This window comes from Caballeronia sp. LZ065 (assembly GCF_031450975.1).
GTDB lineage: Bacteria > Pseudomonadota > Gammaproteobacteria > Burkholderiales > Burkholderiaceae > Caballeronia.
On the sequence record NZ_JARUXV010000004.1, the window covers coordinates 465940 to 519621 of the forward strand.

Consider the following 53682-nt stretch of genomic DNA (forward strand, 5'->3'; position numbering starts at 1 on the left):
GCCATGAACCAATTCGCTATCCTTTATGCAGATCGATTCGTTCGACCTTCCGTGTAATTACTCAATCTGCCTCGAACACGGAAATACTGACACCCCCGCGTCACCTCGGCAGTCGGCGTGCTCGAGTATCAAGGACAATCCCCACAATGACGACCCGCCCAACGCCTCTCACCGTCGCGACTTCGACAACAAATGCCCCAACCCCAAATTAGTCGCAATCTGCCACACATACACGCGTGAATAACGCACCCCGTAGCGCCGCTCGATCAGCTCACGCAACCTCGCATTGGTCCACGCGTCGCTCTCGAAACCGTGCATGCGCGCCGATCCCTGCAACGCCTCAGCGATCCACTCGAGCGCCGCGCGATCCAGCACCGACGCCCGCCCGCCCACGGCCATTTTCCCGAGCGCATCGAGACCGCCTTCTTCAACAAGCGCCTTGTAGCGCCGCACCGTCTGGACCGACAGATGCAACGCATCCGCGACGGTTTCCACCGACGCCCCTCCCATCAACATCCGCCCCGCTTCCATGCGTCGTGCGACGCTGGGCAGGGTATCGGGATCGGGGCGGGGAAGCATGGCGTGTCGTTCGATCAGGCTCGGCTTGCATGAGCCAATCGGAGCGCTGCCAGACTGAAGGCCGCCAGGCGACAGGCAATGCCCATCGCACCGCAAGCGACCTTGCGGTGTTCATATGCGTTCACGTGTGCCCCCTTGTCGAGTGAGGCTCGTTGAGTAACGACGGCAGGACGGGATCGGGCGATATGAAATCGGTTTACGGCTGTCGTGCGCCGCCTTTCCGAGATGTACCAATAAACGTTTTCAGCGACGATGGACAAGCATCGCCGAAAATTTTTCGACTTGATTATTCCCGATGGATTTCCTATGACGGCCGCACAAGGCAGGCACACAGGCGCTCATGCACACAGGGTCACGCGGCAGAAACCGGCGGAAGGCAATGCACACACAGACGCCAACCTGGCGTTCCCACCAAAAACCGCCTCAAACGCGATAGAACTCGATGTCCTGTCCCGCATGAACCGCGCGCTTGAGCCACTCGGGCATGTCGCCCAAGCCGTCCCACGTGTCGCCGGAGGCATTGCGGAAGATAGGCATGGCACTGCTCGCCGCATGCGGCATGGACGGCAACTGCGGCATGGGCCGCTTCGCCTTGGGTGCGCCATGAGTCCCGTTGGTCTTGGTGAAGGAGGGCGGCGGATTCTCCGCAGGCACTTCGGCCAATGAGTCGGCCAACGCTCCTTCCGAAATGCCGAACTCGACCATTCGGCTGCGCAAATACGCAATGATGCTGTCTCGCTTTCTTTCGTCCACGGCTTTCCTGATTCAGCTTTTTGATTATCAGAAGACGAACCGATATCCCGCGCGGACCGGCAGGCGGCTCGATGACTTGATTGGAAGTGTTCTTGAAGCGTGGCGCAGTGCGTGCCTCGCGTCAATTAGTGTATTTACCGCAATATCAATTAATGCGCCCGGGCACCTTGCCATTATTGCCGGCATTTGCCCCGAATGCGAACATTCATCCATCCGGGCGGCACAATGACGGACGCGCGCCTCGATGCGCACGGTACGCCACGTTGCACGTTGAGGAGCCACGATCCGCCAGAAGCAAGGTCATCGTAGCCAGCGCCGCATGACGGCCGATTACCCCGCGTGTGTGTATTGTATGCTGTCAATCGCCAGTGTTAAATCGCTTTTAACGATTGTGTTGTTCTCCCGGTAATTCCGCACCATGAGCCCGTATGGCGGCAATCAATTCCGCCGGCGTTATCTCATAACGCACTTCGCGATGAATGCCGGGTTTGCGCTCGTCGATTTCGATCAATAGTACCGCCTTGCCGTCCGCCGCCGGTTCGAGTCGCAGCGAACGGACTTCCTGCCCGCCGGCGTCGTCATATTCCGTCATGAGCGTGATGGCGCCCGTGACGGCGCTTCTCGGCATCGACATTTTTCCTCCCATCTTGCTGCGTCATTGTTGTTGCGCCGCGCTCCAACCCCGCGCGCATCGTTGCGGGCGCGCGAAGCGGGTCAGGCCGGGCAGTTGAAGCGGACGCGGAGGGCGCCGAGGTGCTCGCCGCCGTCCGGTTCCTCATTATTGCCTGTCAAAAGCAGCGGCGTCCAGCCCGCAACAATCGATGACAACCCGCCGCGCACCCGTTTCAGGCCGTCTGGCCGATCGCGTCGCGCGCCTGGGCAGTGATTTCGAACGAGCGCAGGCGCTTCGCGTGATCGAAAATCTGCGCTGTCACGATCAGTTCATCGGCCTGGGTCTGTTCGATCACCGAGCGCAGTCCCGCCTCGACATCGGCCGGGCTGCCGACCACCGAGCACGCGAGCGAACGCTCGACGCCCGCGCGTTCAGCATCGCTCCAGGCCACCGCGTCGACGGGCGGCGGCAACTGGCCGGGCGTGCCGCGGCGCAGGTTGATGAACTGCTGCTCCAGCGACGTGAAGAGGAAACGCGCTTCCTCGGCGGTATCGGCGGCGAAGACGTTCACGCCGACCATTGCGTGCGGCTTCTTCAGGGTCGCCGACGGGCGGAACTGCGTGCGATACACCTCCAGCGCGGTCAGCAGGTAATCCGGCGCGAAATGCGACGCGAACGCGAACGGCAGCCCGAGCGCCGCCGCCAGTTGCGCGGAGAACAGCGAGGAACCGAGCAGCCAGATCGGCACATGCAGGCCGGCGCCGGGCACGGCGCGCACTCGCTGGCCTTCGACGGGATCGGCGAAATAGCGCTGCAACTCGACGACGTCGTCCGGAAACGACTCCGCACTGCCGATCAGATCGCGGCGCAGCGCCCGCGCGGTCGTCTGGTCGGTGCCGGGTGCACGGCCGAGTCCCAGGTCGATGCGCCCCGGAAACAGCGAGGCGAGCGTGCCGAACTGCTCGGCGATCACGAGCGGCGCATGATTCGGCAGCATGATGCCGCCGGAGCCGACCCGGATCGTCTTCGTGCCGGCGGCGATATGGCCAATCACGACGGCGGTCGCCGCGCTCGCAATGCCGGACATGTTGTGGTGTTCCGCGAGCCAGTAGCGCACGTAACCCAGGCGCTCGGCGTGCTGCGCGAGATCGAGTGAATGGGCGAACGCGTCGGCGGGCGTCGAGCCTTGCGGGACGGGGGAAAGATCGAGTAGCGAAAAGGGGATCATTGCGACATTCCGTAAGCGTGGCGGCGCGGGCGCGGCTTCGCGGAGCGCTTCGGCACATTCCGCCGCGCTGTTGCGCGCCAGGCGCTGAAAGACTCGATTGTGCCGAAACTCCGCGAACCTTGCCGGGACGGTCCGTCACGGTGTGCTGCTCGGCCGCTCGGCCGGTCGGCCGGTCAGCCGCTCGGCCGGTCAGCCGGTCAGCCAATCAGCCAATCAGCCAATCAGCCAATCAGTCAATCAGTCAAATAGCCATATAGCCGCATAGCCACATAGCCGCATAGCCGGTCAGCCAATCAGCCACATAGCCACATAGCCACATAGCCACTCAGCCACTCAGCCACTCAGCCACTCAGCCACTCAGCCGCAAAACCCCTCAGCCAAGTTGCGGATACCCGCGCGCCATCGCGTCGCGTTCGTAGTCGAGGATCGATTCGTAGTCGGCGAGCGTGCGCCGGACGACGCCGTTGAGCCGAAGCCGCCGGGACAGCGGCGGGTCGGCACGCGAGGCGTCGGCGAGCGCCTGGAAGACACGTTCCCGCGCATCCGCCGGCACTCGTTGCGACGCGATGAACGGCAGCGCGCCCGCGTTCGCTGTCGTGCCGATCACGCGCACTCCGTCGGTCAACTCCGGCGCATGCGCCTGCGCGAACGCAAAGGTCACGCAGTCGATCGCCGCAACATCGGCACGGCGCTCGATCGCCAGCGCGCGCAGCGACGCGAGGTGCGCGCCGGTCCACAGCACCGACGAGAAAAAGCGCCCGTCCCGCGCCAGCGGTGCGAAGGCGTGTCGCAGCAGGTTCATGCCGCTGTTGGAATCGGCGGCGTTGCTGGCGGCGCGCAGTCCACGGCACGCCTCGAGCGAATCCGCGCCGACATGCGCACCCGCCACCAGGACGCTGTGATAGCGGCCGTCGCTGCAGCCGGGAAGGTCGAACGATGGTGCGCCGAGCAATTGCACACGCGAGGCCAGCGCATGCACGAGCGGATAGCCGCAGGTCTGCGACAACAGCAGGTCGTCGCGGAGCCAGAAGGCGGTCAGATCGGCGCCGGCATCGACGATATCGAGCGTATCGCCGCGCACCTCCAGCCAGTCCGCGAGATTCGCGCGGACGTGATGCAGCAGTTCACGCCAGTCCGCCGTGAGTGCGGAGCTGACGTTGTACATCGGCAGGGCGGCGATCCAGCGCATCGGGGAAATCGGAAAAGTCGGCGTTGCCGCATGGTACAGCGGCGCGGGTCAGCCCGCGAGACCGCGCCGGGACGTCGCGAGTCCGCCGGCAGAAGCGTCCGGCCGCAGCGACGCGGCATCCGGATGCACCGCATCCTCGGCCGGAGCGAAAGCGTGACGGGCCATCCATTCGCCATAACCGCGCACGACGAAACCGCCATTGCGGGCGCGATAGGCGTTGCGGCGGCGCGCGTAGATCTCGCCCAGCGCGAACCACGGCGCGCCCGGCAGATCGTGATGGACAGCATGAAAGTTATTGTTGAGAAAAAGCAGGCGCCACGGCCAGGCGGCTTCGTTGATCACCGTGCGCTCGCGAACCTGCGCCGACGCGCGATGCTCCTGGAACGATCGTACCGAGGCCAGCGCAAGCGACGCATAGCCGATCCCAAAGACAAAGGCGCGCCACGGAATGCCGCAGCGAACATCGAGCCACCAGGCGAGCGCCGCCAGCGCAGCAGAATGAAACACCCAGCTCGCGACGATCTCCCAACGCCGCTCGACCACGGCGCGGAACGCCTCGCGCAAGCTGGCCGCAATCGAGAACCAGGGGCCGAGCAGCAGCCGTCCGGCGAAGGTATTGCGCGCGGCGAGCGCACCGCGCAGCATGGCCCCGGCGCCGGCCCATTGCTCCGCCGTCACGTAATAGCTTTCCGGATCGAGGCCGGGTTCGGTCAGATGATCGTCGTCGTGATGGCGCAGATGCGAGTCGCGATACACCGCATACGGAAACCACACCGCGAGCGGGGCCAGCCCGAAGAGCATGTTGACGCGCGGCCAGCGTGTCGGATGCCCGTGCATGAGTTCATGCTGCAGCGACATGTACCAGCACGACAGCAGCGCAAGCAGTCCGAGCGCGGGCCCGAGTCCGAGCGCACGCGCGTTCAGCGCGACCCCAAACCAGCCGGCGTACACCGCGACGATCACCGCCCACGTCGGCCATTCGCTGCGCCAGCGCCAGCTTGCGCGGCGGGCTTGCAGTTCGATGCGCTGGACGTCGTCGAGATAGCGGGGCATGGCGGCATTCACGCGGGACAGATTGAGCGAAGGGCCATCGTAGCGGCGCGTCCCGCGCGCTCAAACCAAGCATTCCGTCTAAGGTTTCCTGACGCGGCGCTATAAGCTTCGGGGCGTCATCATTATTGGCCGGGCGATCCGGCACGGTATCCTTGACGCCGCTCGTGGCCCTTCGTCGCCCTCCCTGAAGCCCAGCATGGCCCCTGATCCTTCGACCGCGCCCATGACCGAACCCACCGCGTCCCGCACGCTGCAAACCTCGCCACTCGTGCCGCGCAGGTCCGCCCGCCTCGTCGCCGGGTTGATCGCTTTCAATCTGCTCACCTGGATCTGGGCGCTGATCGCGTTCCGCCACTATCCGCTGCTGCTCGGCACGTCCTTGCTGGCGTACTCGCTCGGGCTGCGTCACGCGGTCGACGCCGACCACATCGCCGCCATCGACAACGTCACCCGCAAGCTGATGCAGGAAGGCAAGCGGCCGCTGTACGCCGGTTTCTTCTTCTCGCTCGGCCATTCGACCATCGTCGTCGCGGCTACCGCGCTGATCGCCGCGACCGCGCTGGCCGTGCAGGGACGCTTCGCGGAGTTCCGGCAGATTGGCGGGCTCATCGGCACGTCGGTGTCGGCGCTGTTCCTGTTCCTGATCGCCGCGATGAACCTGTTCGTGCTGCGCGGCGTGTGGCGCGCCTTCCAGCGCGTGCGGCGCGGCGAGCCGGTTCGCGAAGAAGACGCCGATCTGCTCGCCGCCGCCGGCGGGCCGCTGGCGCGTGTCGCCCGGCCGCTGTTCAAGCTGATCAGCAAGAGTTGGCACATGTATCCACTCGGCTTCCTGTTCGGCCTGGGCTTCGACACGGCCACCGAGATCGGCCTGATGGGCATCGCGGCGGCGGAAGCGGCGCGCGGCCTGCCGGTCTGGTCGATTCTCGTGTTCCCGATGCTGTTCACGGCCGGCATGTCGCTCGTCGATACCGCTGACAGCCTGCTCATGACCGGCGCCTACGGCTGGGCCTTCACGAAACCGCTTCGCAAGCTCTACTACAACCTCACCGTGACGCTCGTGTCGGTGCTGATTGCCGTGCTGGTCGGCGGCATCGAGCTGCTCGGCCTGATGGCCGACCGCTTTCAATTGAGCGGCGGACTGTGGGATGTGGCCGGCGCGCTGTCGGAGCACTTCGGGGCGCTCGGTTATGGGATCGTGGCGCTCTTCGTGGCGTGCTGGCTGCTGTCGGCGCTGATCTGGAAGTGGCGCGGCTACGAAGACCTCGACCGGAGCGTCACCGGCTGACGTCACGGGCATTCTTCCTGCTTGATGGACGCGCCAGCCGCCCATCCATTCCCGCATCGGGCGGCGACCAGGGAGAACGATCATGAACGACCCCCAAGCCGGCGCGGACTCGCCGCACCTCGACAGCGCCGAGCAGGAGCAGGCCGCCGAGCATTCGGCGCCGCATCCGCTCGTGATCCACGAGATCGTGCGCGAGGAAGGCGAAGTGGCGATGGAGCGCACCTTCCTCGCACTGATGTTTTCCTCGCTCGCCGCCGGCCTCTCGATGGGTTTTTCCTTCCTGGTCCAGTCGATCCTGGACAGCGCGTTGCCCAAGCGTCCATGGAGCGGGCTGATATCGAGCTTCGGCTACACGATCGGTTTCGTGTTCGTGATTCTCGGCCGGCAGCAGCTGTTCACCGAAAGCACGCTGACGGCGGTACTGCCGGTGCTGACCCGCCGCGATCTCGCGACGCTGTACAAGGCGCTGCGTCTGTGGGCTATCGTGCTGTTCTTCAACCTCGTCGGCACGAGCATTTTCGCGGCGATCCTGCAGATCCAGGGCGTGTTCGCGCCCGACGTGACGGAGGCGCTCGCCAAGCTCGCGATGACGCCGCTGTCCGCCGACTTCGGCGTGACCGTCGTGCGGGGCGTGTTCTCGGGCTGGCTCATCGCGCTGATGGTGTGGCTGCTGCCGAGCGCGCGCTCGGCGCGACTGCTGACGATCCTGCTCGTCACCTACACCGTGGCGGTCAGCAAGCTGACGCATGTGATCGCCGGCTCGGTCGAAGCGGCGTATGCGGTCATGACCGGCGCGGCGGGCATCGGCGACTACTTCTTCGTGTTTCTCGTGCCGACGCTGATCGGCAATATCATTGGCGGCGTGTCGCTGGTGGCCATCGTCAATCACGCGGCGATCGCGCCGGAGATCAGCGGTACGCGCCAGCGGAACGCGGACTGACGCTCAGCCAGGATTCGCAGCTATTTGTTGTTGCCCGCGCCGGTGCCGTACAGGCCATTGTCGAAACCCGTGTTGCCCTCGGGCTTCTGATGCTTGCCCGAGGCGGCGCGGCGACCCTGCGCCGCCTCCTTCGACTGCGGCTTGTTCGATTCAACCACCGGACTGCCCGCGGACTCGGACGCGCCGTGCGCGCTCGAGTCGGACTGGCGGTTCTCCTGGCGCTGGGCGCCCGCGCCCTGCGTGATCTGGGCGACGCCATAGGTGCTGAACGCGGCGATCAGGCTCGCGACGACAATACGAACGACCCGTTCGTGAGAAAGGCTGGACATGGCGGCTCCGGGCATGATCGAAACAGGTTCTTTCGAGCAGGTTCGATGCCTGGCGCGCCGCGACTCGTGAGATGCGGAACGGCTGGGTACGCCCGGCTCGAAACGAAACGAAACGAAACGCAACGAGGCGCGGGCGTGGTCCGGAAGTCGCGCCGTTGGCGCGAATGGCGAAAGCGGCGGTTCAGGCCGCTTTCGCCCAAAGCCTATTGGTCGGGCTCCTGCCGCGCGAACCGGAATGGCGCGGACCGGCATCGATCGTATCGAAGGCAATGCGCAGGGCTTCAACGCGCTGCTTCTGCGCCGGCACCAGCGCATAGCCCTGGACGACCGCCGTCAGCCGCTCGCGCCAGTACTCGACGTTGAGCGTCCCGGATGCCTGGTTGTTCATGGTGCGGAGCTGCGCGAGCGCGCGCTCGATATGCTGAAGTTCGACATCGGCCATTGCCGAGGGCAAAAGGCTGCCCTTGGTCTCGCTTTTGTTCTTTTTCATCTGGTCTTCCTCTCGGCCGTGCAGCACCCCATCCGACGCGCGGATCGCGTGCTACCCCAGGCACCCCGTTCACCCGCGCATGTTTTTTGATCTGTCGCGGGCGGCCTTTGCTCTTTTCTTCGGATGACCGATCGATGCCGGTTAACAACTGACTCGATCGTTAACAAAAATGTACGCAATGACAGGCGGGTGGCTCCGTCTGTCATCGCACACTCGGGCGGGAGGAAGGTGCGGCATGGAACGTTGCCGCGTGAGACGTGTGAAACCTTATTCGCTGCTTTCTGGCGGCTCTGTGGGCGAATCTGCGGGAGGCTTTGCGGCCGGCTTGCCGCTGCGGCCAATCTGCTCTTCCATCGCGAGATCGAGTTTGCTGACCTTGCGCGGCTTGGCCGGGTCGCGGGCGTTGACGAACGCGACGAAGGCGTCCATCGGCATCGTGTCCGAGATCCGGGCCGAGCCCGCGGGCGAGCGTTCCACGAGATAGAAGAGGCCACCGGGCATCGACACCGCCGCATAGTTCGGATTGTCGCTGCGTGTCTTGAGCCGTTCGACGGCGTTGATGGCTTTGGTCGAGCGCATGATCGCCGGCTTATTTCTCGGTGCTGTCGGTGCTGGGCGTGTCGGACGGCGCGCACTTCTTGCCCGCGCCCTCGATCCACAGATTCGACGCGTGGCGCTTGCCGGGATAGAAGCGATAGGTGGTTTCGCCGTTGTCGTAGCGCACCTTGATCACGTTCGAATCGCCGAATTCGAGCATTACGCCTTGCGGGATGGAGGTCTGCTGGTACTTGGCGTCGTGCTTTTTCGCTTCTGCGTCAATGCACTGGACGATGCCGTTCACCTTGTCATTAGTCGATGATTTCTCGACTTCGGGTTGTCCGGCGTCTTCGTTGTGGAATTGCGCACAGGCGGCGATCAGCAAAGGCAGCGCGAGCGCTGCGGCAAGTTTTTTCATGGTTTTTTCCGTCTGGATCTCTCGGAGGATCGCTCCCGGTCGAGGTGTCGGGCCGAACCCGGCATTAGAGCACACGCCCTTTACAGTTCGGACAGGTTCGCGAGCAGGCATCCCGGTCGATGCAGCAAGGCCCGCGCCCGATTCGGGACGGATCACGCGTCGGGCGGCACGCCGAGCAACGGCAACGTCCCGCCGACAATGCCTGAAAACACCGGCCCGGCCACCGTGCCGCCGTAGTAACTGGTGCCGCCGGGTTCATCGATCATCACCGCGACGATCAGGCGCGGATCGCTCATCGGCGCGATGCCGACGAAGGACGCGCGATACTTGTTCGCCGCATAGGCGCGCCCGATCTGCTTGCGCGCCGTGCCCGTCTTGCCGCCGACGCGATAGCCGTCCACCGCCGCCGCGCGTCCGGTGCCGTGTTCGCCGATCGCCCGTTCCAGCATGTCGCGCACCGCCCGCGCGGTGGCGGGCTGTGTGACCGGCAGCGCGTCGCGGCGCTTGTCGCCGGCGATCAGCGTGGCGGCGTGGAAGCGGCCGTCGCCGGCATAGGCCGTGTAGATCTGCGCAATCTGCACCAGCGACAGCGAAAGCCCGTAGCCATAAGCCATGGTGGCCTGCTCGATGGGTTTCCAGCGTTCGGGCGAGCGCAGCCGGCCCGTGGCCGCGCCGGGAAAGGTCAGCTCGGGCGCGCGGCCGATGCCGTATTCGCGATACTTGTCCCAGATCGTTTTCGCGGGAAGCTGCAGCGCGAGCTTCGTCAGCGCGACGTTGCTGGACATCTGCACCGCCTCCGCCACGGTAATGACGCCGTGATTCGACGTGTCGTGAATGACATTCGGCCCGATCTTGATCGTGCCCGGGCCAGTATCGATGCGCGTATCGGGGCGCACCTTGCCGAGATCGATGGACAGCGCGGCCACCAGCGGCTTGATGGTCGAGCCGGGCTCGAAGGTGTCGGTGAGCGCGCGGTTGCGCAACTGTTCGCCGGTGAGGCGCGCGCGGTCGTTCGGATCGAAGCTCGGGTAATTGGCGAGCGCGAGCACTTCGCCGTTCTTCGCGTCCAGCACGACGACGCTGCCCGCCCGCGCCTTGTGCTTCAGGATGGCCGCCTTGAGTTGCGTATGCGCGAGCTGCTGGATACGCCGGTCGATGGTCAGCTGAATGGTTTCGCCGTTCTGCGGCAGATCGATCTCGCCGATCTGCGAGATCACCCGGCCGAGCCGGTCGCGGATGACTTCGCGCTGACCCGCTTCGCCGGTGAGGCGGGCGTCGGCGGCGAGTTCCACGCCTTCCTGGCCATGGTCTTCGTTATTCGTGAAGCCGACCACGTGGGCCGCCGATTCACCTTCGGGATAAAAGCGCCGCGTGTCCGGCACGAGTGTGATGCCCGCGCGTCCGATGGTCGCGATCCGCTCGGCGGCTTCCGCTTCCACCTGGCGCCTGAGCAGGACGAAGGCGCGGTTCCCGTCGATGCGCCGCTGCAATTCCTGCGGCGGCATGTCGAGCAGGCGCGCGATCTCGTTGCCGTGATCGCCGTCGAACAACTTGGGCGACGCCCAGACTTCGTAGGTGGCGAGGCTGACGGCGAGCATGGAACCGTTCCGGTCGACGATGCGCCCGCGCGTCGCCGACAGCGACAAGGTCCGCTGGTAACGCTTTTGCCCTTCGCCGATATAGAACTTGTGGTCGATCACCTGCACCCACAGCGCGCGCGCGCCGAGTGCGAGAAACGCCGCCGTGATGCCCACGACGACCAGCCGCGAGCGCCAGGCAGGCAAGGCGGTGGACAGGACCGAACTGCGGTGATGCGTCTGGAAATCGCTGCCGCCGCGCGTCTTCTTCTTGAACATCGTTGTCTCACAAGTAAGCTAGGGAATGCCGGCGGCGGGTTCCCAAAGATTCAGAACAGGCTTCAGGGCAGGCGGGACAAGGCGGCATCGAGCGCGGCGGAATCGTCGCCATCCGGCAGACGAATGCCGATCTCACTCGCGAGGATCTGCCGCAACTCGGACACATTCGCGGCGACACGCGCTTCGCTCGGCGCGCCGTCGTCGTGCGTGTGATGGATGTGCAGCCGCCCGTTGAAGAGGCCGTAGCGCACGCCGGGCGCGAGGCGCGCGGCGAGCAGGTTGTGTACGAAGACCGATTGCGGGTAAGTGGACACGAAATGGTTGGCCATCTCGTAGTCCGCGTCATACTGCGGATCGAGGTCGAAGTGATAGACGCTCGCCCAGTTGCCGTCCACCAGCGCCTTCAGGATGAACGCGCGCGGTTCGCCACTCGCGCCGCCTGCGTGCTCCAGCCGGAACGCGCCGTGCGGCGTGATCTGTTCGAGGCCGGTTTCGAAGACCAGCGGCGCCGACAGCACCATGCCGCCGAAGCCGACATCGGCGAGATAAGTGCCTTCGTCGAGATCGACCAGCAGCAGCATGTGCGTGCGCGCGGGCAGGTCCGATGTGTCATGGTTCGGGTCGCGTCCCCACAGCACGCGGCCCGCGAAGCTGCGCACGCGAAAGCCCAGCGCGCGCAAGACGCTGCGTAGAAGCAGGTTGTGTTCGTAGCAGTAGCCGCCGCGCTCCTGCGTGACGAGCTTGTGCTGGATCGAGGGGAGATCCAGCCGGACCGGACGGCCGAGCAGGACGTCGAGATTTTCGAAGGGAATGGCCTGGGGATGCAGCAGGTGCAGCGCGCGCAAGGTGTCGAGCGTCGCCGCCGGGCGCGCGGCGGCGGAAAAGCCGATACGCGTGAAGTAGGCGGCGAGGTCGGGTGAAGTGTCGTGTGCGTTCATGTGGAGTCCGGGCAAGGGTCGGCTTCGATGTCTGTCGCCATGTCCGCGAGCGCTGTCGCAAGCGTGCATATCTTACTTCACGAAAGCATCGAAATTACAAAAAGCATACGTGGCTGAGTGGCCGCGCTTTCAACTGAGGTTCAGTTGAACTGTGACGCAACGCCGATGGTCTCTCCAAGGTTCAATACGCAACCGTGCAATTGATAAGGGGCGCCACACCATGTCGAAAGATGTAAATGAAGGGACGCAATCGAACCAACCTGAAAGCGGCAAGCCGGCGAGCGATACCTGCGCGGGCAAGCATCCCGCGCCGCCGTGCACGCTTGTCATCTTCGGGGCGGGAGGCGATCTCACCAAGCGCCTGCTGATGCCTTCGCTGTACAACCTGGCATCGGACAAGCTGCTCGATGACGCGCTCGAGATCATCGGCGTGAATCGCGGCGAGCGCGAAACGTCCGACTGGCGCGACGAGCTCACGCAATCGCTGCGCAAGTTCGCCTCCGACAAGGCTGCGACCTTCCACACCTCGAAGCTCGACGAGGAAGCCTGGAGCTGGGTCGAGCAGCGGCTCGAGTACTTCCCCGGTGAGTTCACTGACGAGGACACCTTCAAGCGCCTCAAGGAACGTCTCGCGAAGGCCAAGTCCGGCAGCGTGATGTTCTATCTCGCGGTGGGCGCGCGCTTCTTCGAGCCGATCGTCGAACATCTCGGCGCGGCCGGGCTGCTGGAGGAGAAGGACGGCAACTTCAGGCGCATCGTGATCGAGAAGCCGTTCGGCACGGACCTGGCAACGGCGCGCGAACTGAACGCCTGCCTCCTCAAGTACGCGCAGGAAACGCAGGTGTACCGCATCGATCACTTCCTGGGCAAGGACACGGTGCAGAGCATCCTGGCCGTGCGCTTCGCCAATGCGATGTTCGAGCCCGTGTGGCGGCGCGAATACATCGACAACGTGCAGATCACGGCGGCGGAGACGATCGGCGTGGAAGGGCGCGGCGCGTTCTACGAGCAGACCGGCGCGTTCCGCGACATGCTGCCGAACCATCTGTTCCAGCTGCTCGGCATGGTGGCGATGGAGCCGCCCAATTCGTTCGACGCCGAATCCGTGCGTGACAAGAAAGCCGAAGTGTTCGACGCGATCCGTCCGCTGACGGCGCAGGATGTCGTGCTCGGCCAGTATGAAGCGGGTCCGGCGGGGCCGGGCTATCGCGAGGAAGAGGGCGTGGCGCCCGACAGCCGCACCGAAACCTATGCGGCGGCGCGGGTGTATGTGGAGAACTGGCGTTGGGCCGGCGTGCCGTTCTATCTGCGCACCGGCAAGCGGCTGACCGAGCGCCGCACGGAGATTTCGATCACGCTCAAGGCGGTGCCGTTCCTGCTGTTCCGCGATACGCCCGTCGACGCGCTCACGCCGAATGTCTTCACGCTGCGCATCGATCCCGCGCACGGCACCACCTTCGACTTCAACGTGAAGGTGCCGGGTCCGCTGATGCAGATCGGCAAGGCGCGTTCGGCGTTCAACTACTCGGATTACTTCGCGGAACGCGCGAACGTCGGCTATGAGACGCTGCTGTACGACTGCATGCTGGGCGACGAGACGCTGTTCCAGCGCGCCGACAGCATCGAGACGGCGTGGGCCGCCGTCGATCACGTGCTGCATCCGGACACGCCGTTGCCCGTGCACGGCTATGCGGCGGGCAGCGCCGGCCCGGCGCAGGCGGACCAGTTGCTGGCCGAGGACGGCCGCACCTGGCGTGCGCTGACCGATCCGGTCAAAAAGAGCTGAGCACCACTCGAACTTCACTAAAAGGACAACACACGTGAGCACCGAATCCAGAACCAGACAAAAAACCCACGTGACGGCCGACAAACTCGCGATCAAGGCGGAACGCATTCTCGCGATCGACATCGGCGGAACGGGGCTCAAGGCGGCGATCATTTCCGAGGACGGCCAGATGAAGAGCGACCGGCTGCGCGTCGCGACGCCGCATCCGGCCAAACCGGACGTGGTCGTCGAGACGCTGATGACGCTGATCGCGCCGATTGTCGCCACGCCGCCGACGCATATCTCCATCGGCTTCCCGGGCGTGGTGCGCGACAACATCGTGTTGACCGCGCCGAATCTCGGCACGCCCGCCTGGCGCGGCGTGCCGCTCGCCCAGTTGCTGTCCGAACGGCTCGGCAACGCCCCCGCGCGCATGATCAACGACGCCGAGATGCAGGGGCTCGCGGCCATCGAGGGACGCGGCATCGAGATGGTGCTGACGCTCGGCACCGGCGCGGGCACTGCGCTGTTTCGCGACGGCGAGCTGATGCCGCATCTGGAACTCGCGCATCATCCGATCGCGAAGGACAAGACCTACGACGAGTACCTCGGCAACGCGGCACGCGAAAAGGCCGGCAAGAAGCGCTGGAGCCGGCGCGTCGAGAAGGCGATCGCGATCCTCGCGACGCTCGTGAACTACGACAAGCTGTGGATCGGCGGCGGCAATGCCGCGAACATCAAGTTCAAGCTGCCGGACAACGTGGCGACGGTGTCGAATGCGGCGGGCATCGAAGGCGGCGCGCGGCTGTGGCATCCGCGTTCGGTGCGCGAGACGCGGCAATTGCCGCATTTCAACCAGCGTGAAGGAGCGCATTGATGGCCGGCGACAGCAAGTACGGATTGTCGAGCACGGCCGGAGCGGACGTGTTCGAGGCATTGGCGAACATTGAACTGGTCGTCACCGATTGCGACGGCACGCTGCTCTACACCGACAAGGCGCTCGGCCAGCCCGCGATCGACGCCGTGCGCCGCCTGCAAGCCGCGGGCGTGCGCTTCACGGCGGCGAGCAGCCGGCCGGGCAAGGGCATGCGGCATATCGTCGAGGCGCTGGGGATCGACATGCCTTACGCGTCGTACAACGGCGGCAGTCTGGTCGAGCCGGGCACGTGGAAGGTGCTGTCGTCGCACAAGCTGCCGCGCGACGTCGTGCAGACCTCGCTCGAGACGCTCGCGGCGGCGGGCGTCGATGCGTGGGTGTTCATCGACGATGCGTGGTATCTCACCCATCCCGACGCGACCTACGTGCCGCTCGAAACGCGCACGGTGGGTTATGAAGGCGTGCGTGTCACGCGTTTCGACGACCTGGATCTCGATGCTGTCGACAAGATCGTCGGTTCCACGGCCGACACGGCATTGCTCGAGCGCGTCGAGACCGGCTTGCAGCAGCAATTGCACGGACGCGGTCACGCGGCCCGCTCGCAGACCTATTATCTCGACGTCACCAGTATCGACGCGAACAAGGGCACCGCCGTGCGCGAACTGGCGCGGCTGGTTGGCGTGCCGCTGGAACGGGTGGCCGTGCTCGGCGACATGGGCAACGACGTGCCGATGTTCGAGATCGCGGGCGTCTCGATCGTGATGGGACAGGCGTCGGACGCGGTGCGGCGTCAGGCAAGCCTCGTCTCGAAAAGCAATGACGACGATGGCTTTGCGACGGGCATCGAGGCGATCGTGGCGGCGCGCACGGGCGCCTGAGCCGGGAAGCCACGAGAGGGCATTGACATCGACGCGAGGCGCTGCCGCTGCGGATGTGGCTGCGCGCGAGGCAGGCGGCTGCGTCGAAGGTCAGTGAAATCCGCGGTGGGGCGTCTCAGGCGTTCGCCGCGGATCAGGCGGACGCTCAGTGGGGGTGGGACAGGTGCAAAAAACGTTGCGCTTAACGGCGGCGCATCGGGGGGCGCGGGCCACCGCCGCCGGCACGCTCGTCTTTGTGACGGAAATTGATACGGCCTTTGGTCAGGTCGTAGACCGACAGTTCCAGCGTCACGCGGTCGCCGGCGAGAATCCGGATGTGATTCTTGCGCATGCGGCCCGAGGCATAAGCGCCGACCACGACGCCGTTGTCCAGCGTCACGCGATAGCGGCTGTCAGGAAGGACTTCGTCAACGATACCGTCGAGTTCGATGAGTTCTTCTTTCGCCATATGAGGCTCCTGTGTAATGAATAATGGGTGCTGCCGCGCGTCCTGCGCCCGCATCCGACGTTGCTTCCGGCGCCGCACTCACTGCCGATGAGCAGCCACGCGGCTCGTCACTGGACGTCGCGGCGTGGACGTCGCAGCGGACTCGAAGGTCGGTGCGATACATGGCTCGGTACGTCCGGCGCGATGCAAGCTGCAACGGAAGCGCACTGCGTCTCTCTTCAGGCTCGTCGTGAGCTTGACGGCATAGGCCGGATGGACGAGCGGGCCGCTCAAGCGGCGCGCCGCGGCCGGCATGACCGGGACGGCGACATCGGCGAACTGCGGGGCCGACGTGCGGTTAAAAAAGCGGGTTGAAGCGAAAAGCGACGTGGCGCGCATCGAAGCTTGCAAAAAACTTTCAAGTCTTGCCTTCGGACCGTGGCGCATGAAACATACGCCTGACTGATATGCGGCCAACGGGTCAAACTTGCAAGCCCTGGCGTTATTTTCGCCTAAAACGCTTGATTAGACAATGAAATTCGCCGGAAGGTTTCTGCAAGGGCGCTTTTTGCTACAACCACCCGGCCTTCTTGAAACGCCAGTACAGCACGACATCCACCACCAGCATGACCGCGAGGCAGGCCGGATAACCGTACACCCAGTCAAGTTCGGGGATCGACTTGAAGTTCATGCCGTAGATGCCGGCGATCATCGTCGGCACGGCGAAGAGCGCGGCAAACGAACCCAGCCGTTTGGTCACCTCGCTTTCGGCCAGCGCGATCAGGCCGAGGTTCACCTGGATCGCCGTGACGATCATTTCGCGCCGTCCCTCGATGGTCTTCACGATGCGCAGCAAGTGGTCGTACACATCGCGGAAGTATTCCTGCATGCCCGAGCACACCCCGGGCGACCGGCCGCCATACAGTTTGCTGACGGCTTCCAGCAAGGGCGCCGTGTGATGCTGGAGGATCGTCATGCGACGCTTGAGCGAGTACAGGTCCTCGATGATTTCGCGCGACTCCACCGACCCTTTCTGCTCGAAGATGCGCTCTTCCACTTCATCGAGTTCGGCGCCGAGCGTTTCCAGCACCGGGAAATAACGGTCCACGACGGCATCGAGCAGCGCATACATGACGAAGGCGGGACCGTGCTTGAGCAGATGCGGTTCGCGCTCGCAGCGCTTGCGCACTTCCTGGAAGCCCTGCGTGGTCCGGTTGCGCACCGAGAGCACATAGTTCTTGCCGACGAACACGTTCATCTCGCCGACCAGCACGTCGCCTTCTTCGTCGAATTCGACCGTGTGAAAGACCGCGAACAACGAGTCGCCATATTCCTCGATCTTCGGCCGCTGATGACCGTTCTGAGCGTCCTCGACCGCCAGTTCATGCAGCCCGAACTGCTGCGTCAGGTGGGCAAGTTCGCCAGGACCGGGCTCCTTTAATGCAACCCAAATGAAAGAGTCGGGACGATCGCGATACGCGTTGATGTCGTCGATGGGCACATCGGCGAGCTTTCGGCCGTTCTCATAAACCGCGCAGTCGACCAGCATGGGGCGCCCTTTTTCATATCGAGTTCTTGTTATCGATGTGACGCTATCGATGTGACCCGGCCACGCGTCGATGGGCGCTCGGGGGGCGCGATCGCGTGGCCTTCATCCGTTGAATCTTAGCCCAAACGGCTGTTTTCGACCGACGGCGCATCGCGCGGTTCGGCCTGGAAGCGAGGGCGATCAGGATGCCTTGACATCCACCCACGCCATCTCGGCTTCGTCGCCCATGAGGAAGGCGCGGTTCGCTTCGGCCGCCGCGCGCAGATGATCCCAGACCGTCGTGATGCGCTTCAGCTTGCGCAAATCCTCGCGGCAGGAGAGATAAAACGCACGCGTCACGATGATCTCGTCGGGCAGCACCGGCACGAAACGCGGGTCCGACGACGCCATGAAGCACGGCAGGATGGCCAGCGCCCGGCCCTGCAGTGCCGCGAAGTATTGCGCGATCACACTGGTGCTGCGCCAGCGCGAGATCGCGCCCGGCACCGCGCGTTCGAGATACAGCAGTTCATAGCTGAAGGCGAGATCGTCGATATAGCTGGCGAAGCGATGCTGGCGCAGGTCGTCGGTGGTGCGGATCGGCGCATGGGCCGCGAGATAGTCGGCGGTGGCGTAGAGCCTCAGGCGGTACTCGCAGAGCTTCGTATAGACATACTGGCCTTGCTCGGGACGTTCGAGCGTCACCGCGATATCGGCCTCGCGTTTCGACAGGCTCACGAAATGCGGTACCGGCAACAGGTCGATGGTGATGTTCGGATGCGCGTCCTGAAAGCGCGCGAGTTGCGGGGCGAGAAAGAAGCAGCCGAAGCATTCGGTCGAACCGACCCGCACGTGACCCGAGAGCGCATGTCCCGTGTTCGCGATCTGCTCGGTGGCGGACTGCACCGTGGTCTCGATGGAATCGACATAGGCCAGCAGGCGCTGTCCTTCGGCGGTCAGGATGAATCCGCTGCTGCGCGATTTGTCGAACAGCAGCGTGCCGAGCGCGTCTTCCAGCGCCCGCACGCGCCGCGCGACGGTCGTGTAGTCGACGCCGAGCCGCTTCGCCGCGCCGCTGGCGCGCTGCGTCCGGGCAACTTCGAGAAAGTAGCGCAGGTCGTCCCAGTTGAGCCGGGCGAGGTCGAGCGGGGCGGCTGGCGTCGGAGTTTTTTGCATATCGATCGGGTGTTTTTATCGCGCCATGATGGACTTTTGCATAACTATACTCAGGAAACGAGCCTGCATCATTGCGGCCGAATACCAACAAGACGGAGACACGATGCTCTTCCTTCCAGCGCCCGCGCGGCGCGTCCCTCCGCTTGTCCTCGCTGTTTCCTTCCGCCTTTCCTGCCTGTCGGCAATTTCCCAAGCAAGGAGTGTCTCGTGAATATCGCTGCTGAACATCCGGCGCAGAATGCGTCCGTCCGCACGGCCAAACTGCTGATCGACGGCCAGTTCGTCGAATCAAAGAGCGCGGAATGGCGCGACATCATCAATCCGGCCACGCAGGAAGTGGTCGGCCGCGTGCCGTTCGCGACGATGGACGAAGTGGATGCCGCCGTCGCCGCCGCGCACAAGGCGTTTCAGACCTGGCGCACGACGCCGCTCGGCGTCCGCATGCGGCTGATGCTGCGCTTCCAGGACTTGGTCCGGCAGAACCAGAAGCGCATTGCGCAGACGCTCACGTCAGAGCAGGGCAAGACACTCGCCGACGCCGAAGGAGACATCTTCCGCGGGCTCGAAGTCGTCGAGCATGCGTGCTCGATCAGCACGTTGCAGCAGGGCGAATTCGCCGAGAACGTCGCGGGCGGCGTGGACACCTATACGTTGCGTCAGCCCATCGGCGTCTGTGCCGGCATCACGCCGTTCAACTTTCCCGCGATGATCCCGCTGTGGATGTTCCCGATGGCGATCGTGTGCGGCAACACCTTCGTGCTGAAGCCCTCCGAGCAGGACCCGCTCTCGACCATGGAACTGGTCGAACTGGCGCTCGAAGCCGGCGTGCCGCCCGGTGTGCTGAACGTCGTGCACGGCGGCAAGGACGTCGTCGACGCGATCTGCACGCATCCCGACATCGAGGCGATTTCCTTCGTCGGCTCGACGGCTGTCGGCACGCATGTCTACAACCTCGCGAGCCAGCACGGCAAGCGCGTGCAGTCGATGATGGGCGCGAAGAACCACGCCGTCGTGCTGCCCGACGCGACCAAGGAACAGACGCTCAACGCGCTCGTCGGCGCGGGCTTTGGCGCGGCGGGACAGCGCTGCATGGCGACTTCGGTGGCGGTGTTCGTCGGGGCATCGAAGGAGTGGGTGCCGGAACTGGTCGAGAAGGCGAAGACGCTCAAGGTCAACGGCGGTGCGGAGCCGGGCACGGATGTCGGCCCGGTGGTCTCGAAGGCGGCGAAGGAACGCATTCTCGGGATGATCGGCCAGGGCGTGGAAGAAGGCGCGACGCTCGCGCTCGACGGCCGGGGCATCGGCGTGCAGGGCTACGAGCAGGGCAACTTCATTGGGCCGACCATCTTCACGGGCGTCGATACCGAGATGACGATCTATACGAAGGAGATCTTCGGTCCGGTGCTGTGCGTGCTCGAAGCCGAGACGCTGGACGACGCCATCGCGCTCGTCAACCGCAATCCGATGGGCAACGGCGTCGGCTTGTTCACGCAGAGCGGCGCGGCGGCGCGCAAATTCCAGAGCGAGATCGACATCGGTCAGGTGGGCATCAACATTCCGATTCCGGTGCCGGTGCCGTCGTTCAGTTTCACGGGCTCACGCGGCTCCAAGCTCGGCGACCTGGGACCGTACGGCAAGCAGGTCGTGCAGTTCTACACGCAGACGAAAACGGTCACGGCGCGCTGGTTCGACGACGCCACCGTGAACGACGGCGTGAACACCACCATCGCACTGAAATAACGACAAGGAGGCGGCGATGAAGATTGGTTTCATTGGTCTCGGACACATGGGCGGCCCGATGGCCGCAAACCTGCTGAAGGCGGGGCACGCGCTGACGGCATTCGATCTCGTGCCGGCCGCGTTGGACGCAGCGCGCTCGGCGGGTGCGACGCTCGCTGAGTCGCCGCGCGCGGCGGTGGAGGGCGCGGAAGTGGTCATCACGATGCTGCCCGCGGCGCAGCATGTCAAAGCCGTCTATCTGAACGACGACGGGGTGCTCGCGGGCGTCGCGAAGGGCGTGCCGCTGGTGGACAGCAGCACGATCGACCCGGCTACGGCGAAGCTGATCGGCGAGGCGTCGGCGAAGCAGGGCAATCCGTTCGCGGATGCGCCGGTGTCGGGCGGCGTCGTCGGGGCGCAGGCGGGCACGCTGACCTTCATGGTCGGTGCGGACGAAACGTTGTTCGACACGCTGCGTCCCGTGCTGAGCGGCATGGGCAAGAACATGGTGCGCTGCGGCGAAACCGGCACGGGTCAAATTGCGAAGATCTGCAACAACCTGCTGCTGGCGATCTCGATGATCGGTGTAGCGGAAGCCATGAAGCTGGGGGAAACGCTAGGTATCGATCCGTCGAAACTGGCGAGCATCGTGAACACGTCGACGGGACGCTGCTGGAGTTCGGATACGTGTAATCCCTATCCGGGGATTATCGAGACGGCGCCGGCCTCGCGCGGCTATGCGGGCGGCTTCGGCGCGGATCTGATGCTGAAGGATCTCGGACTTGCCGTCGATGCAGCGCGTGGCGCAAGGCAGCCGGTTTTCATGGGCGCATTGGCGCAGCAGCTTTATCAATCGATGAGCCAGCAAGGCCTCGGCGGACTCGACTTCTCGGGCATCATCAAGCTGTACGGGAAGAACTGATAGCGGCTATTGGTATCAAACGAATGAGGGAGGCGGCACGACCGTGCGTGCCGGTCCTGCCCTCCATTTATAACTGCTTTGTTCAGTTGCACTGCACAACGCGTCTCGCAGGTCCTTACTGGGAAAGACCATCGGGAATACGATGATTCGCTTTCCAGAAAATTGTCCTATTCTGAAAGCACGACGCCCGTCTGCCGTTCGTTACGAACGCTCCGGTAGCGCCACGGTGCTGGTAGAACGCCCGTCGTTTTCGGGCAATCAGATGAGGAGTACGCGATGCAAGTTACACGACACTTGAACATGGAATTGCGGCACGCCACGGTGCCGACTTATGTCGCCAGCTATTTCTTTCCGTTGCTGCTTTTGGCATACGAAGTATGGCGAGTGGGATCCTGGGTTGCAGTGAACGGCTTCAACTTCATGAACTTCAACGCGATGGGTTATGAGTTCGCGCTGATGGTCGCCGTGTTCTGCATGCAAGTCATCGTGGAAATCGCGTTCCTCGCAGGCGCTGTGCTGACCCGTCACAAGGATGTCGGTCATCGACTGGCCAATCTCTCGCTGGGTCTGTTCTGTTCGATGGTCGTCCTCGGTTTCGATCTTGCACTGCAATATGGTTTGAGCGGCAATTAAGTCTCACGCCGCGTTCCAAGGTCAGAATGAAACGCCGGTCGCGCATGCGCAACCGGCGTCATTTTTTGTGCACTGCTGCAAGAGTCAACAGCCTGCTGCACTCGCCAATGTTGGCGGCGTCTCGGAGCGCTGTTCATAACATTTCGCGTCTGCATCCTTGAGCGCGCTGCGCAATCCTTCCTCAACCACCGGATGATAGAAAGGCAGCTTGAGTGTTTCATCGAGCGTCAGGTCGAGCTGCAACGCCCACGCAAGCAAATGCCCGAGGTGTTCCATCGCCGGACCGCAGCCTTGCGCGCCGCGTAGCCTGCCGCTCTTCGCGTCGGCGTAGACGTGCAGCAGCCCGCGGTTCTGTCGCATCACGCGACTGCGGCCCTGATCCTCGAAGGACGCTTCCCCTGTCACCGTCATTTGTTTATCGAGATCGTCATAGGACGCGCCGACCATCACTACCTGCGGCTCGCAGAAGACCAGCGAGAACGGCACCTTGCGCTTGATCGCCTGCACGTCAGGGAAGCGCGCGGCGTTGTCGCCAGCAAGCTTGCCTTCGTCGGCGTCGTCGTGAAGCCAGGGACGCGTGCCGTCGCAATCGCCTGCAATGAAGATCGTGCTGTCGCCGCATTGCATCGTGGTTGCTTCGAATAGCGGCACGCCTTGGTCGTTCAGCGTGATGCCTGCTTTGTCCAGCGCCAACGCTTTCAGGTTCGGCGCGCGGCCAGTGGCCGCCAGCACGAGATCGAAACGTTCGGTGCGCCGCTCGCCTTCCGGCGACGTGAAGCGCAAAGTTGGCAGGCCGTCTTCCAAAGACATCCCGTCGAACTTCGCGTCCGGATCGAAATAGAACTCGTCGGCGAGTGCGGCGCGCAGCGCGTCGCGTACCGGCGCATCCGTGAGCGCGGCCACGCTGCCGCCCTTGCCGAAGACGAAGACCTCGACATCGAGCCGCGCCAGCGCCTGGCCGAGTTCCAGCGCGATCGGTCCCGCGCCGAACACCGCGATTTTTGCGGGCAATGCGTGCAACTCGAACAGGTCGTCGCTGGTGATGAGCGTGTCGCCGAACACCTTGAGCTCGTCCGGCACGTTCGGCGCCGCGCCCGTCGCGATGACCACGCGCGCCGCTTCGATACGCGTGTCGCCACCAACCATCAAGCGCGTTCGCGACTCGAAGCGCGCCTGGCCGCGCACGATGCAGTCGTCGGGAAACGACTCCACTTCTTCCAGCACGCTCTTGACGAAGTGATCGCGCTCGCGCCGAACATAATCGAGCGCATGTTCGCGGTTCACTTCCAGCGCATGCGTGCCCTCGACGCCACGCGCCGCCAGCGACCGCGCCTCGTGCAAACCGTTCGCCGCCGCGAGCAGCAGCTTGGACGGCATGCAGCCGACGCGCGCGCAGGTCGTGCCGAACTCGCCGCTCTCGATCAACACCGCGCGCGCGCCGGCGAGCCGCGCCGCGCGAAACGCCGCCATCCCGGCCGTCCCCGCGCCGATCACCGCCACATCCACCTTCATGTCCTTCATGTCCTTCATAAGCGTCCCCGTGTTGCTGTCATCGTTCAGCCGTTGTCTGCAAAGCCCGGATAGAGGGTCATGCCGCCGTCGACGAACAGCGTCGTGCCGACGACGTAATCGCTGTCGTCGGAGGCGAGCCAGACGGCCGCCCGGCCTATGTCTTCGACTTCGCCGATGCGTCCATACGGAATCAGCGTCAGCAGCTTGTCGAGCTGGTCCGGCCGGTCCCAGGCGTCGCGGTTGATCGGCGTGCGAATGGCGCCGGGCGCGATGCCGTTCACACGGATCCGCTGCGGCGCGACTTCCTGGGCGAGCGATTTCATCATCATCTGGATGCCGCCCTTCGACGCCGCATAGTTCACATGTCCCGCCCACGGAATGACTTCGTGCACGGAGCTCATGCAGATGACCTTGCCCAGCGCCTTCGACACGTCGCGCATGCCGCGCCGCTCGAATTCGCGCACGGCGCGCTGGGCGGTCAGGAATTGGCCGGTGAGATTGGTATCGATGACCTTCCGCCAATCAGCGAGCGTCAGTTCGGTGAATTTCGCGTCCTGCTGCAAGCCGGAATTCGCGATCACGATATCGAGCGTGCCCCAGCGCCGCACGACGGCGTCGAACATGGCGTCCACTTGCGTTTCATCGGCGACATCCGCGCCGACCGCGAACGCTTCGCCGCCTTTCCCATTGATCGCGGCGGCGAGCTTCTCGGCGGGTTCGGCGTGCGCATGATAGTTGATGGCGACGTGCGCGCCCGCGTCGGCGAGCGCGTGCGCCACGCCTTCGCCGATGCCCGAGCTTGCGCCCGTCACCAGCGCGATCTGACCTGCGAGGGGTTTGTGCATATGCTCCGTCCGTGTCTGAGGGTGACGGATCGGGAGCAAGGCATGCGCCCGCGCTTCAGCCGCCGGTCAGCCCCTGATACACCTCCGCATACTTGAGCGCGGCCGCTTCCCAACTGAAGCGCTGGTCCATGCCGCGCCTGACCACCGTCTTCCAGTCGGCGCGCCGCTGTTTCAGCGCGAAGGCACGGCGGATCGAGCTGACCACGGTGGCGCGATCGAACGTGTCGAAGACGAAGCCGGTGGCGAGATCGTCGGCGAGATTTTCGAGCGAGCAATCCGTTACGGTGTCCGCCAGCCCGCCGACACGATGCACCAGCGGCAGCGAGCCATACGCCAGCGCGTAAAGCTGCGTGAGCCCGCACGGCTCGAAGCGCGACGGCACCATTACCACGTCGCTGCCCGCGATGATCGAATGCGACAGCGTCTCGTCGAAACCGAGTTCCACGGCCACGGCGCCCTGATGCGCCGCCGCCGCGTTCTTCATGCCGGTTTCGAGCGCCGGATCGCCGGTGCCGAGCACGACCAGTTGCCCGCCGCGCTGCACGATGTCCGGCACCACCGACAACAGCAAATCCAGCCCCTTCTGTTCCGTCAACCGGCTGACGACGCCGAACAGCAGCGCGTTGTCGTCGCGCTCCAGGCCCATGCGTTCCTGCAACGCCGACTTGCACTTCGACTTTCCGGAGACGCGCGTGGGCGTGTACTTCGTCGCGATGGATTCATCTACCGCCGGGCTCCAGATGGCGTAATCCACGCCGTTCAGGATGCCGGTGATGTCGTGGGTGCGCGTCTGCAGCAGGCCGTGCAAACCCGCGCCGTGAGCTTGCGTCTGGATCTCGCGCGCATAAGTGGGGCTGACGGTCGTGATGCGGTCGGCGTAATACAGGCCGGCCTTCAGGAACGACACGAGGCCATAGAACTCGACGCCTTCCACCGCGAAAAAATCGCCGGGCAGTTGCAGCGCGCCGAATTCCGACGCTGGAAACGTGCCCTGGTAGGCGAGGTTGTGGACCGTCATCACGCTGGCGGTCTTCGCGGCGCCCGCGCGTTCGAACGCGCGCAGATAGGCGGGCGCCAGTCCCGCATGCCAGTCGTGCGCGTGGACGATATGCGGCTTCCAGGCGGGATCGGCGCCCGTCGCGATGCGCGCGGCGGCCCAGCCGAGCAGCGCGAAGCGGCGGTCGTTGTCGGCGTAAGGGCGATGCGCGGCATCGAGATAGGGATTGCCCGGGCGGTCGTAGAACGGGTCCGCCCGCACCACGTACACGACCACCCCGTGCGGCGGCAGCACGCCGCGTTCGAGCCGGATCTGGCCGACACCGAACGCCGCGCCCAGCTCGGCGACCGGCTGCAGGTCCTCAAGCCCCGCGAGCACGGCCGGAAAACCCGGCAGCACGACGCGCGCATGCGTGCCCAGTTGCGACTGCGCGGGCGGCAGGGCGCCGACCACGTCGGCGAGACCGCCGGTCTTCAGCAGCGGAAACATTTCTGCTGCGGCATGCAGCACGCGTACGGTCATCGGCGCTCCCGTGGGTTGATGGTCATGTGAGCCCGCGTCTATCCCTGCGACAGCCGCGCGAGCGCATCCCGCGTGATGAGCGTGACGCCCGACTCCGTGCGGAAGAAGCGCGCGGCGTCGTCGTCCGGATCCTCGCCCACCACGAGTCCCTCGGGCACCGTGCAGCCGCGGTCGATCACGACGCGCTGCAGCCGGCAACTCGGCCCGACGGTTACCTGCGGCAACAAGACTGCCTCATTGATGTTACAGAACGAGTGCACCCGCACCGCCGACGAAAACACCGACTTCGACACCTGCGAACCCGAGATCACGCAGCCGCCGCAGACCAGCAGGTTGGTGATGGCGCCTTGCTGGCCGTTCAGATCGCGCACGAACTTGCCGGGCGGAAGCTGCTCCTGGTTGGTCCAGATGGGCCACTTGCGGTCGTAGAGATCGAGCTCCGGAATGGTGGAAGCGAGGTCGAGATTCGCGGCCCAATAGGCATCGACGGTACCGACGTCGCGCCAGTACGCCGGCGCTTCCGGGTCGCTCGACGACGTCACGCACGACATGCTGAACGGATGCGCGATGGCCTTGCCGGTCGTCACGACGCGCGGAATGATGTCCTTGCCGAAGTCGTGATCGGTGTTCGAGTTCTCGATATTGTCCTGCAGCATCTCGTACAGATACTTCGCGCTGAAGACATAGATGCCCATGCTTGCGAGCGCGATGTCGGGCTTGCCGGGCATCGCGGGGGGATCAGCGGGCTTCTCCAGGAAATCGGTCACGCGGCGGTTCTCGTCGACGTGCATCACGCCGAACGCCACCGCGTCCATGCGCGGCACCTCGATGCAGCCCACCGTGCAGTCCGCGCCGCTCTCGACGTGGTCCAGCACCATGCGCGTGTAGTCCATCTTGTAGATGTGATCGCCCGCCAGCACGATGACGAATTCCGGGCCGATTGAACGGATGATGTCCATGTTCTGGTACACGGCGTCGGCGGTGCCGCGATACCAGCTCGAATCGACGCGCTGCTGCGCCGGCCAGATATCGATGAACTCGTTGAACTCGCCGCGCAGGAAACCCCAGCCGCGCTGCATGTGGCGGATCAGCGAGTGAGCCTTGTATTGCGTGACGACGGCGATGCGCCGGATGCCGGAGTTGAGGCAGTTGGACAGCGCGAAATCGACAATGCGGTATTTGCCGCCAAAGTGGACGGCGGGCTTCACGCGCTTGTCGGTGAGCGGTCCGAGGCGGGTGCCGCGCCCGCCGGCGAGGACGATTGCGAGGGTCGACTTCTGCAAATCGGTGCGATTCTTGATCAGCGTCTCCATTCCAGCCTCCTGATTTGACCTGCGACTATGGATGTCCTGCCGTGTGTTCGTCCTCGTGTGCGTATGTCTGATGTCGATGCCGGGAGTGCGTGCGCAGCGCGGGTGGCGGCGCTGTCGTTACGCATTATCAGGCGGCGTGAAGCTTCCTGTGCGGAAGTCGGCCGTTTTTTTGCCGGACGTTCGTCCCTGCGGCGGGCCTGAGCCGCCCGTGAGATGGTCTGCACCATGCCGCCGGTGTTCCCACCGAGCAAGGCGCATGCCGAATGACCGTATGCGGACTTGCCGTACCGGCGTCAATGTTCGTGACGCTCGACAACTCAAGCTTCGTCGATTTAAAACGAAGAGGCCGTGCCGCAGTGCGTCGAGGCACGGCACAATACAAGACACGCGAGGCCGGCGCGCGTCCGGAATGGACCGGCCCAGTCAGGCGTTTCGCGCGCGCCCGCGATCGCTGCACTGCAAGGCGACGTTTCGTCGGACCGAACAACTGGAACCCAGCGGGAAATCAGAATATGAACAACGTCCTGAGCGTTCAATCGCATGTGGTGTTCGGCCATGCGGGCAACAGCGCGGCGGTATTTCCGATGCGACGGCTGGGCGTCAACGTCTGGCCGCTCAACACCGTGCAGTTCTCCAATCACACGCAGTATGGCCGCTGGACCGGCAGCGCCTTCGACGCCGACGAGTTGCAGAGCGTGATCGAAGGCATTGGCGCGATCGGCGTGCTGGGGCGGTGCAATGCGGTGCTCTCGGGTTATCTTGGCGCGCCCGAGCAAGGACGCGCGGTGGTCGAGATCGTGAAGATGGTCAAGGCGGTGAATCCGCGCGCGCTCTTCTTCTGCGATCCGGTCATGGGGCAGACGGGCGGCTGCACGGTCGCGCCCGGTATCGAGGACTTCCTCGTTACCACGATGCCCGGCATCGCCGACGCACTGATGCCCAATCATGTCGAACTGGAAAAGCTCGTCGGACGCACCATCGAGACGGTGGAAGAAGCGGTGGACGCCTGTCGCGAGATCATCGCGCGCGGGCCGCGCATCGTGCTCGTCAAGCATCTGCTCGATCGCAACAGCCGCGCCGATACCTTCAACATGCTTGCAGTCGGCCCGACCGAGGCGTGGTTCGCGCAACGTCCGCTGTATCCGTTTGCGCGTCAGCCGGTCGGCGTCGGCGACCTGACGAGCGGCGTGTTCGTCGCGCGCACGCTGCTTGGAGATTCGCTCCGCAATGCGCTCGAACACACGCTTGCGGCCGTCAACGCGGTGGTCAAGGCGACCTACGAAGCCGGGCGCTATGAGCTCGAGATCGTCGCGTCGCAGGATGAGATCGCGAAACCCACCGACCGCTTTCCCGCCATCCGCGTGATGGGCACCGAAACTGTCAAGCGGGCCTGACTAGCTCGCCTCGCTCGCTTCAAGCAAGCCGAAACGCCAGGACAGCCTGCGCGTCGCGGCCAGCAACGCGCGCGTGAGCGGGCCATCGGCGGCGCTGTCGAAACCGCCCGCCGAACCGATCAATGCGAGCACCAGGCACACGCTGCCGGTGTGATCGAAGACCGGCGCGGCCAGCGAGTGAATGCCGGGCACGGGTGCATCGAGCGCTGTATCGAAGCCTTGTTCGCGGATGCGTGACAACGTCGCGCGGTAGTCACTGTCATCTCTCGTTGCCAACGCTGTCGACGGGACGCCCGCGAGTCGGATGCCATCCTGTTGCAGCAGATTCGCCCGCACGTCGTCCCCGAGATGCGCCGCGAAGACCCGGCCAATCGCCGTGTTCACCAGCGACATCGCCGTGCCCATGCGCAGGCTGATGTGCTGCGGCCGCGACGATTCCTCCAGCCGGATGACCGTCGGTCCGAGCGGGCCGAGCGTGGCGGCGGCGACCGTCATCGACGTATCCGCCGCGAGCGCGACGATCTCCGCTTCGGCATCGCGAATCGGCGAAAGGCGCTGCAACGCGATCAGGCCCAGCTCGCGGCTCAACGGACCCGCGTGGAAGCGCCCGGCGTCGTCGCGTGACAGCAGCCCGACTTTCACCAGACTCACCAGATGCGCGAACGCCTTGGCCGGCGGCATGCCCGCCGCCGCCGCGAGGTCGCGCAGCAGCAGCGGAGCATCCGCCGCCACCAGCGCATGCAGCAGTTCGCCGGTCGCATCGAGGGCATTGATGCCGCGCTGCGGACGGGGGTCGGGGGAAAGCGCCGTCATGACAGGATGCCGGTCAGGTCGCGTGCGGCATGCTGCAACGCTCGTGCGAGCACTCCGTTCCAGGCGACGTCGCACAGGCCGGTTGGACCGATCGCGGTCAGCGCCAGCTGCATCCGTTGCGCGGCGTCGAACACCGGCACGCTCATGCTGCTGACGCCCGGACTCGGCGCATCAACGCCGCGTTCGATGCCGCGCGCCCGGATCTCGTCGAGCCGCGCGCCGCTGCCGGGCACCTCGGCTTCCGCCTGATGCGCCTGCATGGCCGCGATGCTGGCGGGAGCGTCGAAGGCGCGGAAGATGCGGCCTGTCGCCGTGGCCGACAGCGACATCACCGTGCCGACATGCAAATTGACATGCAAGGGCTGGCCGCCGCGTTCGTAGCGCACGATCGTCGGCCCTTGCGGCCCGGCGACGCTGACGGCCACGCTCATACCCGTTTCCAGCGCCAGCGCGGCGACGCGCGGCGCCGCCGCCCGGTACGCCGGCTGTTGCTCCAGGTTCATGACGCCCAGCCGCAGCGAAAGCGGGCCCGGCTCGTAGTTGCCGGTCAGCGCGTCGCGCTTCACAAGGCCGAGCCGCGTCAGGCTGACGAGGTAGGTGTGCGCCTGCGCCGTGGACATTGCGGCGTCGTCCGCGAGCGCGCTGAGCGCGAGCGGTTCGCGCCGCATCGCGAGCGCGTCGAGCAGGCGCGCGCCGACTTCGACGCTTTGAATGCCGCGCTGCTGTTTCGTTTCGCCGGGTGCTGCATGCCGCGCGGCGGGAAGGGGACGGGCCAAGGCGCGCTCCATGATTCGAGATAAATGGGCGGTTCGTCCGAACGGCCGATGCCCTTCAGTATTTACCCGAAATTTGTCTATGGCAAGTGGACTTGCTGTTGACAAAGAATAGGCGCGCATCGATCATCGGTTCATCCTCACAAGACTGGACGGGACACGATCATGGCAAAGGCTTTCGCATCGCAGGCCGATCTGCAGGAGAAGAAGATCACCTTCACGCAGCTCTCCGAGAACGCTTACGCCTACACGGCGGAGGGCGATCCGAACTCGGGCGTGATCGTCGGCGACGACGGCGTGCTGATCGTCGACACCACCGCTACGCCCGCGATGGCACAAGACCTGATCGACAAGGTTCGCGGCGTCACCGACAAACCCATCAAGTACGTTGTGCTGTCGCATTACCACGCGGTGCGCGTGCTGGGGGCATCGGCGTATTTCAAGGAAGGCGCGCAGGAAGTGATCGCGAGCCGCGGCACTTACGAGATGATCGTCGAGCGCGGCGAGCAGGACATGAAGTCGGAGATCGAGCGCTTTCCGCGTCTGTTCGCGGGCGTCGAGACGGTGCCCGGTCTCACCTGGCCGACGCTGGTCTTCGAGCGGGACATCACGCTGTTCCTCGGCAAGCTCGAAGTGCGGATCGCGCATCTCGGTTCAGGCCACACGAAGGGCGACACCGTGGTGTGGCTGCCGTCGCAGAAAGTGCTGTTCTCAGGCGATCTGGTGGAGTACGACGCAGCCTGTTATTGCGGCGACGCGCAGCTCGAGGACTGGCCCGCGACGCTCGAAGCCTTGCGCGCGCTCAACGCCGACAAGCTGGTGCCGGGACGCGGCCCGGCGTTGCTGTCGCCGGCGGATGTGCACAAGGGGCTCGATTACACGAAGGACTTCGTCACGACGCTGCTTCAGGCGGGCCGCGAGGCCGTCGCGCAGAAGCTCGACCTGAAGGGCGCAATGGCGCACGCGCGCAAGTCGATGGACGCGAAATTCGGCCACGTCTTCATCTACGAGCACTGCCTGCCGTTCGACGTGTCGCGCGCCTATGACGAAGCGAGCGGCATCCGGCATCCGCGCATCTGGACCGCTCAGCGCGATCAGGAAATGTGGGCCGCGTTGCAGGACTGACGAGGCGCTTATGCCTGATACGGATTGGCCGCCGCCATCGCCTTGAAGTTCTCGGGCGTCGAGAACGCCAGATATTCGGCCTGCATGTCGGGCGTGAGGAATTCGAGCATCGTCGAGTTCTCGATCCACAGTTCGATCACGTGGAAGAAGTTGTTGCCGCGCGTGCAATGCACCGCGCGCCAGCCTTCACGCTCACCGATCGCGATGACTTCCGCGCTTGTCAGGGGCGTCGCAATCGCCATATGGAACGCGCTGTAGCGCGGGCGCGGCGCCGTTTCCGCGCCGTAGCCCACGCTCTCTTCCTGTGCATCGCCCGGCGTGATCACGCGGTCGCCCGGATAGACCTCGATAATGCTGCCGCGCTCGTCGCCCGCCACCGCCATCCACGCGTCGGGGAACGGCGAGAACGGCGCGGCGAAGCCATCCCAGAGTTCGGCCAGCACCTGCGCGACGTGTTTCGGATCGTTGGCGGGAATCGAGGCATGGAAGATCATGGCGAGACTCCTTTGGGTAACGAAGGAACGGCGGTACGGATTGTTCCCGAGTCCTTTGTTATGAGTGTTTTCGCATGCGTCGCGCGTGAGCCTTTTTCCGACCGACGGATCGCTCAGGCAACCAGAAACGCCACAATTGCGTCGCACACGCGGCCGAACATCTGCGTGCCGGTCACGGTGACGCAGCCGCGCGCGCGGGCCGCTTCGATGAACGGCGTCAGCGGCGGCTTGGTCACGACATCGCCGACGAAGGTCGTGGGCGCAAGGCGCGAGACGTCGATCGGCAGCGGATCGCCCGCACGCATGCCCGCCGGCGACGCATTCACGATCAGGTCGTAGGTTTCCGCGCCGGCGTCGTCCGCGACCTGCACCGCGCCGCGTTTCAATGCGGCGAGTCGCGTGGCGAGGGCATCGGTGCGCGTGGCGTCGGAATCGCGGATGGCGAGCGTCGCCACGCCGGCATCCACCAGCGCATGACCGATCGCCGATCCCGCGCCACCCGCGCCAATCAGCAGCGCGCGCTTGCCCGTGGGTTCGCAGCCAGCGTCGCGCAGCGCCGCGACCATGCCGATGCCGTCCGACGCGCCGCCGTGCCAGCTGCCGTCTGCATTGCGCTTGAGCATGTTGACCGCGCCGAGGAAGCGGCCTTCGTCGGTCAGGGTGCTGCAGAAGGATGTCGCGCTGAACTTGTGCGGAACGGTGACGATCACGCCGTCGCAGTTCTGCAAGGGCGCAAGACCGGCGAAGAACGTATCGAGGTCGGCGGGCGCGACGTGCGCGGGAATCACGATCGCATCCTGGCCTTGCGCGCGCAGCGCGGCGGTCACGCCGGCCGGGGAGCGTACCTGCGCGATGGGATCGCCGACGATGAAGTACACGCGGGTCGCGCCGCTCAGACCTTCGTCGAGCGAGGCCGAGAAAGAGGGGTCCTGCGCCATTGCTGCCTCCGAGTTGAAATTCGAGGCGACCGGGAGCGGTTCGCCTGTTCATGACGAACTCTAATCTAAAGTGGAATCGTGTTCAAGAATAAGAGCGTTAGCCTGCAACTAATCGTCTTTTTTTGGACCCGCCATAAACTCAGAAAGGTCATCGTGCAAGCGATGCCGTCAAAAGCCGCTTACAACGGATCCGATCCGTGCATCTGCGCGGGAACGCCCCCCGCCGCCAGCGCTTCATGCAAGGTTCCGAACATGTTCGACGCTCCCACCACGCGCGTCAGCCCGTGCCGATCCATGTCGCCGCGCAGGAAGCGATTCACCCGGCCGAAGCTCACCGCGATGCCGCGCGCCCGCAGGGTTTCGACGAGATCGCCGATGGTTCGCGCCGCTGAGTAATCGAGATCGGTTATCGCGCCGGCATCGACGATGAGATGGCGCAGACAGCCGGACGCCGAATCGACCAGTTCCGTCACTTCCACCGTGAAGAAGTGATCGTTCGCGTAGAACAGATCTGCGCCGAAGCGATACACGATGACTTCAGGCGTGGTCATCGCGCCCGGCGCGGTGGGCATGAACTGCCAGCGGCCGTCGGGCGGGACGGGCGTCAGCACCATCGTGTGCGGACGGTAGCTGTGGCGCACGTGCCGCATCAGCGACAACGCCACGGCGAGCAGGATGCCGTGCTCCACGCCGATCATCACGACAGCCGCCGCCGTCACCAGCGCCAACGTGAACTCGCCCGGACTCTCGACGCGAATGTCCCGCAGGCTCCGCACATTGACCAGGCCGATGGCGATCGTGAAGACGATCGCCGCCAGCACGCAATGCGGCAGGTAGCGCAGATAGCCGCTCAGGAACATCAGCACGACGGCGACCACCGCCGCGAATGCAATCTGTCCGAACTGGCTGCGGGCGCCGGCGCGTTCGGCCATCGCGGTCTGCGTGGGGCTGCCGTTGACGACGAAGGTGCCGCTGAACGCCGCCGCCGTGTTGGCCGCCGCGAGACCGAGGATGTCGGCGTTGGTGTCGACGTCCTCGCGATACTGCTGCGCATAGACGCGCGCCGCCGCCGCGCTCTGCGCGATGATCATCACGAAGCACGAGGCCGCGACGGGCATCAGGTCGAGGCACTGCTGCCAGGTGACAGCGGGAAAACGCAGCGCGGGGAGGCCGCCGTCGAGGGGTCCGAGCACCGCGATGCCATGCGCCGCGAAATCGAACATCTTGCTCGCGACGATGCTGCCGATCACCGCGATCAGCGGCATCGGCACGCGCGGCGCGGCGCGCTGACCGAGCAGGATCGCGACGATCACAAGCAGCGCAAGGCCGAAGGTCGGCCCATGGAATTGCAGCGCGTGCGAGGCGACATAGGCCAGTTGCGCGAGGCTGCGCGACGAAGGCACGGGCACGGTCATGCCGAGCAGATCGCCGAGCATCGCGACGGACACCTGCACGCCGACGCCCGCCAGAAAGCCGACCAGCACCGTGCGCGACAGGAAATCGGCGAGAAAGCCGAGTTTGAAGAGCCGCGCGAGCAGCAACAGCGCGGCGGTCTGCAATGCAACCATGCCGGCGAGCGCGATGTATTCAGCGCTGCCCATTGCAGCCATGGTCGAGACCCGGCTGGAGAGGATGGTCGCCGTCGCCGAATCCGCCGCGACAACCAGATGCCGCGACGCGCCAAACAGCGCAAACGCGAACAGCGGCAGGAAGGCCGTGTACAGGCCGGTGACGGGCGGCATCCCCGCAATGCGCGCGTAACCGAGCACCTGCGGAATGTCCATCGAGGCAAGCGAGACGCCCGCCAGCGCATCGCGCAGCGCGGCGGCGCGATTCAGCGGGAGCATGCCTTTCAACAGCCAGGCATGAAGGGCGGGCCGGCGAGGGGTGGGCTGCATGGGCGGACGCGTGTCATCGAAGAAGCGAATCGTGCCCCAATGGCGGATGGCTGCCAAGCCGTGCGAGGGTCCATCGAACGAAAATGGCTTTGCGTCATTCGCAAAAGTGGAATAGGATTCTGAAATAGAAGAAAGTTCAGCGAATGAGCGGGGATCGGAGCATATCGATGGTGGAGACACTTGAACAGTTAGGGCCGAACGAGCAATTCGACGTTGTGGTGGTGGGCGCAGGCGGCGCGGGGATGTCGGCGGCGCTGGTGGCGGCCATCGACGGCGCGCGCGTGCTGCTCGTGGAAAGCACGGAATACGTAGGCGGCACGACGGCTTATTCGGCGGGCACCACATGGATACCGGGTTCCTTGCACGGGCCGGGCGTCAACCCTGAAGACACCGTCGCGAATGCCGAAACATTCCTGGATCGCGCGGTTGGCGCGCACAGCCAGGCCGCGATGCGCCGCGCGTTTCTCGAAGCCGGTCCGAAGGCTGTCGCGCAGTTGGAGACCCATAGCGAGGTGAAGTACCGCGCGCGGCCGTTCCATCCGGATTACCTCTCGGAAGTCGAAGGCTCGACGCTGCGCGGCCGCGCGCTGGAGCCGCTGCCATTCGACGGCCGTACGCTCGGCCGCGACTTCGCGCTGATTCGGCCGCCGCTTCCCGAGTTCACCGTGCTCGGCGGGATGATGGTCGATCGCGACGACGTCGGACATTTGCTCGGCATGACGAAATCATTCAGGTCGTTCCGGCACGCAGCGACGCTGCTCGCACGGCACGCGCGCGACCGCTTGAACGCACCGCGCGGTACGCGGCTCGTGATGGGCAACGCGCTGATCGGGCGGCTGCTCCTGTCGCTGCGTCGGCGCGGCGTGACGATCCTCACCCGCACGCGGGTCGATGCACTGCACGCGGGCGAACGCGGCATCGAGGCGCTGTCGCTGAGTCAGGTCAATGAACGCCGGCGTATCTGCGTGACAGGCGGCGTGATTCTCGCAAGCGGCGGCTTCAACCGGCACGCGAAGCGGCGCGCCGAACTGCTGCCGGGCGCTGATCCCGCCTGGTGCGCCGGCGCGCCGGGACACACCGGCAACGCGCAGGACCTGGCGCTCGCGGCCGGCGCGCGCTTTGGTGAGGGCGCACGGTCGAACGCGTTCTGGGCGCCGGTGTCGACGCGCAGACGTGCGGACGGCAGCACCGCCGTGTTCCCGCATTTCATGATGGATCGCGGCAAACCGGGGATGATCGTGGTCGATCGCAACGGCCGACGCTTTCTCAACGAGAACGCCTCGTATCACCTGTTCGGCATCGCGCTGCAGGAAGCGAATCGCACGCAGCCGTCGATTCCCGCGTGCCTCGTCACGGATGCGGACGGGTTGCGCAAGTACGGGCTCGGCATGGTGCGTCCGGGCGGCAAGGGGCTCGCGCCGTTTCTCGCTGACGGCTATCTCGTCGAAGGCAGCACACTCGACGAACTGGCGGACCGGCTCGGCATCGACCGGACGGGCCTTGCCGACAGCGTCGCGCGCAACAACCGGTATGCGCAGACGGGCGTCGATGCCGATTTCCAGCGCGGCACGACCGCGTACCAGAACGCCAACGGCGACGCGAACTGGAGCGGACCGAACAAGTGCCTCGGGCCGATTGCGCGGGGGCCGTTCTATGCGGTGCGGCTCTATCCGGGCGATATCGGCGCGGCGACCGGACTCGTCACCGATACCGACGCACGCGTGCTGAACCGTGACAATCAGCCGATTGCCGGTCTCTACGCCTGCGGCAACGACATGCAGTCGGTCATGGGCGGCGTCTATCCGGGTCCGGGCATCACGCTCGGCCCGGGGCTCGCATTCGGCTATCTGGCGGCGCGGCATGCGGCGGCGCGTGCGCGGAATGCATGGGTGGATGCGCGGGACGACGCGCTGGTGCTGCCTATGAAAATCGGGTCGAGCCTGCACGCGCACGCGGTGGCCAAATGAGCGCGTTACCGGTGATCCATTGCGATGTCCTGGTGCTCGGCTCCGGCGCCGGCGGTTTGTCCACGGCGGTCACGGCGGCGCAGCAGGGCTTGTCCGTGCTGGTCTGCGAGAAGGCAGACGTGTTCGGCGGCACGACCGCGTGGTCGGGCGGCTGGATGTGGATTCCGTGCAATCCGCTCGCGCAGCGGGCCGGGCTCGTCGAAACGGCGGATGCGCCGCGCACGTACCTGGCAGGCGAACTCGGCGCGCACTTCGATCCCGCCAAGACCGAAGCGCTGATCGAACACGGTCCGCGCATGATCGAATTCTTCGAGCGGCACACGGCGGTGCGCTTCATCGACGGCAACCGCATTCCGGATTTCCACACGACGCAAGGCGCGGCAAGCGGCGGCCGCTCGGTAGGCGCGATGCCTTTCGACGGCCGTGCGCTTGGCCCGCTGCTCGACCGTCTGCGGCCGCCGCTCGCCGAAACCACGGTGGCCGGCATGGCGATCGCATCGGGCGCCGACCTGACGCATTTTCTGAACGCGACGCGCAGCGCCGCGTCGGCCTGGCATGTGGCGCGGCGCTTCGCGGTGTTCGCGTGGCAGAAGCTGCGCTATGGCCGCTCGATGCATCTCGTCAACGGCAATGCGCTGGTTGCGCGGCTGTTGAAATCGGCGGCGGACAGGGGTGTCGATCTGCGCACACGCGCGAAGGCCGTGACGCTGTTGCACGGCGCGGCGCGTGTGACAGGCGCGCGCGTCGAGATCGACGGCGTGCCGCATGACGTGCTGGCGAAACGCGGCGTGGTGCTCGCCTGCGGCGGCTATCCGCACGATACGGCGCGTCAGGCGCGCACCTTTCCCTGCATGCCGCACTGGTCCGCCGCGCCCACGAGCAATTCCGGCGACGGCATTCGCGTGGGCATCGACGCCGGCGCGCATTTCGACGATACGCTGGAGACGCCCGCCGCGTGGGCGCCAGTCTCGCTCGTGCCGCGCGCGCACGGCGCGGAGGCGGCGTTTCCGCATCTGATCGAGCGCGCGAAGCCGGGCGTGATCGCCGTGACGCGCGCGGGGCGGCGCTTCACGAACGAGGCGTCGTCGTATCACGATTTCGTCTCGGCGCTGATCGGCACCGTGCCGCCCGGCGAGGACGTCTGCGCGTGGCTCGTGTGCGATCACCGGTTCCAGCGCCGCTACGGCCTCGGCGCGGCCAAGCCGTTTCCGTTTCCGCTCGGGCCGCTGCAACGCGCCGGCTATCTCAAGTCCGCGCCGACGCTGGAAGCGCTCGCGCAGCAATGCGGCATCGACGCGCGCGGTCTCGCCGAGACCGTCGCCACTTACAACACGTACGCCAAAGACGGCTTCGATCCGCAGTTCCACAAGGGCTCGACGCCGTACAACCGCTTCCAGGGCGATGCACTGCATCGGCCGAATCCCTGCGTCGCACCGCTCGCGGACGGCCCGTTCCATGCGGTGAAGATCGTGCCCGGCAGCCTTGGCACCTTCGCCGGCCTTTCCACCGATGCCCGCGCGCGCGTGCTCGACGCCTCCGCCACGCCCGTCGCCGGGCTGTATGCGGTCGGCAACGATGCCGCGAGCATGATGGGCGGGCACTATCCAGCCGGCGGCATCACGCTGGGCCCGGCGATGACCTTCGGCTACCTCGCTGGCCTCGAACTGGCGCAGGCGTCGCTGCATGACGGCAGTGGCGACCGCGCACAAGACTCTCATTCCACACAGGCAAGGACTTTTCAATGACTCTCTACGACACGGTCACGTTGACGGTGAAACTCGGCGCGAACGCGCGCGTGTTCGAGCACATCCAGGCGAGCCCCGCCGCGCCGGGCGTGAAGCTGCTCGGCTGCTGGTATTCCGACATCGGCGCACTGGGCCGCGTGATGGTGCTGCGCGGATTCGATTCGGAAGCGGCGCTCGTGCGCGAACGGCAGCGGCTGTTGCTCGAAGGCAATCCGTTCGGCTGCGGCGAGTTCGTCACCGACGTCGACGTGAGCAGCTACGCGCTGTTCCCGTTCCTTCCGCCGATCGAGCCCGCCGTGCACGGCGGCATCTACGAGATGCGCGTGTACGGCACGAAGCTCGCGAGCCTGCAACACACGATCGACGCGTGGCAGGGCGCGTTGCCGGAGCGCACGAAGCGTTCGCCGCTGATCGGCGCGATGGTCGCGCTCGACGGCACGGTGCCGCGCTTTCTGAACATCTGGCCGTATGCGAGCGTCGACGAGCGTTCGCGCATCCGCGCCGAAGCGGTGGCGGACGGCATCTGGCCGCCGAAGGGCGGACCGGCCCATCTGACGACGATGGAATCGACCATCTACGTGCCGGCGCCGTTCTCGCCGCTGCGCTGAGGGGACGCCGCCATGTCACGACGCAAGTTGTCCCTGTCGGCCCTGACCGTGCTGGAGCTGACGCCGCCGCAGATGGTCGAGTGCGCGGCGCGCGCCGGTTACGATTTTGTCGGCCTGCGCCTTCTGCCGGCGACGGAAACGGAGGTGCGCCATGAGATCGTGGCTGCGACGCGGCTCAAGCGCGAGACGCTGGCAGCGTTGCGCGACACGGGCATTGGCGTGCTCGATGCCGAGATCCTGCGCCTGAAGCCCGACACGGACGTCGCCGCGTACGAGCCGATGCTCGCGACCGCCGCCGAACTCGGCGCGCGCTACGTGCTGGTCGCAGGCAACGACCCGGACGAGGCGCGTACCGCCGCGCGTCTCGCGGCGCTGTGCGATCTTGCGCAGCCGTATGGCCTGTCGCCTTCGCTTGAACCGATGCCGTGGACGGATGCGAAGGACATCGTGCAGGGCGCACGGATCGTGCGGGCGGCGGGGCGCGCGAACACGGGCCTGATTGTCGATCCGCTCCATTTCGACCGCGCCGGTTCTTCGACGGCCACGCTCGCCGATCTGCCGCGCGAATGGTTCGGCTATCTGCAATTCTGCGACGCGCCCGCCGAGCGTCCGACGGACCTCGACACGCTGCTGTATCAGGCACGCGCGGAGCGCATGATGCCGGGCGAAGGCGGCCTCGATCTGACGGGCATCCTGCGCGCGCTGCCCGAGGATTTGCCGCTGTCGATCGAAACGCCGATGAACCAGTGGGCCCGCACCGCTGATGCGCTCACGCGCGCCACGCGCTTGCGCGAGGCGACGCTGGCCGTGCTCGACGCGGCATACGTAAAAGAATGACATCCGGCGGTTGAATTCCGAGGTGGAATCGTGTTCTCATTCCGCACTGGAACTTCGAGAGGCTGAAGATGGCAGGAAACCTGGAGCGGGCGTTGTCGATCATCGAGTTGCTGGCGAAAAACGGCGGGCGCATGCCGCTCGCCACCATCGCCGACACGCTCAACATTCCACGCAGCGGCACGCACCGGCTGCTCGCGATGCTGATCGACGAAGGCTACGTCCGTCAGGATGAGGATCACGGCGAGTACATGCTGGCGCTGAAGCTCGTGTCGCTGGCGCTCATCTATCTGTCGACGGGCGGGGTGCTCGACGTCTCCCAGCCGGTGCTCGACCGGCTCGCGGCCCAATCGGGCGAACTGGCGCGGGTGGGCGTCGTGGAGGACGACCACATTACGTTTGTCGGCAAGGCGCAGGGCGCGAAATCCGGGCTGCGCTACGACCCCGACATGGGCAGCCAGCCGCCGTTGCATTGCACGGCGAGCGGGCAGGCGTGGCTGTCGTCGCTGACCGACGAGGCCGCGCTGGAACTCGTTGCGCGGCAAGGCGGGCTCGGCAAGCCGGGTGCGGGCGGGCCGAAGGCGCCCAAAGGCATTCAGGAGTTCCTTGCCGGCTTGCAGGCGGCTCGCGAACGCGGCTACGGCATTGCGAGCGAGACGTACGAGGCGGGCATGTCGTCGATGGCCGCGCCGATCCATCATCCGGTGACGGGCGTGGTGGTGGGCGTCGTGAGCCTGGCGGGGCCGACCAGCCGTCTGCCCGATGCGCGCCTGGAGGCGCTCGCGCCCGCGTTGCTCGAAGCGGCTTCGGACATGGGCGCGGCGACCTTGAGTTCGCCTTATTTCAAGCGCTCGGCGGGCAAGGCGGACGTGGCGGCGGATGTGGCGCCGGCTTCGGCCGCGGGCGGCAAGGGCAGGACGAAGTCGACGGGCAAGTAAGCGGCGGGGCGCGCTGGCCGAACGGCCGAGGTGACGTGCCGCGCAGCCGTGCGATATCATGAATTCACCATGAAACAAGAACCGCAAATGACTACTCCGCTCGATCCCATCGTGTCCGAGTTCGCCACCGTTGAAGAAGCCGAAGCCTATGACAAGTGGTTTCGGGAGAAGGTGAGACGGTCCATGGCGGATACGCGGCCGCGCATTCCCCATGACGAAGCCATGGCGCGGATTCGAGCCAAGCTGGACGCAAAAATCAGAGAGAAGGAAAGGTCTGGATCCTGATGCTCCCAATTCGCTGGACGCTCCAGGCACTGGATGACCTCGATCAAATCACGGACTACATTGCTGAATACAACCCTTGGGCAGCGAAAACGATTCTCGAGGTCATCGAAGCGCTGTGATTCCTGCTTCACTATCTCCTTATCTGTTTCGAACCGGCCGCGAGCTGGGTACGCGCGAGATCGTTGCGCATCCGAATTATGTTGTCGTATATCGTGTCGTGGATGGATTGATCGAAGTCGTCAACGTGATTCACGCGCGACAGCGCTATCCGCGCGAGTGAAGTGCGTCGCGAGGGCAGCTACGAAGACCTATGCAGCCCTCGCGAGGGACGGCAAAACGTGATGCCTGGCGTGACTGCGCTTCCGCTGGCCGAACGGCCGAGGTGACGTGCTGCGCAGCCGTGCGATATCATGAATTCACAATGAAACGAGAACCGCAAATGACTGCTCCGCTCGATCCCATCGTGTCCGAGTTCGCCACCGTTGAAGAAGCCGAAGCCTATGACAAGTGGTTTCGGGAGAAGGTGAGACGGTCCATGGCGGATACGCGGCCGCGCATTCCGCATGATAAGGTCATGGCCGAAATGGAAGAACTCATTGCGGATGCCGAGAGGCGCCACAAGTCGAGGGCTACTTGACATTACAAGTTGTCTGGACTCAAGCCGCGCGCCTCGACCTCAAGGAGATTATTCAGTACATCGCAGAACGCAGTCCCGCCGCTGCCCGCATCATCAAAGGGCTAATCGAGGCGGCACCTGAGTCGGCCGCGCAAGCTCCTTATCTTTATCGTACTGGCCGCGTTTCCGGAACTCGCGAAATTGTCGCTCACCCTGATTTCATCCTTGTGTATGCAGTGAAGGAACACATCGAGACCCTCAACGTACTTCATTCGCGGCAGAGTTACCCTTTTTTATAACCGTATGGTCGCGGCGGATGGTAGAGCCGCCACCAGCGGGCCTCGGCACCCTCCCGCCCGGATCAAGCCTTCGCGAGGCCGATCATGCACGCAGCGCCCGTTACGCCGTCCTTGCGCGAAGTCGATGACCTGCCGTCGCCGCGCGGCTTTCCCCTGCTGGGCAACCTGCATCAGTTGCCGCCCGCCACGCATCATCTGACGCTCGAACGCTGGGCAGCCGAACTCGGCACGCCTTACGTCTTCCGCTTCGGCACCACACGCGTGACGGTCTGGGACGACATCGAGTTGTCCCATACGGTGCTGCGCGAACGTCCGTATCGCTATCGCCGCTATGCGCCCATCGAGAGAATCCTGAAGGAGTTCGGCTGCAACGGACTGTTTTCGATCGAAGGCGATGCCTGGGAGTCGCAACGCCGCCTCGTCATGCAGGCGCTGTCCATTCCGCACATCAAGGCGTTCTATCCGACGCTCGCCGCCATCACCGAGCGTCTGCGTCGCCGCTGGGAAGCCGCGGCGCGCGCCGGCGCGGTGGTCGACATGCTCGACGACCTGAAGCGTTTCACCGTCGATGTCACGAGCGCGCTCGCACTCGGCGACGACCCGAACACGCTCGAGAACGAGCGCGAGCTGATCCAGGAGCAACTGGCCATGCTGTTGCCGACGCTGATGGCGCGCGTCAATTCGCCGTTCGCGTGGTGGCATTACGTGAAGCTCCCGCGCGACCGCAAGTTCGACGCCGCGATGATCGACGTGCATCGCCATATCCGCGCGCTGATGGCCCGCACGCGTGCGCGCATGCGCGAGGAAGCGCGCGCGGAAGCCTGCGAGATGCCGTTCATGGATCTCGACGTCGAACCGCGCAATCTGCTCGAAGCGATGCTCGCGTTGCGCGATGTGCCCGGCTCCGGCATCACCGACGACGAAGTCGCCGCCAACGTGCTGACCATGCTCGTGGCGGGCGAGGAGACGACCGCGACGAGCATCGCCTGGGCGCTGTTGTTCCTGGGCGCGGACGAAGCCTTGCAGGCGCGCGTCGCGGCGCACGCCCGCGCGGTCCTCGGCGATGCCGCCGTGTGCCCGGGCTACGCCGCGATGCGCACGCTCGACTTGTGCGAGGCGCTCTGCACGGAAGCGAGCCGTCTGCATCCGGTCGCGCCGTATCTTTCGCTGGAGCCGGTCGAAGACGTGCGGCTGCGCGGCGTGCGTCTGCCGGCCGGCACCAAGATCTTCCTGCTGCACCGTCCCGCGATGCTCGACCCCCGCAACTTCGCCGATCCCGAACGCTACGATCCCGAACGCTGGTTACACGAACACCGGCTGCAACAGCGCGCACCGGCCGAATGTCCGGCGCAGCGCGGCGCGCACGAGCCGCATGCCTACCTGCAATTCGGCGCGGGGCCGCGGGTGTGTCCGGGACGCCATCTGGCGGCGGTCGAGATGCGGCTCGTGATCTCGATGCTCACAGCGAACTTCACCGCGCGGCTCGCCATGGACGCGTCGCGGATCCACGAAATCTGCGCATTCACCGTGGGACCGAGCGCCATGCCGATGCGGCTCTCGTTGCGAGCGGGCGGCTAAGCGGCGTCGGCGGGAGGATCGGCGGAAGGCACGGCGCCGCCCGTCGCCATCCACAGCACTTCGGCATCTTCCTCGCTCGTCGATATGGCCGCGTGGCCGGTACGCGAATCGAAGTACATGCTGTCGCCGGCATTCAGCTGGGTGGGCGCGTACAGCTCGGAATACAGGCATACGCTGCCGCTGATCACATAGAGGAATTCTTCGCCTTCATGGCGGCCCCAGTCGTCAAACGCGTCGAGAGTGTGCGCCGAGATGCGGATGCGGAACGGCAGCATGGCCTTGTGCGCGAGCTCGGTGGCGAGCAGTTCCATCTGATAGCCGCGATACGCGTGACGCTGCCCCGCGTCGCGGCGAGTGAGCGCGCGACGCCCGCTCGCGCTGGGCGCCGGCGCCGTGCCGAAGAGTTCGCCGAGGTCGATGCGCAGGCCACGCACGATCTTCTGCAACACGTCGAAGGTCGGCGACATCAGCCCGTTCTCGATCTTCGACAGCGCCGAACGCGACACGCCGCACACGCGGCTCGCCGTTTCGAGCGTCAGGTCGAGCGCGAGCCGCGCGTGCCTGACCCGCTGTCCGAGATCGGCCGGGGAAGTGTCCGGCGGGTTTTTCGTGCTGGGGCTGGCCATGGGAAGAGGGGTGTCGTGGGTCGCGGAGGACATCGTTTTGTTTCCGATCATAACATCGCGATAACGCCGGGGCGGGCCGCGTGCGGAGGCTGGGAGGCGCTGACGGGCCTGCGTGACAACCCTGATATTGAGCGCGGTTGTGGCACGGAGCCGCAGCGCGTATAGTTTCCGAAATTCACTCAAGTTTCTCATAAGAAACAGCACCGCTGCATCGCGTCGCGCGACAGGGTGCGAGCCGGACTTACTTTCGAAAGGACCCTCATCGTGAACGCACATTCGATTCTCGCCGACCTCGGCATCGCGCATCTCGTCGCCGACGGCGATCTCGCCGTCGCTTCGCCGATCACGGGCGACGTCATTGGCCGCGTGAAGCAGCACACCGCCGCCGACGTCGACACGGCACTGGCCGCCGCCCGCGACGCCTTCGCCACCTGGCGCAACGTGCCCGCGCCTCGCCGCGGTGAACTGGTCCGGCTGCTCGGCAACCGGTTGCGTGAGAAGAAGGAAGCGCTTGGCAGGCTGGTGTCGCTCGAAGCGGGCAAGATTCTTCAGGAAGGGCTGGGCGAGGTGCAGGAGATGATCGACATCTGCGACTTCGCCGTCGGCCTGTCGCGTCAGCTCTACGGCCTTTCGATCGCGTCGGAGCGTCCGGGTCACCGGATGGCCGAAACCTGGCATCCGATGGGCGTGTGTTCGATCATCTCCGCCTTCAATTTTCCGGTGGCGGTGTGGTCGTGGAACGCGGCGCTCGCGCTCGTGTGCGGCAACGCCGTCGTATGGAAACCGTCGGAAAAGACGCCGCTCACGGCGCTCGCCGTCGATCGCATCCTGCGCGACGCCCTCGATGAATTCGGCTCGGCGCCGGCCGGACTGGCAGCGTTGCTGATCGGCGGACGCGAGGTCGGCACGGCGCTGGTGGCGGACAAGCGTTCCGATATCGTCAGCGCGACCGGCAGCACGGAAATGGGCCGCAAGGTTGGCGTCGCGGTGGCGCAGCGTTTTGGCCGCTCGATCCTCGAACTCGGCGGCAATAACGCGGGCATCGTTTCGCACACGGCGAATCGCGATCTGGCGCTGCGCGGCATCCTGTTCTCGGCGGTCGGCACGGCGGGACAGCGCTGCACGTCGCTGCGCCGGCTGTTCGTGCACGAGAGCATCTATGACGAAACCGTCGCCCGTCTGAAGGAGCTTTACGGCAAGGTGCCGGTCGGCAATCCGCTGGAGAGCGGCGTGCTGATGGGACCGCTGATCGACGTGCAGGCGTTCGCGCGCATGCAGGACGCGCTCGAGCAGGCCAAGGGCGAGGGCGGCACCGTGCATGGCGGCGAGCGCGTCGCCGTGAAGGGGCACGAGAACGGTTACTACGTGCGGCCGGCGCTGGTTGAAATGCCGTCGCAGACCGACGTCGTGCTGAAGGAAACCTTCGCGCCGATTCTCTATGTGATGCGCTACAGCGATTTCGACGACGCCATCGCCGCCAACAACGCGGCCGTGCATGGCCTTTCGTCGTGCACGTTCACGACCGACCTGCGCGAAGCCGAGCGCTTCCTGTCGGCCTCGGGCAGCGATTGCGGCATCGCCAACGTGAACATCGGACCGAGCGGCGCGGAGATCGGCGGCGCTTTCGGCGGCGAGAAGGAAACCGGCGGCGGACGGGAATCCGGCTCCGACGCGTGGAAGGGCTACATGCGCCGCGCGACCAATACGATCAACTACTCGTCCGAATTGCCGCTGGCGCAGGGCATCGACTTCAATCTGGGCTGAGCGCGCAGCGGCTTCGGCATCTGAATCGGCAGCGGCATTCGTTACGGAGGCGGCGTGGCTTCTCAAGTGGTCATCGTGGGTGGCGGCGTGATCGGCAGTTCGGTCGCGTATTTTCTGCGGGCCGCGGATCCGACCGTGCAGGTCACGGTGATCGAGCGCGATCCGACTTACGCGCGCTCGTCGTCGGCGCTGTCGGCGGCGTCGATTCGCCAGCAGTTCTCGACGCCGCTCTCGGTGCGCATGTCGCTCTATGGCATCGAGTTCCTGCGCTCGATCGGCGAACGGCTGGAGGTGAACGGCGAACGGCCGTCGATCGATCTGCATGAAGGCGGCTATCTGTTCCTCGCAACCGCGCCCGGGGCCGCGACGCTGCGCGAAAATCACGCGCTGCAACGCGAACTCGGCGCGGACATCAGCCTGCTCGATGCCGCGCAACTCGCCACGCGCTTTCCCTGGCTCAATACCGAGGATCTGGCGGCGGGCGCGTATGGCGAGAGCGGCGAAGGCTGGTTCGATGGTTACGGTCTCGTGCAGGCCCTGCGGCGCAAGGCGCAGGCGCTCGGGGCGCGTTACGTGGCGAGCGAGGTGACGGGCATCCGGCGTGACGGCGGGCGCGCGACGGCGCTGGAGGCGGCGAACGGCGAAACCTATGCGTGCGACGTGCTGGTGAACGCCGCAGGCGCTTGGGCGCGGACGGTGGCGACGATGCTGGGCATCGACCTGCCCGTGCATGCGCGCCGCCGCAGCATCTTCAATGTCTCGTCGCCGGCGCGGCTCGAAGGCGCGCCTCTGCTGATCGATCCGAGCGGGGTCTACTTCCGGCCCGAAGGGCAGACGTACATCTGCGGGACATCGCCTGCGGCTGAACACGATCCCGACGACCTGCCGCTCGACGAAGTCGATCACGCGCTCTTCGACGACGTGATCTGGCCGACGCTCGCCCATCGCGTGCCGGGCTTCGAGGCGTTGCGGGTCGAGCGTTGCTGGTCCGGCTATTACGAGTACAACGTGCTCGACCAGAACGCGATCATCGGTGCGCATCCGGAGGTGGAGAATTGCTTCTTCGCCAACGGCTTCAGCGGCCATGGATTGCAGCAGGGTCCGGCGACGGGTCGCGGCCTCAGCGAACTGATTCTGCACGGGCGCTACGAAACGCTGGATCTGTCGCCGCTCGATTGGACGCGCGTGCTGGAAGGGCGGCCGATCGTGGAAAAGAATGTGGTGTAACTAATAGAAGAGTGCAGTGCGGAATGTGGCGTGCTTTAAAGCACCGCTTTCGCACTGATCCGATTCGACAATGCCCGGCTTCGACCGGGCATTTTTTTCGCTACATAAAAAGATAGGGCGGATTGAAACGATTCCGCATGCGCTACCTGCAGACATTCTCTTAAGTCTTGCTTCGTTTTTCGGCCGCGTCCATTAATGAAATCCACTAGGGCCAGCCGCTTCATGGAGGCGCATTCTGGAAACATCAATCTTATCGAGTGCATCGACCGAAAGGAGACTCATGATGGATGCCAATACGAGCGCACAGTACTACGCCTGGATCGAAGACGGCGAACTGCCCCCGGATACGAGCGTGACCGTATCGCACCGCTCCAGCCAGGTATCGGCGGAACCGGATTATGTCGCGGAAATCTGCGGACGTTTCGCCAGTGAGAAATCAGAGGAGGAACAGAAATCCTGCGTCATTCGCGGCTATAACTGATCACAACATGGCAATGTGTTGCGCGCGTGGCACGCTTTGTCACCAGGCATTTTAAGCGTAACAAATTCTGTCGTTTCCATTCATGATCCGGTTTCATGAGTTGGGAGAACACGGCGAATAACCGGCGGAGACAGATGAATGTCTCCGCTCTCGAATTCCCGGCTTTCGAGCTTGCAGATTTTGCCAATCAGCCAGGTTTTACGCATCGACCGGTCCTGGCCGCACCCAACCCGCTTCTGGCGGGTTTTTTTGTGCCGTGCGGCAATGCAAGGCTAGCGATGGCACAATCGCACGCAATAAAGCGAGAAGGAGCAGTGGTGGCCCACCTGGACCTGGACAATCCGTTTCTCGAAGCGCTCGGCGCGACGTTCTGCGAATGGCGCGCGGGTTACGCCGAATTCCTGATGCCGATACACGCCGGGCATCTGAACCGGCAACGCATTCTGCAGGGCGGCGCGATCGCCACGCTGCTCGATGCCGCATGCGGATACGCCGGCCTCTTCACGACCGGTGCCGGGCCCGTGCACGGCTTCACGCTTTCGCTGACGGTGAACTATCTGGACCGGGGCGTCGGCGACAAGGTGGTTGCCAAGGGTTTTCTGGAGCGTCAGGGGCGTTCGGTGTATTTCGCGCGGGGCGAGGCGTGGGTCGACGGTCGCGTGATGATCGCGAGCGCGCAAGGCACCTTCAAATACGCTCGCTAAGCGCGCCCATCCGGCGATGGCCCTCAAGAGTCTCCTCCGACGCCTCGATCTCACGACCTTGCAACTCTTCCTCGCGGTTCATGAGGAAGGCACCCTCACGCGCGCCGCCGAACGCGAGGCGATTGCGGTGTCAGCGGCCAGCAAGCGGCTGCTCGAACTGGAACAGGCCGTCGGCGCCGTGCTGTTCGAGCGCAAGGCGCGCGGCATGGCGCTCACGCCCGCCGGCGAGACGCTGTTGCATCACGCGCGCCGCGTGTTGCGCGATGTCGAGAACATCGGCATCGAGCTGGCGGAACATGCGAGCGGCGTGCGCGGCTACGTGCGCATGATGGCCAATCTGTCGGCGATCGTGGAATTCCTGCCGGAAGACCTGCGCGCGTTTCTCTCGGTGCACGATCAGATCAAGATCGATCTGGAAGAGCGGCCGAGCGGCGGCATCATCGAGGGCGTGGCGGACAGTCTCGTCGATCTCGGCATCTGTTCCGGCGACGCCGATACGCGCGGCCTCGACACCGTGCATTACCGGCACGACCGGCTCGTCATCGTGACGCCGCTGACGCATCCGTTGACGAAGCGCGCCCGCGTGAACTTTGCCGATACGCTGGACTTCGATCACATCGGCCTTCATTCAGCCAGTTCGATCAACATGCGCACGCATCTGGCGGCGCGCCAGGCGGGCCGCGCGTTGCGGCTGCGTATCCACGTGCCGGGCTTCGACGCCGTGTGCCGGATGGTGCAGGCGGGCATGGGCGTGGGCGTGCTGCCCTTGCACGTGTTCGAGGCGATCGGGCGGCAGCTTGGCCTGGCTGCCGTCGCGCTCGATGAGGAATGGGCCGCGCGCAGTCTCGTGATCGTCGTGCGCGATGCGGATGCGCTGTCGCCGGTCAGCCGTCTCCTGTTCGATCACTTGCGCACGATCGAAGCGTCCGGCGAACCCGCCTAGCTTTCAGAAACCCCGCGAGCGTTCGCGTTTCGCGAACGATCCTTGCCGAAATGCGGTTGGACGCCCCCGAGCGTTCGCCAATAAGCTTGTCTCCAACAATCGAAACCAGGAGACGAGCAGCATGAGCGGACCCCTTCAAGGCATCCGGGTCATCGAAATCGGCACGTTGATCGCCGCGCCTTTCGCGGCGCGCATGCTGGCCGAGTTCGGCGCGGAAGTCATCAAGATCGAGACGCCCAATGGCGGCGACCCGTTGCGCAAATGGCGCAAGCTCCACGAGGGCACGTCGCTCTGGTGGTATCTGCAATCGCGCAACAAGAAATCGGTCTGCGTGAACCTCAAGTCGCCGGATGGCGCCGAGGTCATCAAGCGTCTTGCGAAGGACGCGGACATCGTTATCGAAAACATGCGTCCTGGCGCGCTCGAAAAGCTGGGCCTCGGCTGGGACGTGCTGCACGCCATCAATCCGAAACTGACGATGGTGCGCATTTCCGGCTATGGCCAGACGGGTCCGTATCGCGATCGACCGGGTTTCGGTGCGATCGGCGAGGCGATGGGCGGCATCCGCTACACGACCGGCGACGCGGAAGGACTGCCGGCGCGTGTCGGCGTAAGCCTCGGCGATTCGCTGGCCTCGCTGCATGGTGTGATCGGCGCGCTAATGTCGGTGTTGCGCGTCAAGACTGGTCAGGGCGACGGACAGGTGGTGGACGTATCGCTCGTCGAAAGCGTCTTCAACCTGATGGAAAGCCTGGTTCCCGAATACGACCTGCTCGGCCATGTGCGCGAACGCAGCGGCGGCGCGCTGCCGGGCATCGCGCCGTCGAATACGTATCGCACGGAAGAGGGCGGTTTCGTCGTGATCGCGGGCAACAGCGACCCGATCTACAAGCGCCTGATGCACGTGATCGGCCGACCCGATCTCGCCGACGATCCCGCGCTCGCCCGCAACGACGGCCGCGTTCGCCACAGCGCGATGCTCGACGAAGCCATCACCGCGTGGACCACGCATCATTCGATGGACGATGTGCTCGCCACGCTCGAGCGCGAAGAAGTGCCTGCGGGCCGGATCTATTCGGTCGCGGACATCGTCAACGACGCGCATTACCAAGCCCGCGACATGCTGCTGCACGCGAACCTGCCGGGCGGGGCGTCGGTGAAGATGCCCGGCATCGTGCCGAAGCTCTCCGAAACCCCGGGCGAAGTGCGCTGGCAAGGTCCGGCGCTGGGCGAACACACGCAAGCGGTGCTGGAATCGCTCGGCTTCGATGCCGGCGAGGTCGAACACCTGCGCGCGGAAGGAGCGGTTCAATGAATTTTGCATACAAAGAACCGCTGATTGTTCAGGAAGTTGCGCCGCGCGACGGTTTGCAGATCGAGAAGCAATGGGTCGAAACGGCGGACAAGATTGCGTTGATTGATGCGCTTGCGGCGTGCGGTTTCACGCGCATCGAGGCGGGTTCCTTCGTGTCGCCGAAGGCGATTCCTGCGTTGCGCGACGGCGAAGCGGTGTTCAACGGCATCGTCCGCAAGGAGGGGGTGATCTACGTCGCGCTGGTGCCCAACATGAAGGGCGCGGAGCGCGCGTTGGCGGCACGGGCGAACGAACTCAATCTCGTGATGTCGGCGAGCCAGACGCACAACCGCGCCAACATGCGCATGAGCTGCGAAGACTCGCTGGCGGGCTTCGGCGATATCGTGCGGCTCGTGCAGGGCGCGTCGGCTCCGGTCTCGCTGAACGCGACGGTCGCGACGGCGTTCGGGTGTCCGTTCGAAGGCCGTGTGGATGAAGACCGCGTGGTGTCGATTGCGCGGACCTACCGTGAGATGGGCATTGCCGGCATCACGCTCGCCGACACCACCGGCATGGCGAATCCGCGTCAGGTTGCCCGGCTTGTCGAACGCGTGCTTGCCGAGGTGCCCGCCGCCGACCTCACGCTGCATTTTCACAATACGCGCGGCCTCGGGCTCGCGAATGTGCTTGCTGCTTACCACGCGGGCGCCCGCCGCTTCGATGCGGCGCTCGGTGGACTCGGCGGCTGTCCGTTCGCGCCCGGTGCGTCCGGAAACATCTGCACCGAAGACCTCGTGAACCTGTGCGACGAGATGGGCATTCCCGCGGGGATCGATCTTGTGCAGTTGATCCGCCTGTCGCGCACCCTGCCTGGGCTGGTCGGTCATGAGGTGCCGGGGCAGGTCGCGAAGGCGGGACGCAATTGCGATCTGCATGCGGTGCCCGAATACGTTCGGGCCATCTGAATCATCCCAAGACAACAATATTGGAGACAAACATGAGCGACCTGAGCGTCAACGCGGCCGACGAGCGGCATTCCCTGGCCAACACATCGGACATCATCCGCAAGGTGGCATGGCGGCTGATGCCGCTCATCATGCTGTGCTATTTCTTCGCGTTCTTCGATCGCATCAATATCAGCTTCGCGAAGTTCCAGATGCAGAGTTCACTGGGGCTGTCCGATACCGCCTATGGTCTCGGCGCCAGTCTCTTCGTGATTGGTTACGTGCTGTTCGAAGTGCCCAGCAACATGCTGCTGTACAAGGTGGGCGCGCGCCGCTGGATCGCGCGCATCATGATTTCGTGGGGTATTGCGACGGCGCTCATGGTCTTCGTGCAGACGGAATGGCAGTTCTACGGGCTGCGCTTCATCATCGGCGCGATGGAGGCGGGCTTCGCGCCGGGCGTGCTGTACTACCTGACGCTATGGTTCCCGGCGAGCTATCGCGGCCGCATTACTTCGATGCTGTTTCTCGCGTCGGCATTTTCAGGCTTGTTCGGCGCGCCGCTTTCGGGACTCGTGCTCGGGCATTTGAACGGCGTGGCGGGCATCGCGGGCTGGCACTGGCTGTTCCTGCTCGGCGGCATGCCGTGCGTGCTGCTCGGCATTCTTGTGTTGAAGGTACTGAAGGATCGTGTCGATGATGCCGCCTGGCTCAGCAGCGCCGAGAAGACCTGTCTGAAGAGCCAGATCTCGACGCAAAGTCAGCACACGGAGACCGGCCATTCGCTGCTCGGCGCAATCAGGACGCCCGGCTTCCTGATGCTCGGGCTGATCTACTTCCTGATCCAGATCGCGTCATACGGGCTCAACTTCTGGGCGCCGCACCTGATTCGCGCGGCGGGCACGCAGAACCCGACAATCATCGGCCTGCTCACGGCAGTGCCGTATATCTGCGGCGCGATCTGCATGGTGGTGGTCGGGCGTATGTCGGATCGCTCGGGGGAACGGCGCAAGTTCGTCGCGATCCTGCTGGTCATGGCTGCTGTGGGGTTCTTCGCTGCGGGCGTCTTCGACAAGCAGACCGGTTTGCTGATCGCCGCGCTGGGCGTGATGGGTGCGGGCGTCATCGCATCGATCCCGGCGTTCTGGGCGCTCCCGCCGAAGCTTCTGACCGGCGCAGGCGCGGCGGGCGGAATCGCGTTGATCAATACGCTGGGGCAACTTGGCGGCATCGTGAGCCCGGTGATGGTCGGCCGCATTCGCGACACGATGGGCAGTACCACGCCCGCGCTGTATGCAATCGGCGCGATGAGTGGGTTGTGTGCGCTGTTGCTAATGTTCGGGTTGCCGCAGTCGTTGAGGCAGCGGGATCATGCAGAAGAGGGCAGTGGAGTTCGGGGGTAAGGTCTGTAAGGTGCTCACCGGAGATTCGAGTCGGTGAGTGCCACTTTTGCGGCATTGAAGTCTGGATACGCATTTGGCGTTTTGAATGCGGTCGGCTGAATAGCGTTTTGCGTGCTGCATGCAAAATGCTGCGAGACGAGCCGGGTGCGACGCGCGGTGCATGAGGGATCCGCCGCGCCTTAGACGGGCAATGCAAGGGCGCAATGCGACTTGCTCGGCGAGTCTGTCGAAGGTTCTTGAATCCGGCGCTATGCATGCGTTCGACCGAATGGCGCTTTGCATGCCGCATGCAAAATACCGCGAGCCGAGCCAGAGGGGACGCGCCGCGAATGAGCGATCCGCCGCGCCATGATATGGAGCAACGCGAGGTCACATCACGACTTGCTCGTCAAGCTGTTGACGCTTCTCGCACTTGGCGTCTTGCATGATTCGGACCAAATGGTTTTACGTATTCCAAATGCAAAATGCCGCAGGACAAGCAAGCTGCTGCTTCGCGAGACCGTCGGCTCAAAGGAGGACCGGAGCAGCGCGAGATCGCGCTATGCTTTGCTCCGTCGCAATACGCCTCGCCGGGGGTGTCAGTATTTCCGTGTTCGAGGCAGATTGAGTAATTACACGGAAGGTCGAACGAATCGATCTGCATAAAGGATAGCGAATTGGTTCATGGCC

Annotated in this window: 54 protein-coding genes; 29 read left to right on the forward strand and 25 right to left on the reverse strand. The window is 65.0% G+C overall.

The window, feature by feature from the left end; all coding sequences use genetic code 11:
* Nucleotides 1-168: 168 nt before the first annotated feature.
* The 6 genes from QCE63_RS28690 to QCE63_RS28715 form a co-directional block, all read right to left on the reverse strand.
* A complete protein-coding gene (locus QCE63_RS28690; RefSeq protein ID WP_309837919.1) occupies nucleotides 169-579 on the reverse strand; it encodes a helix-turn-helix domain-containing protein in 411 nt (136 codons plus the stop codon).
* Between the two features lie 423 nt (nucleotides 580-1002).
* The gene (locus tag QCE63_RS28695) at nucleotides 1003-1254 is read right to left on the reverse strand and encodes a hypothetical protein (protein WP_404990202.1); all 252 of its coding nucleotides are present in this window, start codon (nucleotides 1252-1254) and stop codon (nucleotides 1003-1005) included.
* 460 nt (nucleotides 1255-1714) lie between these two features.
* Entirely contained in the window at nucleotides 1715-1960 is a 246-nt protein-coding gene (locus QCE63_RS28700; protein WP_309819900.1) for a hypothetical protein, read from the reverse strand.
* Nucleotides 1961-2177: 217 nt separating this feature from the next.
* Nucleotides 2178-3173, reverse strand: a complete 996-nt coding sequence (locus QCE63_RS28705; RefSeq protein WP_309837922.1) for an LLM class flavin-dependent oxidoreductase — start codon at nucleotides 3171-3173, stop codon at nucleotides 2178-2180.
* Nucleotides 3174-3546: 373 nt separating this feature from the next.
* On the reverse strand, nucleotides 3547-4362 hold the full coding sequence (locus tag QCE63_RS28710) for a PhnD/SsuA/transferrin family substrate-binding protein (RefSeq protein WP_309837925.1): 816 nt from the start codon (nucleotides 4360-4362) through the stop codon (nucleotides 3547-3549).
* 48 nt (nucleotides 4363-4410) lie between these two features.
* Nucleotides 4411-5415, reverse strand: coding sequence for a fatty acid desaturase (locus tag QCE63_RS28715; RefSeq protein ID WP_309837927.1), 1005 nt, complete (start codon nucleotides 5413-5415; stop codon nucleotides 4411-4413).
* A gap of 223 nt (nucleotides 5416-5638) precedes the next feature.
* On the opposite strand from QCE63_RS28715, the gene QCE63_RS28720 reads away from it, so the two are divergent.
* Both QCE63_RS28720 and QCE63_RS28725 read left to right on the forward strand, forming a co-directional pair.
* On the forward strand, nucleotides 5639-6700 hold the full coding sequence (locus tag QCE63_RS28720; protein ID WP_309837928.1) for a HoxN/HupN/NixA family nickel/cobalt transporter: 1062 nt from the start codon (nucleotides 5639-5641) through the stop codon (nucleotides 6698-6700).
* Nucleotides 6701-6782: 82 nt separating this feature from the next.
* On the forward strand, nucleotides 6783-7640 hold the full coding sequence (locus QCE63_RS28725) for a formate/nitrite transporter family protein (protein ID WP_309837929.1): 858 nt from the start codon (nucleotides 6783-6785) through the stop codon (nucleotides 7638-7640).
* A gap of 20 nt (nucleotides 7641-7660) precedes the next feature.
* Here QCE63_RS28725 and QCE63_RS28730 read toward each other — a convergent pair whose 3' ends face one another.
* The 6 genes from QCE63_RS28730 to QCE63_RS28755 form a co-directional block, all read right to left on the reverse strand.
* Nucleotides 7661-7969: a beta-xylosidase gene (locus tag QCE63_RS28730; protein WP_309837930.1), complete on the reverse strand. Its 309-nt coding sequence runs from the start codon at nucleotides 7967-7969 to the stop codon at nucleotides 7661-7663.
* Nucleotides 7970-8150: 181 nt separating this feature from the next.
* Complete coding sequence (locus QCE63_RS28735) at nucleotides 8151-8459, reverse strand: hypothetical protein (protein ID WP_309837931.1); 309 nt, start codon at nucleotides 8457-8459, stop codon at nucleotides 8151-8153.
* A gap of 267 nt (nucleotides 8460-8726) precedes the next feature.
* Nucleotides 8727-9038 carry a hypothetical protein gene (locus QCE63_RS28740; protein ID WP_309837932.1) on the reverse strand — a complete coding sequence of 104 codons (312 nt, stop codon included), beginning with the start codon at nucleotides 9036-9038 and terminating at the stop codon, nucleotides 8727-8729.
* Nucleotides 9039-9048: 10 nt separating this feature from the next.
* Entirely contained in the window at nucleotides 9049-9414 is a 366-nt protein-coding gene (locus QCE63_RS28745) for a hypothetical protein (RefSeq protein ID WP_309837933.1), read from the reverse strand.
* 152 nt (nucleotides 9415-9566) lie between these two features.
* Nucleotides 9567-11270 carry a penicillin-binding protein 2 gene (locus QCE63_RS28750; RefSeq protein WP_309837934.1) on the reverse strand — a complete coding sequence of 568 codons (1704 nt, stop codon included), beginning with the start codon at nucleotides 11268-11270 and terminating at the stop codon, nucleotides 9567-9569.
* A 62-nt stretch (nucleotides 11271-11332) separates the two neighbouring features.
* Nucleotides 11333-12208: an arylamine N-acetyltransferase gene (locus QCE63_RS28755; protein WP_309837935.1), complete on the reverse strand. Its 876-nt coding sequence runs from the start codon at nucleotides 12206-12208 to the stop codon at nucleotides 11333-11335.
* A 220-nt stretch (nucleotides 12209-12428) separates the two neighbouring features.
* Here QCE63_RS28755 and zwf point away from each other — a divergent pair, with 220 nt between their 5' ends.
* From zwf to QCE63_RS28770, 3 genes are read left to right on the forward strand one after another with little or no spacing between them, the layout of a single operon-like run.
* Entirely contained in the window at nucleotides 12429-13994 is a 1566-nt protein-coding gene (gene zwf, locus QCE63_RS28760; protein ID WP_309837936.1) for a glucose-6-phosphate dehydrogenase, read from the forward strand.
* 34 nt (nucleotides 13995-14028) lie between these two features.
* On the forward strand, nucleotides 14029-14850 hold the full coding sequence (locus tag QCE63_RS28765; protein ID WP_404990203.1) for an ROK family protein: 822 nt from the start codon (nucleotides 14029-14031) through the stop codon (nucleotides 14848-14850).
* On the forward strand, nucleotides 14850-15728 hold the full coding sequence (locus tag QCE63_RS28770; RefSeq protein ID WP_309837937.1) for an HAD family hydrolase: 879 nt from the start codon (nucleotides 14850-14852) through the stop codon (nucleotides 15726-15728). Before QCE63_RS28765 ends, QCE63_RS28770 begins: the two co-directional genes overlap by 1 nt.
* Nucleotides 15729-15909: 181 nt before the next feature.
* Here the strand turns inward: QCE63_RS28770 and infA are convergent, their stop codons facing one another.
* The 3 genes from infA to QCE63_RS28785 all read right to left on the reverse strand — a co-directional run bounded on the left by infA (nucleotide 15910) and on the right by QCE63_RS28785 (nucleotide 18859).
* Nucleotides 15910-16176: a translation initiation factor IF-1 gene (infA, locus tag QCE63_RS28775; RefSeq protein ID WP_062264840.1), complete on the reverse strand. Its 267-nt coding sequence runs from the start codon at nucleotides 16174-16176 to the stop codon at nucleotides 15910-15912.
* Between the two features lie 550 nt (nucleotides 16177-16726).
* Complete coding sequence (corA, locus tag QCE63_RS28780; RefSeq protein ID WP_309837938.1) at nucleotides 16727-17704, reverse strand: magnesium/cobalt transporter CorA; 978 nt, start codon at nucleotides 17702-17704, stop codon at nucleotides 16727-16729.
* A gap of 180 nt (nucleotides 17705-17884) precedes the next feature.
* Nucleotides 17885-18859: a LysR family transcriptional regulator gene (locus tag QCE63_RS28785; protein ID WP_309837939.1), complete on the reverse strand. Its 975-nt coding sequence runs from the start codon at nucleotides 18857-18859 to the stop codon at nucleotides 17885-17887.
* A 207-nt stretch (nucleotides 18860-19066) separates the two neighbouring features.
* Between QCE63_RS28785 and QCE63_RS28790 the strand changes: the two genes are divergently transcribed.
* From QCE63_RS28790 to QCE63_RS28800, 3 genes are all read left to right on the forward strand, one after another.
* A complete protein-coding gene (locus QCE63_RS28790; RefSeq protein WP_309837940.1) occupies nucleotides 19067-20599 on the forward strand; it encodes a CoA-acylating methylmalonate-semialdehyde dehydrogenase in 1533 nt (510 codons plus the stop codon).
* A gap of 16 nt (nucleotides 20600-20615) precedes the next feature.
* On the forward strand, nucleotides 20616-21500 hold the full coding sequence (mmsB, locus tag QCE63_RS28795; RefSeq protein ID WP_309837941.1) for a 3-hydroxyisobutyrate dehydrogenase: 885 nt from the start codon (nucleotides 20616-20618) through the stop codon (nucleotides 21498-21500).
* A 276-nt stretch (nucleotides 21501-21776) separates the two neighbouring features.
* Nucleotides 21777-22133 carry a hypothetical protein gene (locus QCE63_RS28800; protein ID WP_309819941.1) on the forward strand — a complete coding sequence of 119 codons (357 nt, stop codon included), beginning with the start codon at nucleotides 21777-21779 and terminating at the stop codon, nucleotides 22131-22133.
* A gap of 84 nt (nucleotides 22134-22217) precedes the next feature.
* Here the strand turns inward: QCE63_RS28800 and QCE63_RS28805 are convergent, their stop codons facing one another.
* From QCE63_RS28805 to glgC, 4 genes are read right to left on the reverse strand one after another with little or no spacing between them, the layout of a single operon-like run.
* The gene (locus QCE63_RS28805; protein ID WP_309839306.1) at nucleotides 22218-23654 is read right to left on the reverse strand and encodes a dihydrolipoyl dehydrogenase; all 1437 of its coding nucleotides are present in this window, start codon (nucleotides 23652-23654) and stop codon (nucleotides 22218-22220) included.
* Nucleotides 23655-23689: 35 nt separating this feature from the next.
* Complete coding sequence (locus QCE63_RS28810) at nucleotides 23690-24490, reverse strand: SDR family oxidoreductase (RefSeq protein WP_309837942.1); 801 nt, start codon at nucleotides 24488-24490, stop codon at nucleotides 23690-23692.
* 55 nt (nucleotides 24491-24545) lie between these two features.
* Nucleotides 24546-26009: a glycogen synthase GlgA gene (gene glgA, locus QCE63_RS28815; protein WP_309837943.1), complete on the reverse strand. Its 1464-nt coding sequence runs from the start codon at nucleotides 26007-26009 to the stop codon at nucleotides 24546-24548.
* A gap of 38 nt (nucleotides 26010-26047) precedes the next feature.
* Nucleotides 26048-27322 (reverse strand): glucose-1-phosphate adenylyltransferase, encoded by a 1275-nt coding sequence (gene glgC, locus QCE63_RS28820; RefSeq protein WP_309837944.1) that lies wholly within the window; start codon nucleotides 27320-27322, stop codon nucleotides 26048-26050.
* A gap of 512 nt (nucleotides 27323-27834) precedes the next feature.
* Here glgC and pdxY point away from each other — a divergent pair.
* A complete protein-coding gene (gene pdxY, locus QCE63_RS28825; RefSeq protein WP_309837945.1) occupies nucleotides 27835-28716 on the forward strand; it encodes a pyridoxal kinase PdxY in 882 nt (293 codons plus the stop codon).
* Here pdxY and QCE63_RS28830 read toward each other — a convergent pair whose 3' ends face one another.
* Nucleotides 28717-29529, reverse strand: coding sequence for an IclR family transcriptional regulator C-terminal domain-containing protein (locus QCE63_RS28830; protein ID WP_309837946.1), 813 nt, complete (start codon nucleotides 29527-29529; stop codon nucleotides 28717-28719).
* A complete protein-coding gene (locus QCE63_RS28835; RefSeq protein WP_309837947.1) occupies nucleotides 29526-30305 on the reverse strand; it encodes a helix-turn-helix domain-containing protein in 780 nt (259 codons plus the stop codon). The genes QCE63_RS28830 and QCE63_RS28835 overlap by 4 nt, the downstream gene beginning before the upstream one ends.
* A gap of 162 nt (nucleotides 30306-30467) precedes the next feature.
* On the opposite strand from QCE63_RS28835, the gene QCE63_RS28840 reads away from it, so the two are divergent.
* Nucleotides 30468-31427, forward strand: coding sequence for an MBL fold metallo-hydrolase (locus tag QCE63_RS28840; protein WP_309837948.1), 960 nt, complete (start codon nucleotides 30468-30470; stop codon nucleotides 31425-31427).
* 8 nt (nucleotides 31428-31435) lie between these two features.
* Here the strand turns inward: QCE63_RS28840 and QCE63_RS28845 are convergent, their stop codons facing one another.
* The 3 genes from QCE63_RS28845 to QCE63_RS28855 all read right to left on the reverse strand — a co-directional run bounded on the left by QCE63_RS28845 (nucleotide 31436) and on the right by QCE63_RS28855 (nucleotide 34757).
* The gene (locus tag QCE63_RS28845) at nucleotides 31436-31921 is read right to left on the reverse strand and encodes a hypothetical protein (RefSeq protein ID WP_309837949.1); all 486 of its coding nucleotides are present in this window, start codon (nucleotides 31919-31921) and stop codon (nucleotides 31436-31438) included.
* Nucleotides 31922-32034: 113 nt separating this feature from the next.
* Nucleotides 32035-32859: a shikimate dehydrogenase gene (locus QCE63_RS28850; RefSeq protein WP_309837950.1), complete on the reverse strand. Its 825-nt coding sequence runs from the start codon at nucleotides 32857-32859 to the stop codon at nucleotides 32035-32037.
* Between the two features lie 179 nt (nucleotides 32860-33038).
* Complete coding sequence (locus tag QCE63_RS28855; RefSeq protein WP_309837951.1) at nucleotides 33039-34757, reverse strand: SulP family inorganic anion transporter; 1719 nt, start codon at nucleotides 34755-34757, stop codon at nucleotides 33039-33041.
* Nucleotides 34758-34924: 167 nt separating this feature from the next.
* Between QCE63_RS28855 and QCE63_RS28860 the strand changes: the two genes are divergently transcribed.
* The 11 genes from QCE63_RS28860 (at nucleotide 34925) to QCE63_RS28910 (ending at nucleotide 43627) form a co-directional block, all read left to right on the forward strand.
* A complete protein-coding gene (locus QCE63_RS28860; RefSeq protein ID WP_309837952.1) occupies nucleotides 34925-36724 on the forward strand; it encodes an FAD-dependent oxidoreductase in 1800 nt (599 codons plus the stop codon).
* Entirely contained in the window at nucleotides 36721-38469 is a 1749-nt protein-coding gene (locus QCE63_RS28865; protein WP_309837953.1) for an FAD-dependent oxidoreductase, read from the forward strand. Before QCE63_RS28860 ends, QCE63_RS28865 begins: the two co-directional genes overlap by 4 nt.
* Nucleotides 38466-39077 (forward strand): NIPSNAP family protein, encoded by a 612-nt coding sequence (locus QCE63_RS28870; RefSeq protein ID WP_309837954.1) that lies wholly within the window; start codon nucleotides 38466-38468, stop codon nucleotides 39075-39077. The genes QCE63_RS28865 and QCE63_RS28870 overlap by 4 nt, the downstream gene beginning before the upstream one ends.
* Nucleotides 39078-39089: 12 nt before the next feature.
* The gene (locus QCE63_RS28875; protein ID WP_309837955.1) at nucleotides 39090-39914 is read left to right on the forward strand and encodes a sugar phosphate isomerase/epimerase; all 825 of its coding nucleotides are present in this window, start codon (nucleotides 39090-39092) and stop codon (nucleotides 39912-39914) included.
* 68 nt (nucleotides 39915-39982) lie between these two features.
* Nucleotides 39983-40849: an IclR family transcriptional regulator gene (locus QCE63_RS28880; protein WP_309837956.1), complete on the forward strand. Its 867-nt coding sequence runs from the start codon at nucleotides 39983-39985 to the stop codon at nucleotides 40847-40849.
* A gap of 69 nt (nucleotides 40850-40918) precedes the next feature.
* Nucleotides 40919-41134, forward strand: a complete 216-nt coding sequence (locus QCE63_RS28885) for a stability determinant (RefSeq protein WP_309837957.1) — start codon at nucleotides 40919-40921, stop codon at nucleotides 41132-41134.
* The gene (locus tag QCE63_RS28890) at nucleotides 41134-41253 is read left to right on the forward strand and encodes a type II toxin-antitoxin system RelE/ParE family toxin (protein ID WP_309837958.1); all 120 of its coding nucleotides are present in this window, start codon (nucleotides 41134-41136) and stop codon (nucleotides 41251-41253) included. The genes QCE63_RS28885 and QCE63_RS28890 overlap by 1 nt, the downstream gene beginning before the upstream one ends.
* On the forward strand, nucleotides 41250-41414 hold the full coding sequence (locus tag QCE63_RS28895) for a type II toxin-antitoxin system RelE/ParE family toxin (RefSeq protein WP_309837959.1): 165 nt from the start codon (nucleotides 41250-41252) through the stop codon (nucleotides 41412-41414). The genes QCE63_RS28890 and QCE63_RS28895 overlap by 4 nt, the downstream gene beginning before the upstream one ends.
* Nucleotides 41415-41573: 159 nt before the next feature.
* Nucleotides 41574-41771, forward strand: a complete 198-nt coding sequence (locus QCE63_RS28900; RefSeq protein ID WP_309837960.1) for a stability determinant — start codon at nucleotides 41574-41576, stop codon at nucleotides 41769-41771.
* Nucleotides 41768-42049 (forward strand): type II toxin-antitoxin system RelE/ParE family toxin, encoded by a 282-nt coding sequence (locus tag QCE63_RS28905; RefSeq protein ID WP_309837961.1) that lies wholly within the window; start codon nucleotides 41768-41770, stop codon nucleotides 42047-42049. Before QCE63_RS28900 ends, QCE63_RS28905 begins: the two co-directional genes overlap by 4 nt.
* Before the next feature lie 84 nt (nucleotides 42050-42133).
* Nucleotides 42134-43627: a cytochrome P450 gene (locus QCE63_RS28910; protein WP_309837962.1), complete on the forward strand. Its 1494-nt coding sequence runs from the start codon at nucleotides 42134-42136 to the stop codon at nucleotides 43625-43627.
* Here QCE63_RS28910 and QCE63_RS28915 read toward each other — a convergent pair.
* Nucleotides 43624-44253, reverse strand: coding sequence for an XRE family transcriptional regulator (locus QCE63_RS28915; RefSeq protein WP_309839308.1), 630 nt, complete (start codon nucleotides 44251-44253; stop codon nucleotides 43624-43626). The two genes, QCE63_RS28910 and QCE63_RS28915, sit on opposite strands and share 4 nt — an antisense overlap.
* Before the next feature lie 264 nt (nucleotides 44254-44517).
* Here QCE63_RS28915 and QCE63_RS28920 point away from each other — a divergent pair, with 264 nt between their 5' ends.
* The 8 genes from QCE63_RS28920 (at nucleotide 44518) to QCE63_RS28955 (ending at nucleotide 53013) form a co-directional block, all read left to right on the forward strand.
* The gene (locus QCE63_RS28920; RefSeq protein ID WP_309837963.1) at nucleotides 44518-46017 is read left to right on the forward strand and encodes an aldehyde dehydrogenase family protein; all 1500 of its coding nucleotides are present in this window, start codon (nucleotides 44518-44520) and stop codon (nucleotides 46015-46017) included.
* A gap of 54 nt (nucleotides 46018-46071) precedes the next feature.
* On the forward strand, nucleotides 46072-47244 hold the full coding sequence (locus tag QCE63_RS28925; protein WP_309837964.1) for an FAD-binding oxidoreductase: 1173 nt from the start codon (nucleotides 46072-46074) through the stop codon (nucleotides 47242-47244).
* Nucleotides 47245-47524: 280 nt separating this feature from the next.
* Complete coding sequence (locus QCE63_RS28930; protein WP_309837965.1) at nucleotides 47525-47725, forward strand: hypothetical protein; 201 nt, start codon at nucleotides 47525-47527, stop codon at nucleotides 47723-47725.
* Between the two features lie 317 nt (nucleotides 47726-48042).
* A complete protein-coding gene (locus tag QCE63_RS28935; protein WP_309839310.1) occupies nucleotides 48043-48429 on the forward strand; it encodes a PaaI family thioesterase in 387 nt (128 codons plus the stop codon).
* Nucleotides 48430-48445: 16 nt separating this feature from the next.
* A complete protein-coding gene (locus QCE63_RS28940; RefSeq protein WP_309837966.1) occupies nucleotides 48446-49372 on the forward strand; it encodes a LysR family transcriptional regulator in 927 nt (308 codons plus the stop codon).
* Nucleotides 49373-49493: 121 nt separating this feature from the next.
* Nucleotides 49494-50687, forward strand: a complete 1194-nt coding sequence (locus QCE63_RS28945) for a CaiB/BaiF CoA-transferase family protein (protein WP_309837967.1) — start codon at nucleotides 49494-49496, stop codon at nucleotides 50685-50687.
* Nucleotides 50684-51631 (forward strand): hydroxymethylglutaryl-CoA lyase, encoded by a 948-nt coding sequence (locus tag QCE63_RS28950; RefSeq protein WP_309837968.1) that lies wholly within the window; start codon nucleotides 50684-50686, stop codon nucleotides 51629-51631. Before QCE63_RS28945 ends, QCE63_RS28950 begins: the two co-directional genes overlap by 4 nt.
* 32 nt (nucleotides 51632-51663) lie before the next feature.
* Nucleotides 51664-53013 carry an MFS transporter gene (locus QCE63_RS28955; protein ID WP_309837969.1) on the forward strand — a complete coding sequence of 450 codons (1350 nt, stop codon included), beginning with the start codon at nucleotides 51664-51666 and terminating at the stop codon, nucleotides 53011-53013.
* Nucleotides 53014-53682 lie beyond the last annotated feature (669 nt).

Excerpts from the sequence above, each read along its gene's own strand:
- QCE63_RS28690 (WP_309837919.1), bottom strand. The coding sequence starts at position 579 with ATGCTTCCCCGCCCCGATCCCGATACCCTGCCCAGCGTCGCACGACGC.
- QCE63_RS28700 (WP_309819900.1), bottom strand. The coding sequence starts at position 1,960 with ATGCCGAGAAGCGCCGTCACGGGCGCCATCACGCTCATGACGGAATAT.
- QCE63_RS28705 (WP_309837922.1), bottom strand. The coding sequence starts at position 3,173 with ATGATCCCCTTTTCGCTACTCGATCTTTCCCCCGTCCCGCAAGGCTCG.
- QCE63_RS28710 (WP_309837925.1), bottom strand. The coding sequence starts at position 4,362 with ATGCGCTGGATCGCCGCCCTGCCGATGTACAACGTCAGCTCCGCACTC.
- QCE63_RS28715 (WP_309837927.1), bottom strand. The coding sequence starts at position 5,415 with ATGCCCCGCTATCTCGACGACGTCCAGCGCATCGAACTGCAAGCCCGC.
- QCE63_RS28720 (WP_309837928.1), top strand. The coding sequence starts at position 5,639 with ATGACCGAACCCACCGCGTCCCGCACGCTGCAAACCTCGCCACTCGTG.
- QCE63_RS28725 (WP_309837929.1), top strand. The coding sequence starts at position 6,783 with ATGAACGACCCCCAAGCCGGCGCGGACTCGCCGCACCTCGACAGCGCC.
- QCE63_RS28730 (WP_309837930.1), bottom strand. The coding sequence starts at position 7,969 with ATGTCCAGCCTTTCTCACGAACGGGTCGTTCGTATTGTCGTCGCGAGC.
- QCE63_RS28735 (WP_309837931.1), bottom strand. The coding sequence starts at position 8,459 with ATGAAAAAGAACAAAAGCGAGACCAAGGGCAGCCTTTTGCCCTCGGCA.
- QCE63_RS28740 (WP_309837932.1), bottom strand. The coding sequence starts at position 9,038 with ATGCGCTCGACCAAAGCCATCAACGCCGTCGAACGGCTCAAGACACGC.
- QCE63_RS28745 (WP_309837933.1), bottom strand. The coding sequence starts at position 9,414 with ATGAAAAAACTTGCCGCAGCGCTCGCGCTGCCTTTGCTGATCGCCGCC.
- QCE63_RS28750 (WP_309837934.1), bottom strand. The coding sequence starts at position 11,270 with ATGTTCAAGAAGAAGACGCGCGGCGGCAGCGATTTCCAGACGCATCAC.
- QCE63_RS28755 (WP_309837935.1), bottom strand. The coding sequence starts at position 12,208 with ATGAACGCACACGACACTTCACCCGACCTCGCCGCCTACTTCACGCGT.
- zwf (WP_309837936.1), top strand. The coding sequence starts at position 12,429 with ATGTCGAAAGATGTAAATGAAGGGACGCAATCGAACCAACCTGAAAGC.
- QCE63_RS28770 (WP_309837937.1), top strand. The coding sequence starts at position 14,850 with ATGGCCGGCGACAGCAAGTACGGATTGTCGAGCACGGCCGGAGCGGAC.
- infA (WP_062264840.1), bottom strand. The coding sequence starts at position 16,176 with ATGGCGAAAGAAGAACTCATCGAACTCGACGGTATCGTTGACGAAGTC.
- corA (WP_309837938.1), bottom strand. The coding sequence starts at position 17,704 with ATGCTGGTCGACTGCGCGGTTTATGAGAACGGCCGAAAGCTCGCCGAT.
- QCE63_RS28785 (WP_309837939.1), bottom strand. The coding sequence starts at position 18,859 with ATGCAAAAAACTCCGACGCCAGCCGCCCCGCTCGACCTCGCCCGGCTC.
- mmsB (WP_309837941.1), top strand. The coding sequence starts at position 20,616 with ATGAAGATTGGTTTCATTGGTCTCGGACACATGGGCGGCCCGATGGCC.
- QCE63_RS28800 (WP_309819941.1), top strand. The coding sequence starts at position 21,777 with ATGCAAGTTACACGACACTTGAACATGGAATTGCGGCACGCCACGGTG.
- QCE63_RS28805 (WP_309839306.1), bottom strand. The coding sequence starts at position 23,654 with ATGAAGGACATGAAGGTGGATGTGGCGGTGATCGGCGCGGGGACGGCC.
- QCE63_RS28810 (WP_309837942.1), bottom strand. The coding sequence starts at position 24,490 with ATGCACAAACCCCTCGCAGGTCAGATCGCGCTGGTGACGGGCGCAAGC.
- glgA (WP_309837943.1), bottom strand. The coding sequence starts at position 26,009 with ATGACCGTACGCGTGCTGCATGCCGCAGCAGAAATGTTTCCGCTGCTG.
- glgC (WP_309837944.1), bottom strand. The coding sequence starts at position 27,322 with ATGGAGACGCTGATCAAGAATCGCACCGATTTGCAGAAGTCGACCCTC.
- pdxY (WP_309837945.1), top strand. The coding sequence starts at position 27,835 with ATGAACAACGTCCTGAGCGTTCAATCGCATGTGGTGTTCGGCCATGCG.
- QCE63_RS28830 (WP_309837946.1), bottom strand. The coding sequence starts at position 29,529 with ATGACGGCGCTTTCCCCCGACCCCCGTCCGCAGCGCGGCATCAATGCC.
- QCE63_RS28840 (WP_309837948.1), top strand. The coding sequence starts at position 30,468 with ATGGCAAAGGCTTTCGCATCGCAGGCCGATCTGCAGGAGAAGAAGATC.
- QCE63_RS28845 (WP_309837949.1), bottom strand. The coding sequence starts at position 31,921 with ATGATCTTCCATGCCTCGATTCCCGCCAACGATCCGAAACACGTCGCG.
- QCE63_RS28850 (WP_309837950.1), bottom strand. The coding sequence starts at position 32,859 with ATGGCGCAGGACCCCTCTTTCTCGGCCTCGCTCGACGAAGGTCTGAGC.
- QCE63_RS28855 (WP_309837951.1), bottom strand. The coding sequence starts at position 34,757 with ATGCAGCCCACCCCTCGCCGGCCCGCCCTTCATGCCTGGCTGTTGAAA.
- QCE63_RS28860 (WP_309837952.1), top strand. The coding sequence starts at position 34,925 with ATGGTGGAGACACTTGAACAGTTAGGGCCGAACGAGCAATTCGACGTT.
- QCE63_RS28865 (WP_309837953.1), top strand. The coding sequence starts at position 36,721 with ATGAGCGCGTTACCGGTGATCCATTGCGATGTCCTGGTGCTCGGCTCC.
- QCE63_RS28870 (WP_309837954.1), top strand. The coding sequence starts at position 38,466 with ATGACTCTCTACGACACGGTCACGTTGACGGTGAAACTCGGCGCGAAC.
- QCE63_RS28875 (WP_309837955.1), top strand. The coding sequence starts at position 39,090 with ATGTCACGACGCAAGTTGTCCCTGTCGGCCCTGACCGTGCTGGAGCTG.
- QCE63_RS28880 (WP_309837956.1), top strand. The coding sequence starts at position 39,983 with ATGGCAGGAAACCTGGAGCGGGCGTTGTCGATCATCGAGTTGCTGGCG.
- QCE63_RS28885 (WP_309837957.1), top strand. The coding sequence starts at position 40,919 with ATGAAACAAGAACCGCAAATGACTACTCCGCTCGATCCCATCGTGTCC.
- QCE63_RS28890 (WP_309837958.1), top strand. The coding sequence starts at position 41,134 with ATGCTCCCAATTCGCTGGACGCTCCAGGCACTGGATGACCTCGATCAA.
- QCE63_RS28900 (WP_309837960.1), top strand. The coding sequence starts at position 41,574 with ATGACTGCTCCGCTCGATCCCATCGTGTCCGAGTTCGCCACCGTTGAA.
- QCE63_RS28910 (WP_309837962.1), top strand. The coding sequence starts at position 42,134 with ATGCACGCAGCGCCCGTTACGCCGTCCTTGCGCGAAGTCGATGACCTG.
- QCE63_RS28915 (WP_309839308.1), bottom strand. The coding sequence starts at position 44,253 with ATGGCCAGCCCCAGCACGAAAAACCCGCCGGACACTTCCCCGGCCGAT.
- QCE63_RS28930 (WP_309837965.1), top strand. The coding sequence starts at position 47,525 with ATGATGGATGCCAATACGAGCGCACAGTACTACGCCTGGATCGAAGAC.
- QCE63_RS28940 (WP_309837966.1), top strand. The coding sequence starts at position 48,446 with ATGGCCCTCAAGAGTCTCCTCCGACGCCTCGATCTCACGACCTTGCAA.
- QCE63_RS28945 (WP_309837967.1), top strand. The coding sequence starts at position 49,494 with ATGAGCGGACCCCTTCAAGGCATCCGGGTCATCGAAATCGGCACGTTG.
- QCE63_RS28950 (WP_309837968.1), top strand. The coding sequence starts at position 50,684 with ATGAATTTTGCATACAAAGAACCGCTGATTGTTCAGGAAGTTGCGCCG.
- QCE63_RS28955 (WP_309837969.1), top strand. The coding sequence starts at position 51,664 with ATGAGCGACCTGAGCGTCAACGCGGCCGACGAGCGGCATTCCCTGGCC.